Genomic DNA, 57,671 nt, shown 5'->3' with positions numbered 1-57,671 from the left:
CGCGTCGAGCGCCGGCATCGTGACCGTCGCCAGGGTCTCCAGACCGTGCGCGGCCGCCCCTTGCGCGTCCCCGATCAGCACGATCCGCCCGCCGCGCGCCGCCACCTCCTGCATGTTCGACACCGTCTTGTCGAACACCCCGTCATGCGGCGCGATCACGATCACCGGCACGGCCGCGTCGATCAGCGCGATCGGGCCGTGCTTCAGCTCCCCCGCCGCGTAGCCCTCCGCGTGGATGTAGCTGATCTCCTTCAGCTTCAGCGCGCCCTCCAGCGCCATCGGGTAGCTCGTGCCCCGGCCGAGATACAGAACGTCCCGCGCCTGCGCGACCTCCCGGGCCAGGCCGGCGATCGCCGCCTCCTGGGCCAGCGCCTCCGCCATCAGGCCCGGCGCCCGGATCAGCGCCTCCACCAGCCGCGCCTCGCCCGCCGCGTCCAGCGTGCCCCGCGCCCGCCCCGCCGCGATCGCCAGGCACAAGAGAACCGTCAGCTGGCACGAGAACGCCTTCGTCGAGGCCACCCCGATCTCCGGACCCGCCAGCGTCGGCATCACCACGGACGATTCCCGCGCGATCGTCGAGCTCGGCACGTTGACCACGCTCAAGGTGTGCTGGCCCTGGCTCTTGGCGTAGCGCAGCGAGGCCAGCGTGTCGGCGGTCTCGCCCGATTGCGAGATCACCAGCGTCAGCCCGTCCCGCTCCAGCGGCGCCTCGCGGTAGCGCGCCTCGGAGGCGACGTCGATCTCCACCGGCAGCCGCGCCAGCTGCTCGAACCAGTAGCGCGCCACCAGGCCGGCATAATACGCCGTGCCGCAGGCCGTGATGGACAGCCGGCCGAGCCTGGCGAAGTCGAACGGCAGCGCCGCGGGCAGCACCACCCGGCCGTTGGCCAGGTCGACGTAATGGGCCAGCGTGCGCCCGACCACCTCGGGCTGCTCGTGGATCTCCTTGGCCATGAAGTGGCGGTAGGCGCCCTTGTCGACCCGGTAGGCCTGCGGGGCGATCGTCTGGCGCGGGCGCGCCACCGTGGCCCCGGACGCGTCGCGGATCTCGGCGCCGTCGCGGGTCAGGATCGCCCAGTCGCCCTCGTCGAGATAGGTGATCGCGTCGGTGAAGGGCGCCAGCGCCAGGGCGTCGGAGCCGAGATAGGTCTCGCCCGCGCCGAAGCCGATCGCCAGCGGCGCGCCGTGGCGGGCGCCGATCAGCAGGTTGTCGGCGCCGGCGAAGATGAAGGCGAGCGCGAAGGCGCCGCGCAGCCGCGGCAGGGCGGCCTCGACCGCCTCGACCGGCCCCAGGCCCCGGTCGATGCTGCGGCTGACCAGCTGGGCGACGACCTCGGTGTCGGTCTCGGTCTCGAACACGACGCCGTCGGCCTCGAGCTCGGCCTTGAGCGCGCGGAAGTTCTCGATGATGCCGTTGTGGACCACCGCCAGGTGGGCGGTGGCGTGCGGGTGGGCGTTGGTCTCGTTGGGCCGGCCGTGGGTGGCCCAGCGGGTGTGGCCGATGCCGATCGTGCCGGTGAGCGGCTCCTGCGCGAGCCGGGCCTCGAGGTTGGCGAGCTTGCCGGCGGCGCGGCGGCGCGCCAGCCGGCCGTGCTCGAGGGTGGCCAGGCCGGCGGAATCGTAGCCGCGGTATTCGAGCCGGCGCAGGGCCTCGATCACCTGCCCCGCCACCGCGTCGCGCCCGACGATGCCGACGATGCCGCACATGGATGTGTCTCTCGCTCTCGCGCCCGGAGCGCCGCAAACCCGCCGCATGCGGGCCGCACCCGGCCCCCACACGGGCCCGGCCCGCCCCGCCCCGCGCAGGCTCACGCGAGGCTTCTACCGGATCCGCCCCGAAAAGGGCCAGCCCCGAATGCCCGCGGGCGTGACCTTAGGTTCGTCAGGCGGTCTTGCCGCGCTGGGCCTTCTCGGCCTGCAGGGTGGCGCGCTTCTCCTTCGCCCAGCCGGGCTTCACGGCCTGCCGGCCGCGCGCGACCGCCATGGCCTCCGCCGGCACGTCGTCGGTGATCACCGAACCCGAGGCGACGTAGGCCCCCTCCCCCACCGTGACCGGCGCCACGAGCGCCGAGTTCGAGCCGATGAAGGCGCCGGCGCCGATCATGGTCCGGTGCTTGAGCACGCCGTCATAATTGCAGGTGATCGTGCCGGCCCCGATATTCGCCTTCGCGCCGATCTCCGCGTCGCCGAGGTAGGTGAGGTGCGCGGCCTTGGCGCCCGCGCCCATATGGGCGTTCTTCAGCTCGACGAAGTTGCCGAGCTCGGCGCCGGTCTCCAGCACGGCGTGGCCGCGAAGGCGGACGAACGGACCGATCCGGACATCCGCCTCGAGCCGCGTGTCCGCGAGATGCGCGAAGGCCCGCACGGTGCAGCCGTCCCCGACGCGCACCCCCGGCCCGAACACCACGTTCGGCTCGACGATGACGTCGCGTCCGAGCACGGTGTCGTGGCTGAGGAAGACGGTCTCGGGGGCGACCAGGGTGGCGCCGCCCAGCATGGCGCTGCGGCGCAGCCGGGCCTGGATCGCCGCCTCCGCGACGCTGAGCTGCGCCCGATCATTGACGCCTTGGGCTTCCGCCTCGTCCACCGGCACGACGGTGACCGCGAGCCCGTCGGCCACCGCGAGCGCCACGGCATCGGGCAGGTAATACTCGCCGGCGGCGTTGTCGTTGCCGATGCGGGTGAGCAGCGCCAGGGCATGGTGACCCGACAGCGCCATCAACCCGGCATTGCAGAGCGTCACCGCCCGCTCGGCCTGGCTGGCGTCCTTCTCCTCGCGGATCGCCACGACGCGGCTGCCCTCGGTCAGCACCCGACCATATCCGGCGGGTGTCGCGGACTCGAAGGCCAGGACCGCGACCGCCGCGCCGTCGGCCAGTGGCGCCCGCAACCGAAGGAACGTCTCGGCGGTGATCAGCGGCGTGTCGCCGAAGGCGATGACCACGTCGTCATCCGGATCGGCCAGCACGTCCCGCGCCGCCAGAACCGCGTGGGCGGTGCCCAGCCGCTCGGCCTGCGGGAAGACCTGCGCGCCGGGCGCCTGCCGGGCGATCTCGGCCGCGACGTCGTCGCGGCCGGGCTCGGCCACCACGGCGATCCGGCCGGCGCCCGCCGCCTGCACGGCGGCCAGCACGTGGCCGAGCATGCTGCGACCGGCGATCCGATGCAGCACCTTCGGCAGGTCCGAGCGCATGCGCGTGCCCTTCCCGGCCGCCAGCACGATGGCGGTGAGGCTGCGCAGGGGTGTTCCGGTTGCGGTCATGGCTGTCCAGGCGTCGTCATTCGGCGCCACGGATGGGCCGGACGGCGGTTTCGCGCAAGCCCGGCCGTTCGCTCAGCGCAGAGCCAGGGCGGCGTGATGGGCGGAGCCGTGGGCGAAATGCTCGCGGCGGCGCTCGATCGAACTCGGGATCCGCAGCGATTCCCGGTACTTCGCCACCGTGCGCCGGGCGATGTCGACGCCCTCGCTCCGCAACTTCTGCACCAGCGCGTCGTCCGAGAGCACGTCCGCCGGCGTCTCGCCGTCGACGAGCTGCTTGATGCGGTGGCGCACGGCCTCCGAGGAATGCGCCGCCATGCCGGCCGCGCCGGGGATCGCCGCGGTGAAGAAGTACTTCATCTCCAGGGTGCCGCGGCTCGTGCCGATCGCCTTGTTGGAGGTGACGCGCGACACCGTCGATTCGTGCATCCCGATCGCTTCCGCCACCGTCTTCAGGTTGAGCGGGCGCAGATGCGTGACACCGTGGACGAAGAACCCGTCCTGCTGACGCACGATCTCGGTGGCGACCTTGAGGATGGTGCGGGCGCGCTGCTCCAGGGAGCGGGTCAGCCAGTTGGCGTTCTGCAGGGCCTCCGACAGGAAGGCCTTGTCGCCCTCCGCCGAGGCGCCGCGCACCACCCGGGCGTAGTAGCTCTGATTCACCAGCACCCGCGGCAGGGCCTCGCCGTTGAGCTCGACCAGCCACGACCCGTCGGGGGCGGCGCGCACGAACACGTCGGGGATCAGCACTTCGACCGCGCTCGACCCGAAGGCGCGGCCCGGCTTGGGGTCGAGGCGGCGGATCTCGCCCAGCATGTCGACGAGATCCTCGTCATCGACGCCGCAGAGGCGGCGCAGGGCCGCGAAATCGCGCTTGGCGATGAGGTCGAGACGGGAGACCAGGGCCTGCATGGCCGGATCGAACCGGTCGCGCTCGCGCAGCTGGATCGCGAGGCATTCCGCGAGATCCCGGGCCGCGATACCGGGCGGATCGAAGCTCTGCACCACCGACAGCATCCGCGTCACCAGAGCCGGGTCGGCCCCGAGACGCTCGGCCACGCCCTCGACGCCTTCGCGCAGGTAGCCGGCCTCATCGACGGCGTCGATCAGGAAGCCGCCGATCAGGCGCTCGGCGGGATCGCGCGTCGCCAGGTCGAGCTGGCTCGCGAGATGGTCGCGCAGCGACGTCTCGGCCGTCAGGGTGGCCTCGAAATCCGGCGCCTCGCCGTCGAAGCTGCCGCCGCTGCTGCCGTAGGGCGGCGGGGTCAGCGAGAGCATGTCGCCGCCGCCCGCCTCGCGTGCCTGAACCGGCGTCTCGTCGGGGAAGACGTTGTCGAGCGGCGTGTCGAAGTCGCCCTCGATCTCGCCGCGGCTCGCATTCAGTTCCGTGGAGAGCCACGAATCCGGCTCCGGCGCCTCGAAGCCGTCGGCCTGTGACTCGTCCTGGTGAGTGGTGGGTTCGCTGGTCTCGCCCGCAGCCGGCAACTCGGGCTCGGCGCGCTCGAGGAGTGGATTCCGCTCCAGCTCGGCCTCGACGTAGGCCGCAAGGTCGAGCTGCGAGAGTTGAAGGAGCTTGATCGCTTGCAGGAGCTGCGGCGTCATTACCAGGGCTTGGCCCTGACGCACTTCCAGCCGTTGCACCAAACTCATGCGAGGCCCCGATGCCCTTCCAGCGCGGTTCACCAGCCGAAGCATCGTCGCTTGCGGCATGGTTCTTGCTTATTCGTCTCCGCCGTCTGTAGACCCATGGAAAGCGCACGTCAAAGCTCGCCGACGTGCTTGGGTGTTGGCAAGTGCCGACCGTGCGGCGCCCGTGACGAAGCAGCCACATCGGCGCCGTCGCTCGGGTCAATCTGAGGCTCGGCCTTTAAGGAAGATTTGCGTTCGGTATCCGGGCCGCTTTTCGTGAGTCGCCCGTTCTTCCGAGATCGTGGCATTGTCTGATTGCGGACGCTTCCCGCAGAAAATGCAATATCCCCTCGCGTTCATCCGGTGATCGAAGCAGGCTCGGCGTGACGCTTCGTCTCACCTGCCGGCGTCGGCGCGTTTCCGTCCGCTTCTGCGCACCTGACCGTGATGGCTCACCGGAACTGTCTGCTGGCGTCCCTATCCGTCGCGGACGCTGCGCTGCTCGCACCGCATCTCGAAGCCATCGACCTGCCTCTCGGGATGGTTCTGGTGGAACCGGCCAAAGTCATTCCGCACGCGATCTTCATCGAGACCGGCCTGTGCTCCGTGGTGTCGAGCCCTGCGGAGGGAGGGCGCGTGGAGGTCGGGTTGTTCGGCCGCGACGGCATGGCGGTGCCGACGCTGATCCTGGGTGTCGACACGATCCCGCATCAGATCTTCATGCAGGTCGCGGGCCGCGGGCAACGCATCGCCGTCGAGGCCCTGCGCGCGGCCGCCGAGGCCAGCCGGTCACTGCGCGATCTGCTGCTGCGCTACGTGCAGACCTTCCTGGTGCAGGTCGCCCAGACCGCCATCGCCAATGCCGGCACGCCGGCTGAGGAGCGGCTCGCGCGCTGGTTGCTGATGTACCACGATCGGCAGGACGGGGACGATCTGTCGGTCACGCACGAGTTCCTGTCGATCATGCTCGGGGTCCGCCGCCCCACCGTCACGGTGGCGATCCATACGCTGGAAGGGGACGGGCTGATCCGGGCTCGGCGCGGGCGCATCCGGGTCCTGAGCCGCACACGCCTGGAGCAGGCAGCGGGCCACACCTACGGTCCGGCCGAGGCCGAGTACGAGCGCCTGATCGGGCCGCTCAGGGCGCATCACAGAGCGCCGCTATAGGGTACTTTGCCACGACGGCATCGCTCGCGTCGGTGGCCCCGAGCGTATCGGCGCGGTGCGGCGTCGATGAGGGGCAGGTGATCTCTGCGTGATCCGGTGTGTCCGCCGTGCAGTTTCATCGTCCTGGCTTTCAGGACCGGTCGGCAGAGCGATCGCGCAGCCAGCGGCCAAAGGCGGCGGTCCGGGGCTCGCCGCGAATGCCGGCCGCTTCGCCGCGAATCGAGGCCTGCTTTCTCTCAGGGCGTGTGTACGTCCTGACAGTCGCCGCGGCTGCCGGAAGTTTCCGTCACGGTGTGTCCGCTGGAGAGGCACTTCGGCATGGGTGAACAGGCGGCTCTGCGATCCAGGGCCGGTGCGGTTTGACCCACTCACAGGTTGGCGACGGCGGAAGCGAGGCGGATCACGCTCCGTGTTTGCCGGTGAGGCCAAGCCTAAGCTTCCGACGCGTGGCGGCGGTCTGCATCTGGCGGCGCAGGTTCGGGACGAGGCCGGCAGCGTCGTCTTCCGCGCCCGCCTCGCTCTCGATCTGGAGTGGCAGGCCGCCGTCGACTGATCCGAGGGCCTACCAGCCGCAATTGGGCATCGGCGGCTGCGGTTTGGCCAAGGCGCCCTTCTCGATCTTCACCATCGGTCCCCAGGCGTATTTCTGCGCGTACGGCGTCACGTTGGCGAACAGGCAGCCGAGCTGGAAATGGGTCGCCCCCATCTCGCCCGAGAAGCCCATGCAGTCGAGGAACGTCCAGGTCTTCGGCACCGGCGTCATCGACCGCCAGCGCGGCATCGCCACCGGCGAGCAGACTTTCACGGCTCCGGCGCCGTCATCCGCGTCGAGGGCGTCGCCGGGACGCGGCTCGACGGCCCAGGCGGCGGTCGCCAGCGGAAGCCATACCGCGAAGGCGCGGCACGCCATTCCCGCCGGGGTGAAGCCATGTCGGATCATCGGATCAGCGCATCGTCCGCCACAGCGCCGCGAGGATCGCGAAGCCGATCACGTTATAGAGGATCACCCAGAGCCACACACCCAGGATGGCGCGGCTCGGCTGGCGCGGCCTTTGACGGCCGAGGCGCAGCCGGTTCCGATCCTCCGGTGTCGGCCAGATGGCGCTCTTAGGCGCCCGGAGCAGACGCGTGAGCGTCTCGGGCAGGTGCGGATCGGGCGGTCGTTCGCCGTTCATGACGGACTCGCATGCGTCGTCGGATCGGCCGGGGCACGATCGAGGCTATCCCGCGCCGGCCGGCCCGGTCCGGCACAGCGCTGAACCCGCCGGTCAGAGGACCGTTCCGGGGGCCTCCGGATCGTACCGATACGCCCAGGTCTCTGAGAGCAGCCGGTCGCCGGCCTTGAGCTGCAGTCGCATCTCGACCGGGTCCGGACCGTCGGCGTAGACCTTGAGGAAGACCCGCCAGGGGCTCGGCTTGCCGTAGGGGGCCCAGGTGGCGCCGACCTCCTCGGCGCTGCCGCGCGAGAGCGTGAGGACGATCTGGGCCTTCTCGGGATCGAGGCCCGCCAGGGCCGCGCCCTCGAATTCCAGCATGAATTGCCGCACCAGATTGGCGCGGCCGGGGCGCCGGTCGGTCTCGGCGAGCCAGGATCCCTTGGTCGCCCGCGTCGCCACGCAGCGGGCGAGATCGGTCGCGACCGGCTCCTGCACCGGCCAGCGCAGGCGGTAGGCGAAGCTGCGCTCTTCGCCGGCCTGCGGCGGATCGGCCGGGACCCACATCGCGCCGATGTTGTCGTCGGTCTCCTGATGGGTCGGGATCTCGACCAGCTGTACGCTGCCCTGGCCCCAATCCCCTTGCGGCTCGACCCAGATATCCGGCCGGTTCTCCTCGAAGCCGTCGTCGATGTAGTGGTCGAAGGACCGGTCCCGCTGGAGCAGGCCGAACCCCCTCGGCGACCGGTCGGCGAAGGCGCTGACGCTGAGCCGCGGCGGGTTGTTGAGCGGCCGCCAGATGATCTCGCCGCTGCCGGTCTGCATCAGGAGGCCGTCGGAATCGTGCACCTCGGGCCGCCAGTCGCTGGCGAGGAACCGGCTCATCCCCTCCGCGTACCAGAGCATCGAGGTCAGCGGCGCCACGCCGAACCGCTCGACGGAGCGGCGCATGTAGAGCGTGCAGGCGACGTCGATGACGACGTGCGGCGCCTTGCGGGCGATGAAGCGGTAGGCGCCGGTCAGGCTCGGGCCTTCGAGCAGGGCCAGCACGGTGACGGCACCTTCCGAGGCCGGGCTGACGTAGAACCGGGTGAAGACCGGAAATTCCTCGGTCCTGCCCGGGCCCGGCGCGGTGTCGATGGCGATGCCGCGGGCGGAGGCGCCGTATTGCTGCCCGTCGCCGGCGGCGCGAAAATAGGACGCGCCGAGGAAGGCCAGCCAGTCGGCATCGTCGCCGGGTTGCCCGGCCGGGGCCTTCTGGAACCGGAAGCCGGCGAATCCCGCTCCGTCCGGAACGTCCTTGGCCGGATTGCCGGCTGGGTAGGTGAACAGGTCGTGGCTGTAGAGCACCTCGCGGGCCTGCCCGCCCTCCAGGGCGAAGACCTTCACGGGGTGTCGGAAGAAGTTGCCAAGATGGAAGAAGGTCACCGGATAGGGGTTGTCGGCGAACAGCGCCCGGCCCGGCGGATAGCGGATCTCCTGCAGCGGCCCGTAGGTCAGGGCGTCGAGGGCCTTCGCGGCGGGCGCCTCTTGTGGCGGCGCGTAGGGCCGGTCGCGCAGGCTCCGGGCGAGGTCGTTCAGCCGGTCGAGATCCATGGGTTCCGGCGACCCGAGACGCGGGCCGCCGGCAGCGGCCCGGACGGTGCCGGGGAAGGGAGTGAGAGCCAGGAGCCCGAGGGCGGTCAGGACGCGGCGCGTGATCAAGCGGATGCCTCGGCGATTCGACCCGGGCTTCGCGGCCCGCGTCGCGCTCTAGCCATGCCGGGGCGGCGGCGCAATTTCCTCAGCCGCCGATCAGCTCCGCGGCCCGCACGTGCTCGTGGCACCGGTCGTCGACCAGAGATCCGCCCCGCCGCCCGGGGCGCACTGACCCGGCGTTGCCAGCGTGATCAGCTTGGACAGCGCGCGCGCCTCGTCCTCTTGGTAGCCGATCTCCCCGACAATGCGGCCGGTCTTGTCGAACAGCGCGACGGTGGCCGAATGCTCCATCGTGTAGTCGCCGTCCTTCGTCGGCACGCGTTTGTAGGCGACGTGGTAGGCATCCGCCATGCGGGCGACCTGATCGGGCGTGCCGACGAAGCCGCGGATGCGGGAATCGAACGATGCCAGGTAGTCGCGCAGGGACCCGGGCGTATCGCGCTCCGGGTCGAGCGTGACGAAGACCACGTTGAGGCGGTCCGCGTCGCGGCCCATCCGGCCGAGGGCGCCGGCCAGGGTGGCGAGCGTCGTCGGGCAGACCTCCGGGCAGTGCGTGAAGCCGAAGAACAGGGCGGTCGGCTTGCCCAGGAGATCGGCCTGGCTCACCGGCCGGCCGTCGAGATCCGCCATGGTGAAGGCGCCCCCGGTCTTGCGCGGATGGCTGAAGCGCGAGCCCTGCTGCAGGACGATCGCCCCCGTGCCGGTGGCGACCGCCGCGATGAGGGCGGCAGAGGCGATGAGGGCGATCGGGCTCGGTGCCATGCTGTGACCTGCGAGGGCGCATCGTTGCCCGCAATATGGGGTGCGTGTCGATCCCCGCGATGTCGCTGCGGCGCCGCGGCGGCGCGGGGAACTCGCCCCGGCCGGCCCGGTTGGCAGCATACCGCCGGTCACGGGCATCCCGCGTCGAACGCGTCGGCGCCCGGACGGGGTACCTCCTTGCCCGCACGGATTCCGGCGGGGCTCGGCCCGGTCGAGCCGCATCACGAACAGCCATGGGAGCCGCCTCAGATGGCCCAGCAGATCCCTGTCGACCCGAAGGCCCGGGCCGATGATCCGCGACGCGACGCCGAGCGGGACGACGCCACCCACGCCATCACCCACGACGTGGCCTATCAGCGTCATGGTCTCGTCAACGTGGTCTTCGTCGGCGAGCCCGGCGCGGGCGACCGCGGCTGGGTGCTGGTCGATGCCGGCGTGATGGGCTCGAAGCGGGCCATCGCGGCGGCCGCGCGGGCCCGCTTCGGCGAGGGCGCGCGCCCATCCGCGATCGTGCAGACGCACGGCCATTTCGACCATGTCGGCGTGCTGGAGGATCTGGCCGCGCAGTGGGACGTCCCGGTCTACGCGCACGCGCTGGAGCGGCCCTATCTCGACGGCAGCGCCGCCTATCCGACGCCCGATCCCAGCGTCGGCGGCGGCCTGCTCGGCCGCCTGTCACCGCTCTTCCCGACCCGGCCGGTGGATGTGTCGAAAAACCTGACGGATCTGCCGGAGGACGGGACGGTGCCGCCGCTGCCCGGCTGGCGCTGGATTCACACGCCGGGCCATGCGCCGGGTCACATCTCCCTCTGGCGCGCGGCCGACCGGACGCTCATCGTCGGCGACGCCTTCGTGACGACCGCGCAGGAATCCGTCTATGCGGTGGCGGTCCAGGAGCCCGAACTGCACGGACCGCCGATGTACCTGACGATCGACTGGGACGCGGCGCGCCTGTCCGTCCGGACGCTGGCGGCGCTCGATCCGGAGCGGGTCATCACCGGCCACGGCCGTCCGCTCCAGGGACCGGAAATGCGCCGCGCCCTCTCGGCTTTGACGGAGGATTTCGACCGGGTCGCGGTCCCGAAGCACGGCCGCTTCGTGGAGGAACCGCTCCGCGCCGCGGACGGCTCCGCCTACAAGCCGCCGCGGTAATTGCGGCGCGGCGCAGGCGGGTCCGAAGCCGGGGGAGCGCGCCGGAGGCGGGCGACCCAGACCTGCGAGCGGTGCGCAATCTGGCCGCGTCGGTGTGTCCGGATCCCGGGTTCCGCTGCGCGGCCCCGGGATGACGGCGTGATCGGCACGGGCCGGCCCTTCCTACGAGGCCAGGGCAAGGTCCTCTGTCGGGCCGACCGCGTCGCCCTCCGCGCTCAGCACGATGTCCATCTCGGCCTTGGGCATGGCGTGGCCGAAGAGGTAGCCCTGCCCGAAATGGCAGCCCTGGTCCGACAGCCAGTCGAGGCTCGCATCCGTCTCGATGCCTTCCGCCGTGGTGGAGAGACCGAGGCTCGTCCCGAGCTTGATGATGGCGTCGACCAGCTTGGCGCGCTCGTCGCTCATCGTGATCGCGTCGACGTAGCTCCGGTCGATCTTCAGCTTGTCGAACTTCAGTTCGCGGAGGTGATACAGGCTGGAATAGCCGGTGCCGAAATCGTCCAGCGCGATGCGCACGCCGAGCTGCCGCAGCGACAGGAGGGTGGCGCGCGTCGCCTCCAGGTCCTGGATCAGGGCGCTCTCGGTGATCTCCACCTCGAGGCGCTGGGGTGGGAAGCCGGTCTCGGTGAGGATCGCCAGGATGCGCTGAGCCAGCCACGCGTCCTGGAACTGGTGCGGCGCGATGTTCACCGCGAGGATCAGGTGGGGCGGCCAGGCGCGCGCATCGAGGCAGGCGCGCCGGATCAGGCTGTAGCTGAGGTCGGCGATCATCCCGGTCTCCTCGGCAATCGAGATGAATTCCGCCGGTCCGACCAAGCCGCGGGTCGGGTGCCGCCAGCGCGCCAGCACCTCCACGCCCACGATCGTCTTCCCGGGCAGGGAGACCACCGGCTGGTAATAGGGCTCGATCGCCCCGGTCTCGATGGCGGCGCGCAGCTCCGTCTCGGTCCGGGCCCGGGCGCGGAGCTCCTCGTCCATCGTGCTCCGGAAGAAGCGGTAATTGCCGCGGCCGTCCTTCTTGCCCTGGTACATCGCGAGATCGGCCGCATGGAGCACGGCGTCGGGATCCGCGTGGCTGGCGGCCACGACCGCGACGCCGACTGTGGCGCCGACCTTGAGGTCGTTCTGGTTCCAGGAGACCGGCTGGGAGATGGTGGCGATGACGGCTTGCGCGAGGCGCGTCAGCCCTTCGCTGCCCTGCTCGACCGGAACCAGCATGGCGAACTCGTCGCCGCCCAGCCGGGCCGCAACCCCGCCGGCGGGCAGCAGCCGCTGAAGGCGCTCGGCCACGGCGCAGAGGACCGCATTGCCGGCCGCGTGACCGTAGAGGTCGTTGACCGGCTTGAACCGGTCGAGGTCGATCAGCAGGACGGCGGACGATGGCTCCGCACTGAGGATCGCCTGCGCCCGCTCGACCGCATCGATGAAGCGGCGGCGGTTGGCCAGCCCGGTCAGCCCGTCATGCCGCGCGATCGCCTCGGCCTGCGCGGCCGCCGCGTCGCGCTGGAGCATCAGCCGGCGGAGCAGGATGGATTTGCGAACGCTGGCGCCAAACAGGGCCACGCCCATGCAGGCGGCGAGCATCAGCAAGTCGTTGAGGCCGTAGGCGGCCATCGCGGCGTTCAGAGAGTCGAACGTTCCGAGCGTGACGCCGACGAACCAGATTCCCGCGCCGATGACGAGCAGGCACAGGGTTTCGTACAGCTCGCCGCGGCCCCACGCGGTCGACGTCTCGTTCAACATTCTTTGTGTCCGTATTCCAAGACACGGACAAAGCATGTCAAATGCTAAGAGGCTGTGAACTTCAGGATCGCAAAAGTCTCTGCTTCGATCAACAGCTCTATTGTTTTGGTTGATGCCCGATTAAGGCGATACGGCACGCCCGCCGAGCCCCGGCGTTGTGACGGCACAGGTCTCGGCCGACACCGGGGACTGGCCGTCGCCCTGGCCGGAGTTGCCGCTCGCGGCCGATGTCGTGGTGACCGTCTCGGCCCCGGTGGCGCCCGGCGCGATGACGAGGTCGGCATCGTTCCCGGGCGTATTCGGCCGGATCTCGGTGATGGCACCGGTCGTACGCGGGCCGACGAGACCCGGTCCGGTTGGCACGCCCGTCTGGGCGAAAGCGCTGGCTGACAGGGTCAACGGCAGCGTCATGGGAAGGAGCACGGCCAAGGCCGCGGCTGGATTGCGCATTTGATGTCTCTGGTTCGGCAATGCGCGACTGCGGCTACCGTCTTGGCCCGTAAACCGAGGGACAAGCAGCAGGGGATGGTCGATCAATCGGCGGGAACGAATCCGGTTTCTGTATAAACCCACACGCAAGGATGTTTAAGGTGCAGAACCGCTCCACGACCCAGTTCGTCCTCACGGCGCCGCAGATCTACGAGACCAAGAACGTGCTGTATCACGATGGCGACGTCGTGCACGTGGCGAGCAACGAGGGCTATACCGTCAAGCAGAACGGCAAGGGCGAGATCCGTGCGCGGACGAACGCTGCGGGTCAGTACCCGTTCGGCTGCACCAGCCTGAACGACACGTCCAAGCCGTTCCGGGGTACCCTGACGCTGACCCGGGCGGCCCGGTAGCCGAAGGCCTTCAGCGCCGCCGGAGCGGGCCGTCCGGCTCCTCCTCGGTGGGCAGCTCGCAGCGATTGTGGATGTCGGTGGCGGCCACGGCACCGTGCGCCATCGCCACCACCACCTGATCGAGCCCGCGCACCACGCCGCCGGCGGCGTAGAGTCCCGGCACGCTCGTCCGGTTGTGCTCGTCGACCGTAAGCGCCCCCGTGCCGTCGTGCTCTGCGCCGAGGGCGCGCGCGAGGTCGGAGCGGAGCTTCAGTCCGAGGGCCGAGTACAGCACCTCGAACCGGTGCTCCGCGCCGTCGGCGGTGCGCAGCAGGGTGATGCGGCGGTGCTCGATATCGAGGCCGACGACCGGCGCATGGACGACCGCGATGCCGTGGTCGCGCGCACGCTTGCGTGCCGCTCCGTCGAGGTGCAGATCCTGGCCCAGGGTCAGCAGCGTCACGTCCTGGGCGTAGGTGCGCGCCACGAATACCGCCTCGCCGAGACCCCGGTCGCCGCGGCCGATGACGGCGATGCGCTTGCCCCGCGCCTCATAGCCGTCGCAGATCGGGCAGTAGCGCACCAGCCCGCGCCGGATCGCGTCCGGCAGGTCGGGCAGGTCCGGCTCGACATCCTCGGCGCCGGTGGCGAGGAGAACCCGCCGGGCCTCGATCGTGCGGGTGCCGGTTTGCCCCTCTGCCCGGACGGTGGCGCGCAACCCGTCCGGCCCCCGCGCGAGGTCCGTGACGAGCCCTGGCAGGATCGTCCCGCCGTAGCGGGCGAGGTGCGCGCGCTGACGTTCGAGGATCTCGGTGCCCGAGATTCCGTCGGCGAAGACCGGGATGTTGTGGCTGACCGAAATCCACCCGGTCCGGGACCGGCCCGCATCCACCACGAGGCAGCTGCGGCCGAAACGCGCGAGGTAGAGCGCCGCGGTCAGGCCGGCCGGCCCGCCGCCGACGATGAGGCAGTCGAGCGGTCGCCCCGCCGAGAGCCGGTCCTGCGGCATGGCCCATCCGAACGTGATGACGCATCTGAGCCAACGACCCGTTCGGGCCGCCCGGGGTTCCCCGTTCTGCCGGCGCGGCCCGGGTCAAAATCGGCGGCGCCGCTCCGCCGAAGACGGATCCTCCGACAGCGCCGATCCTTTGCGCTACCGGCCGCGTCACCGGTGGGGAACCCGCCCTCCCCCCGGGCGGAGTCCGGGCGCAGGGTCCCGGCGGGGAGGCCCCGTCGCTAGGATCCGGCCCGGGCCGTCACCGCGTAGGCGCGCTCCGGGTCCGGCTCGTTCGAGATCGCCCAGGATGCGAGAACGAACGCCATGAAGAACAGGAAGTATTGATTGACCGAGAGTTCCTCGAACATCATCGACGGGATGAGGAACAGGGCGCTGTAGGTCAGAAGCGGGCCGGAGACGGCTGGCGCCAGAAGGATCCGCACCAGCCCGGCGATCAGCAGCAGCGCCGCGGCGATCCCGGATTGCAGCGCGAGCGAGACGAAGGCGTTGTGCGGCGTCACGAGGCCGGTCAGCGCGCGCAGTTCGTCCCGCCGGGCGACCTCGCCGAGGCCGAACGGGTATTCGACGACGAGCTGGAGCGCGGTGATGCCCGACAGGAAGCGCTCGTCGGCATTGCCGGCGACGTTGGTGTCCTCGGTGAAGCGCCGCTCGATCGCCTGCGCCAGCGTCCCGGGCAGCGGGATCTCGCCGGTCAGCGACCAGGCGAGGAGCAGGCCGCCGAGCACGCCGAGGACGGCCAGGACCAGTGAGGGTCGAAGATTGCGCCGCATCAGCACGGCCAGGACGAAGAGCGGCATGAACAGGCCGGCGCGATTGTTGGTCAGCGGGAAGCTTGCCAGCAGCGCGGCGAAGTAGACGAGGTAGATCACCCGCAGGCGGTAGCGCAGGCTCAGCAGCAGAGCGGCCGCGCCGCCGAGCGCGAAAACGTGGCCCGTCTCGTTGCCGGAGATCCAGAGGCCGCCCAGCTTGTCCTGGAAGAAGAGCTTCAGCTCCTCGTCGACGCCGTCCAGCGGAACCGCGAGGCCGAAGCGCTCCAGGGATGCGCCCGTCGAGGCGAGGAACAGCACCGCCAGGGAGGCCAGCATGCCCATGAGGAGGCCGATGCAGAACGCGTTCTCGATCCGCCGGTCGCGGAACAGCACCAGCAAGATGAACGCCTGGACGACGTAGAGCAGCAGCACGAGCGTCAGGTAGACGTCGCCGCCCTGCTGGTGGGCCTTCAGCACGATGGAGGCGCCGAGCAGCACGACGATGGCGCCGATCGGCGCAACGTTGCGCAGGGCTTCCGCGATCACCGCGCGGCGCAGCCCCAGCCAGGGAATGAGGAGGAACGGCAGGAGGTCGGACAGGCGCTGGAACGGCAGCCCGAAGCTCGATGTCAGCACGTTGAATTGGAGCGCGAGGCCCAGCAGGAACACGGCCGCGCGGTCGGCGGCGGCGGACAGGGCCGGTGCCTCGTCCCGGATCGGCAGCGCCTGTCCCATCATCGTTCCGAACCGTCCGAACGCGCGATGCGCCGCCGAGGGCCGGCGCCGGGCGAGGCGGAAGTCTCCGCAACCCGGACCGGCCGATGGCGGCCCTGCACGCACAGTCTCGCCGATAAAGGTTGGCGGAGCGTGCAGATCAGGCTCAACGGCGCATGAAGAAGCCGACAGCGCTGCGGACCGTGTCCCGCATGAAAGTCTGGGCCAACGCCGCGTAGGCCAGGACGCCGATTGCGACGGCCGCGAACAGGCCGAGCCGGTCGCCGAGGGCGGCGTGGATCGGGGCCTGGACCACAAGGACGAAGCCCGCCATCGCCGTCGCGCAGGCCGTGACCGGCAGGAGCACCCGGGCGAGATGCCGGTTGCTCACCGGCACGAAGCGCCCCGCGCCGATCACGATGGCGGGCGAGAACAGGTAGGCCCGCGCCACATGCCCGATCGCCAGCGCCGCGAGACCGAAGGGGGCCGTCGCGACGGAGGCGAGCGCGCCAAGGCCGAACTGGGCCCCCGCGAGCCGCAGCGCCGTTCCGTTGCGTCCGAGCGCCGTGAAGATCATCCAGAGCATCGAGGTCGCGACGAATTCGGGCGCGAGGAGCGCCAGCATCCGCAGCACCGGGGCGGCCTCGTGCCACTGATCGCCGAACAGGAACGGGATCAGTGTCGGGGCGACGGCCGCCATGCCGAACAGGGCCGGCACCGCCACGAAGGCGGAGGCCGCGGTGAAGCCGTAGAAGGCCGTCGCGAGCTCCGCCGGCCGGTCCTGAAGCCGGGCATAGGTGGTCAGGCCGACCGTGGTCAGGGGGATGACCGCGACCTGGCTGACGAGGTCGATGCAGCGCCAGGCGAGGCGCAGATAGCCGACATCGGTCGCTGAGAGGAAATAGGCGGCGACCACCTCCTGGCTGCGGATCGATACCACCAGCAGGAGATAGGTGCAGAACACCCGCGAGCCGAAGGCGATCTGCGCGCGCGCGGCCGCGACGTTCACCCGGCGTGCCGGGATCCAGCGGGACGCCGCCCAGGTCAGGAGCGTCGTCGCTGTGGCGGCCACGAGGCGCTGGATCACGAGGCTCCAGACGCCGTACCCGGCCAAGGCCAGCGACAGGGCGGCCGCGCCACCCAGGATGTTGGCGCCGAGGGCGCGCAGGGCGAGCTTGCGGAAGCCGAAGCTGCGCTGCAGGCGGGCCTCGTGGATGGCCCCCGCGGCGGTGATCACGAAGCAGGCCGAGAGCGCGCACAGGACCGGGCGCAGTTCCGGCAGGTCGAAGATCCAGGCGATCGGCCCAGACAGGACGACCAGCGCCGCCATGCACAGGCCGCCCGCCGCGAGCATGACCCAGAAGGCGGTGGCGGCGAAATCCTCGTCGCAATCGGCCCGCTGCACCACCGCGTCCGGCAGTCCGCACCGGGCGACGATCTGCAGGATGTCGATGAACACGGCGGCGATCGCCACCATGCCGAATTCCGCCGGCCCGATCAGGCGCGCGAGCACGAGGAATACCCCGAAACTCAGGACGACGTTGCCAACGGAGGCGAGCGCCACCCAGCGGGCCGCGTCGAAGGAGCGGCCGGTCACGTCGGCACCGGCGCCGAGGCCCGCGATGTTCTCGGAGGCATCTGCGGCCGCCGCGGCCTCGGTCAGAACCGGTGCGCCGGCGCTCACGAACGAGCCGCCCGGCGCTCGGCGACGAGTTCGGCGTAGAGGTCGAGGTACTTCTCGGCGACGCGCTCCGAGGTCGACTCGCGGATGACGTGCTGGAACGCGCGCTCGTCCGGGAGGTCGCCGCGGCCCCGTGCCATCACGGCCTGCAGCCGCGCCGCCAGATCGGCATCGTCCCCCGGTGTGAACAACCAATCGGCATTGTCCTCGCCGATCAGCTCGGGGATCCCGCCCGAGGCGGCACCGATGACCGGCACGCCCATCGTGTAGGCCTCGTAGATCGTCCGCGGGGACGGCTCGGCCCAGAACGAGGGCACGACCAGCACGTCGAGCGCGCTCAGGAAATCGGCCGGCTTCGCCCAGCCGACGAACTCGATCGGCAGGCCGGCGGCCTGTGCCTTGAAGCGCTCGATCGAGTCGTCCATGGCGTGGCCGGCCACGAGGCAGCGCCAGTTGCCGGGCCCGATCCGGCGGAAGGCGTCGATCAGCGTGCCGACCCCCTTCTCGACGTTGATCCGGCCGAGATAGCCGAAGGTCATCGGCTGCGCCGACCGGTCGATGCGGCGCCGTGCCTCGGCATCGCCGTCCGGGACCGTGCAGGAATAGAAGATCACCCGGCGGCGCTCCGGCGCGAGGTGCGTGAACAGCCCGTGATCGGCATGGGTCTTGAGGATCTCGGTGCCGACGCTGACGACCGCGTCCACGGAGCGATTGGTGATCTGCTTGCCGGCATTGACCACCTTGCAGCCGAGGTGCCACCGGTCGCACGGCTTGCCGTTCCGGAACATCGCGGCGTTGCCGCAGATCAGGTCGTACTCGCAGACCGTGTGGACGATCGGGATCCCGCGCTTGGCGGCCTCGCGCCAGACCAGGGTCGAGACGTCGAGGAGCGAATGCGTGTTGACGATGTCGGGCCGGAAATCGTCCAGGACCCGCCCGAACTCGGCCGCGACCGCGAAGTTCCACTGCTGCTTGAGCTTCGCCCAGGCGCGGCCGACCCGGCTCGCCTTGGGCCAGTCCTCCAGCCAGAAATCGTTGTGGTGCGCCATCCGGTAAACCGTGACGCCGCCGCGTACGGCCTTGGGCTCCGGCTCCCGGGCGATGCAGGCCGCCGCCACGCTGTGGCCGGCCGCTGCCAGCTCCTCGGCGAGGTGCTCCACCGAGCGCTCGGCGCCGCCGACGATGTAGGGCGGATAGAGGGCGCTCAGATGCAGGATCCGGAGCGGTCCCGTAACGGCGCGATGCGTGGTGCCATCGACCGCTGCGCCGGAGGCGGAGGCGTGGCCCCTGTCCAGCAGGCTGCGTGCGAAGGCCGGTGCCAGGGAGGAGGCCGTCATGGGCGGAACTCGCTGAGTTGCGGGCGGCCGGAAGAGGCCAGGACCGTGGCTGACTGGGTGGCGGCGCGGGCGGCGGCGTAGAGGTCGAGGTAGGCGGCCGCCACTCTGGCCGGGTCGGTGCCGTCGCGGATGACGGCGGCTCGCGCCAGACCGTCGGCGAGGCAGGCGGGCTCCGCGATGATCCGGGCCATCGCGGCCGCGAGCGCGGGAGCGTCGCCGGGCGGGACGAGCCAGGGACCCGGTCCGATCTGCTCGCCGATGCCGCCGATGGCGGTCCCGATCACCGGCACGCCGCGCCCGTAGGCCTCCGCCACCGTTCGGCCGAAGGGTTCGGGCCAAATCGGTGGGACGACGAGGCAATCCACCCCGTCGAGGAAGGCATCGCGCTCCGCGTGGCCCAGGAAGGACACCGGCAGACCTTCCGTCGGGGCGCGATAGCGGTCGAGCCCGTCCACGGCGCGCCCGGCGACGGCGAGGCGCCATCCCTGTGCCGGGAGCAGCCGGCAGGCGTCGAACAGGATGTCGGCGCCTTTGCTGGCCTCGATGCGCCCGAGGAAGCCGAAGGTGACCGGCGCACCGGGCGCCCGGGGCCGACGGTTCGCGGGCAAGCCCGGCTCGATCGGGTTCCAGATCACCCGCTGGAGATCCGCCGGGACCGCGTCGAAGAAGCCGGCGGCGCGATGGCGGGCCAGGAGATCCGCGCCGACGGTCGCGACGGCCGAGACCGCGCGCTGGCACCGGCGGTGCGGCTCCGCGTAGAGCCGGCACTTGAGATGCTGCCCCGCGCAGGCCTGGCCGTGGCGGGTCATCGCGCCGTTGGTGCAGAGGCTGGTGAAGTCGTGCAGCGTGTGCACCACCGGCACGCCGAGCCGTCGGAGCAGGGGCCAGACCGCCGGGGGCAGTTCCGAGAGCGAGTGGGTGTTCACCAGATCGGGCTCGAAATCCCGCACCGCTTGGCTGAGCTGGACGAGGCTGTGCCGGTTCCACTGCGCGGCGAGCTTGTAGCGGAGCCGGTCGAGGCGTCCGCGCTGCGGCCAGTCGAGGATGTGGAACGGCGTCCCGTAGCCCATCCGGTAAACCGCGACGCCGTCCTGACGGACCGGCGCTTCGACCTGCCGGGACGCGCAGGCGACCGCCACGGCGTGGCCGAGGCCGGCCTGCGTGCGGGCGAGCGTCTCGACCATCAGCTCGGCGCCGCCGACCTGCTCGGGTGGGTAGAGCGAGCTAAGGTGCAGGATGCGCATGCGGCACCTCCCGGGCGGGCGTCGCGCGACTGGCTTCCGCGAGGGCATCGAGGAGCACGGCCTCGTAGCGCCGGGCGGTCTCGGCCCAGCTGTAGAGCCGGACATTGTCGTGCCCGCGCGCGATCAGCGTGTCGCGCAGGCCGGGCTCGTCGAGCAGACGGCACAGGCATCGGGTGAGTGCCGCGGGATCGGCCGGGTCGAAGGTCAGCGCACCCGCGCCCGCGATCTCCGGGGTCGCCGACCGGTCCGAGCAGATCACCGGGCAGCCGAGCGCCTGCGCCTCCAGGACCGGCAGACAGAAGCCCTCCGCGAAGGACGGCACGCACAGGCAAAGGGCGTCCCGGTAGAGGGCGGCCAGCCGGCCCTCGCCGATCCGGGACAGGCGCGTCAGCGCCACCGGGGCGCCGTCGAGGGCGGCGGCGATCGTCTCGTCCGGGTCCTCGCCGACGTGGACGATGCGGATATCCGCCCGCCCGAGCGCCGCCACGGCCCGGGCCAGCGTCGCGAAGTTCTTGTTGTAGAGCGCGTTCCCGACCGCGAGTACGAACGGTCCCGCGGGGATATCGGTGGCCGCATCCACAATCGCCGGGTCGAGCATCGGCGCGGAGGGCACGGCGTCGGTCCGGCCGGCGAGCGAGGGGTAGCAGCGCCCGAGGTCGCGCCGGGTCGTCTCCGAGACGGCGATCACCCGGGCGCTATTGCCGAGGACGAGGCGGAAGATCGGATCGGTCGTGAGCGCCTCGCGCGAGCCGATCCGGTCGGGCATCGTGCGGAAATAGAGGTCGTGAACGACGCTGACCCGCGCCCGCGCGCCGAACGCGGCGCCGTAGGGATCGGCGTTCAACACCACGTCGATGCCGCGGGCGCGGCAGAGCGCCGGAACCGTGACGGCCTGGCGCAGGACGTCGAGCAGCATGATGCGCGGGCGCGGCACCGTGACGACCGCAACCCTGTCCCGGATCGCCGGGGGCAACTGGTCGCGACTCCAGGGCGAGCGGAGCACGATTTCGAAGGTGCCGCGCGCGACCAGCCCGGCGATGACCCGGAAGGCGACGAGCGCGACGCCCGACGGCCGGCTGGCGAACTGGCTGGGCATGTTCACGAGGACGCGCGGCATGGCGGCTCTGGCGACTCGGTCGTGAGAGAAGGATGGCCCGCCCGTCAGGGTCGGGCAGAAACCTGAAGAATCAGCTTCGCGAGGTCGCGCTGCATGGCGGCGGCCCCGAAGTGGGACAGCGCCCGCGTGCGGGCCAGTCGGGTGCGCGTGGCCGCAGCGTCCGGATCTTCGAACAGGTCGGCGAGCGCTGCGGCGAGGCGATCGGGCCGCCGGGGCGGGACGAGGATGCCGGCCGCGCCGTTGTCCAGGATCTCCGCGGAGGCGCCCGCGTCGGTGGCGATCACCGGCACGCCGGCGAGCATCGCCTCGACGAGGGTCCGGCCGAACGGCTCGGGATCCACCGACGGGTGCACGACCGCGTCGACCGCCTGCATCAGGCGGGGAACGTCGGCCCGTTGGCCGAGGAACAGCACGCGGTCCGAGAGGCCCAGCGCCGCGACGCGCGCGCGAAGTTCCGCCGCATAGGCATCCTCGCCGAACAGAGCCGTGCCCACCACGATGCAGCGGACGCCCGGAAGCGCCGCCAGGGCGTCGATGACGACGTCCTGCCCCTTCCAGGGCGCGAGGCGGCTGAACACGCCGACGAGCGGTCCCGCGGGCAGGCAGAGTTCCGCGCGCAGCGCGGTCGGCCCGCGCGGGTCCAGGTCGAGATCGAGGCCGTTCGGCACGATCGTGACCCGGGAGCGCCGCCCGCCGGCGCGCACGAAGGCGTCCGCCGCTGCGCGGGAGGGGACGATGACCCGGGCCGCGCAGGCGTTGGCGAGGCGCACCTGTACGGCCCGCTGGATTCGGCCGAAATGGGCGCCGTCGAGGATGTCGTGCAGGTGCCAGATGAGCGGGCGGCCGGCCAAGCGCGCGGGCAGCGCCGAGAGCAGGAAGGCCTTCTGCGAGTTGGCGTAGACCACGTCGCAATCGCGCGTCGCGCCGAAGATCTCGACCGCGATGGCTGCCAGCCGCTTCAGCACGGGCAGCGCCCGCACCGGGGATGCGTCGCGGCGCAGGCTCGAGAGACCGGCTCCGCGACGAGCGACCCGCGTCTCGAGACCCAGATCGCGCAGGGCCTCACCCAACGCGCCGTCCTCGAACAGGAACGCCTTGGCGTCCGTCCAGGAGCGCACGGCGTCGCGCAGGACCAGCTCCGCCCCCGACATCGTGGCGGTGTGGCTCACGAACAGGACGCGCGGGCGGGTGCTGCGTCCGGGCCCGGCGACCCACGCGCCGGGCGCGGTGCCGTGCTCCGGGAGCCCGTCCGCGGGACAGGAACCCGTCATCGGGCGGCCCCGGCGTGGCGGGGTTCCGGGAGCGGCATCGCGTCGTAGGTCATCTGCCGGCCGGGATTCACCATGGTCATGGCGATACCGAGCACGTGTCCGCCAGCCTGACGCAGGTTCGCCACGGTCTCGACGGTGTCGGACAGCTGCGAGTGGCCGTAGCGGGTGCAGCAGAGCACGCCGTCCACGTGACGGGCGAGCATCGCGGCGTCCATCAGCAGGCTGGTCGGCGGGCTGTCGAGGAGGACGAGATCGTAGCGACGGCTCCAGCGCAGGAAGTCGGTCATCCGGGCGCTCATCAGCAGCTCGGTGGAATCCGGGGTGGGCGTTCCGGCCGGGATGACGTCGAAGGCGCCGGCCGAGACGACGGCCTCGGCCGGGTCGATCTCACCGCGCAGGATCCCGCCGAGCCCCGGCCCGCGTCCGAGCCCGAGCGACGCCTCGAAGTTCGGCCGGCGCAGGTCGCACTCGACCACCAGCACGCGGCGCCCGCCGGTCGAGCCGATGCCGGCCAGGGCGAAGGCCGTGAACGACTTGCCTTCGCGGGGCTTCGACGAGGTCACGAGCACGACCCGGGATTCGCTCCCGCCGGCAAGCATCAGATGTGCGTGCAGGTTGCGCAGGACGTTCTGCATCAGCGGCTCGACCCGCGCCCGGTCCAGGGCCTCGGCGAGCTGAAGCTCCCGGTGCCGGTCGGAGAAGCGGCCGACGAGGCCCGGGGCTTCCAGGTACGGCAGCTGGGCGAAGACCGGAGCGCCGGTGCCGGCCAGGATCTGGGACGGCGTGCGGACCCGCTGGTCGGTGGAGTCGCGCAGCAGCGCCGCGGCCGCGGCCAGGACGCCCGCGAGCACGATTCCGCCCGCCACGAAAGGCACGGCCTTGGGCGAGGACGGCTCCTGAGGCAGTTCGGCCAGGCTGACCAGCCGCGTGCTTCCCGTGAGGATGCGCCGCTCGGTCTCCAGCTCGCCCGCCCGCTTCACCAAGTCGGCGTAGCGGGTGCGCTTGATCTCCGCGTTGCGCACCATGCCCTCGATCGAGGCCTCGTCGTCCATGGCGGCGGCGGCCTCGGTCTTGGCGGTGTCCAGCTGGGCGCGCAGCGACTTAGCGAGGGCGTTCGAGGCCTCGTAGGACTTGCGCAGGCCCCGCGCGACATTGGTGATTTCCTGCTCGATGCGCTCGCGCAGGCTGGTCTGCTCGGTCACGAGCGCCCGGATCGCCGGATGGTTCGCGCCGAGCAGCGTGCTCTGGTTGGAGAGCTGCGCGCTGACGGTGCTGAGCTGCTGCTTGAGGGCGATGACGGTCTGGCTGGCCAGGACCGCCGGGGCGCTCTCGGCGCCGCGTCCGCCGCGGCTCTCGATCTCGCCGAGACGCGCGGCGGCGTCGGCCTTGGCGGCCTCGGCGGCGTTGAGCTGCTGGCTGATGCTGGTGAGCCGCTCGGCGCTGATCGGAGCGCTCGACCCCTTCAGCAGGCCCTTGCGGCGCCGATAGGTCTGGATCCGCGTCTCGTCCCCGCGGATCGACGCGTCGAGCTGCGTGATCTCGGTGTGCAGCCAGTCCGACGCGGCCTTGCGGCTCGAGGCCTGCGCCTCGCGCTGATCCTCGAGGAACGCGTTGATGAGCGCATTGGCCATCGTCTTCGCCACTTCGGGCAAAGGCGACCTGTAGGCGATGGTGATGATGCGCGAGCGTCCGGAGCTGGTGACCGTGTAGCGCTTGAGCAGATACTCGACCAGCGCGTCGTGATTGCTCGTCAGCGTCGTGCACGCCGCCTGCTTCGACTCCGAGATCTCCTCCGGCCGACCCCGCGTGGCGACATAGCGGCACTCGTCCATCACCGCTGCGGGCAGGCCGCTGTCGATGGCGAGCCGCAGCAGCCGCGGCGAACGGATCACCAGGATCTGGCTCTCGATGTCGGCCGGATCGCCGAGCTTCTGGATCCAGGCCATCGAGGCGTTGTGGGCGCCGGGCTCGGCCTCCGCAACGATGACCGAGCCGGTCGCGACGTATTGCGGCTGGATGATCATCAGGGCGGTCGCCGCCAGGGCGAGGACGAGCGTGAACACCGCCGCGAACAGATAGCGGCGCCGCCAGATCCGCGTCAGGGGCGCGGCGAGCGTGCCGCGGCGGTCCGGCCCCGCGGGGGCGGCGGAGGCCCGGGCCGGGACCCGGTTCGCCATATCGACAGTCAGGAACGACATCTGCCTTGCCCTCAGCCGACAGCTTCGAGGCGCGGCAGAACGCGCGGCCGCGTCTCACAGGAGGCCCGGTGAAGCGCCATCTGCTCGTCGACGAAGGTCGAGAACCGGGCCCGGAACAGCTCGGCCGAGAAGAGCTCGGCCTGAGCACGACACGCCTCGCGGCTGAAGTGTCCCTCCTGCTGGAGGAAGCCGCGCACGCAATCCGCAATGGATTGCGGTTCGGGCGTCTCGAAGAACATCCCGGTGCGATGGGGGCCGCGCACCTGGACCGTCTCCCGGGCGCCGCCGCGGCCGAGCGCGAGGACCGGCGTGCCCTCGGCGGAGGCTTCGAGCACGATGATCCCGAAATCCTCCTCCGCCGCAAAGATGAAGGCACGGGCCGTCGCCATGAGATGGCGCAGCTCGTCGTCGGAGACGAAGCCCGAGAAGGAGACGTTGGGCCCGGCGATCTCCCGCAGATGCGCGGCATCCGGACCGCTGCCGGCGACCACGAGCTCGAGGTCGGGCAGCAGCGCGAAGGCGCGGACCACCGCCTCGACATTCTTGTAGGGAACGAGGCGGCTGGCGACGAGGAAGTGGTTTCCGCGCGGTCCCTCGAAGCGCTGGCGCGATAGGGTGATGGGCGGGTGGATCACCTCGGCCGAGCGGCCGTAGACCTTCTGGATGCGTCGCGCCACGAAGGCCGAATTCGCCACGAGCGCGTTCGGACCGGACGCCGTGCGGACGTCCCACAAACGCATCTGGTGCAGGATCAGGCGGGCGATCACGCTCTTGATGCCGGCGTCGCAGCCGCTTTCCCGCAGGTAGGTGTGCTGCAGGTCCCAGGCGTAACGCATCGGCGAGTGGACATAGGAGACGTGAAGCTGGTCCGGCCCGGTGAGGACGCCTTTCGCCACCGCGTAGCTGCTCGAGATCACGAGGTCGTAGCCGGCCAGATCGAACTGCTCGATCGCGAGCGGCATCAACGGCAGGTAGTTCCGGTGCCGGGTCCGCGCGAAGGGCATGCGCTGGATGAAGCTGGTCCGCGCATGCTCGTAGCCGAGCCGTGCCCGATCCTCCTCGGGCAGGAAATCGAACAGCGCATACACGTCGGCGCCGGGGTAGATTCTCAGCAGTTGCTCGAGGACGCGCTCGGCGCCTCCGACGACATACAGCCAGTCGTGAACAATCGCGACACGCATCGCAGCTTCCTCGTGGATGTGCCGGACGCTGGGAGAAGCGGTTCCGTCCCGGAGTCTCAGACCGGTCGATGTCTCTGACCGGCGCGCACAGAGATACTAGGGACCAGGACGATAAAAAAGAAGTCAATACGAACTTGAAATCTGCAGAGCGATGTCAAGCCACCCATAAACTGCGATAGTAGTGTTAATTTAAGCGCTGCATTAAGGTTAAATTCCGCTCGGATCTCTGTCCCGTCCAGGCGATCCGGCCGTCCACGTTGCGCGCAGGCTGGCCGATGCCGTGCGGTGCCTGCGGGACAGGGCTGCGTTCGCCGACGCCCGTGCCGCCGATCCCGGATCAGGGGGTGAGCGCGCTCGGCAGGGATGCGGGACGGATCCGTCGCTCGTACCGCCGCCGCAGGGCCGCGCTCCCGGGTCTCTCGACGGACCGGAACAGCAGATCCCCGACGAGCGCCGCCGCCGCGAATGCGCTGACGAAGATCAGGGCGGCGCTCACGATGCCCGGTGTCACCAGAGCCGACACGATCTTGGCTGCGCTGTGCAGCAGCACGTTGTGGATCAGATAGAACGAGTAGCTGGCGTTGCCCTGTGCGAACAACCAGCGCGCACGCAGCACGATTCCGGCGCGCTCCAGAAGGAGCATGGCGCCGACGATCAGGACCGCCGCGGAGCCCCAGACCAGCGGCCGGTAGAAGCCCTGCAGCTCGGGACTCACGCCCAGGGCATAGGCGCCGCCCTGTCCGCCGAGAAGCAGAAGCGCGGCTGCGAGGAAGGCCACGCTGGCGATGCGTCGGACCGGAAACCTGGCGGGCGGATGGCCAAAGCGCTCATACGCGTAGCCGAGCCCGATTCCGAACGCGAACTCGATCACGATCGGCTTCGTGTAGAACGCCCAGTAGATTCCCGGCATCGGGACGAGCCCGAGCAGGATCAAGCCAAGGAAAACGACGGCCGCCGCCAGCGCCCGATGCGCGGCCGTCGGGATCAGCAGCAGCGCCGCGAAGACTGCATAGAAGAACATCTCGTAGTTGAGCGTCCACCCGACCGAGTTCAGCGGTTCAATGTAGCCGCCCCGTGAGAACGGCAGGAAGGCCAGCGATTGCAGCAGGTATTCCGGCCGGAACTCCACGATCCCGACGGGCCTCAGTCCGGCCAGTGCCATGAGGGCGAGGCCGAGGGTGACCAGCCAGTAGACCGGGACGACGCGCGCCGCCCGCCGCACCAGGAACGCGCCGGGGCGCTCGGCGCGCCCGCTCGTGCTGACGAACATGATGAAGCCGGACAGGACGAAGAAGATGTCCACGCCGGCCGCGCCGAAGGCGAGGAGGTCCGGCCGCGGCAGGACCGGGCCGGCGTAGAGGCTGAAGTGCAGCAGGAACACGAGGTAGGCCGCGAGGGCGCGCAGGACTTGCAGGTTGTAGATCATGCGCGTCGGCCACCCGCGGGTCTCGATCCGCCCGGCCCGGGCGAGACCGCGGCACCATGCGAGAGCGGGGCCGGACAAGTCACGGATTCTCAGGAAACGTGCTGAATAGGCTGCCACCGTGCGTTGTGAGAACACGGCATTTCACTCATCGCGAGGCGTAATCACATCCATTTGTGTGCAGAGACAATAAAAACGGCTCGACAGAAAGTCATTGGAAAGGTGTCGGCGCTGAAAGTGGGGCGCTCGCACTGCCCCGGCCAGCGGCCTCCGGCACGGCCTGCTGCCCCATCAAGATGGCTCATATTTACTATTAACAAATGGATTATTTGACGTCGATAGAATCAAATCAATAGTGTGTCTTAAATCGAAGCGCGGAGGCCCACCTTGAACATCACCCAAGACATTCGCGACATCCTTGAATCGAACGAAGCGTTCGCCGGACGGGCCGATCAGCTCTCCGAGGACGACAGCCTGTTCGACAGGGGGCTCGACTCGTTCGGCTCCGTCCAGCTGATGCTGGCCCTGGAGGAGCGGTTCGATGTCGAGTTCCCCGACGCGCTCCTGAACCGCAAGTCGTTCTCGACGATCCGGTCGATCCGCGACGCCGTGTCCACCCTGATCAATCGGGAAGCCGCATGAGCACCCTGGCCGCGCGTGCCGAGCGGGCGGCGGCGGTGGCGGCTCGCCACGCCGACGCTGTCGATCGCGAGGGCCGCTTCCCGGCGGAGGCGGTCGCTGCCCTGAAAGCCGAGCGCCTTCTGGGCCTTCAGATCCCCGGACAGTTCGGTGGTGAAGGCGCAGGGCTCACGCAGATCGCAGAGCTCTGCAGCACGCTCGGCCAAGCCTGCAGCGCGGCCGCGATGGTCTTCGCGATGCACCACATCAAGGTGTCGAGCCTCGTCACCCACGGGCTCGACAGCGCCTGGCACTGCCGGCTCATGGAGCGGATCGCGCGCGAGCAGCTGCTCGTCGCCTCCTCGACAACCGAGGCCGGCATCGGCGGCGACCTGCGCAACAGCCTCTGCGCGGTGGAGGCGACCGGCGAGGTCTTCGCCCTCGGCAAGGACGCGTCGGTCATCTCCTACGGGGCCCAGGCCGACCTGATCCTGGCCACGGCCCGGCGCAACCCGGACGCCGCGACCTCCGACCAGGTGCTCGTGGCGCTTTTCGCCGACCAGATCGCGCTAACGCGCACCGGGGGGTGGGACACGCTCGGCATGCGCGGGACCTGCAGCGAGGGTTTCCGCCTAGAAGCCCGGGAGATTCCCGTCGAGCAGATCCTGCCGAAGCCGTTCGCGGAGATCGCCGCCCAGTCGATGCTGGCCTCGTCACACCTGCTCTGGAGCAGCGTCTGGTACGGGATCGCGACCTACGCCCTCGACCGCGCCCGCGCGTCCGTGCAGGCCGAGGCGCGCCGCCGGCCCGGGCAGGTCCCGCCGACGGCTCTGCGCCTTGCCGAGGTCGCCAACGCGCATCAGGCGATGCGCGGCACCATCGTCACGGCACTCCGTCGGTTCGAGGACGCGCACGGGGATGTCGACACGATCGGCTCCGTCGGCTTCTGCGTCATGCTCAACAATCTGAAAGTCACCGTCTCCGACATGGCCGTCGACATCGTGCGCTGCGCGCTCACGATCGTCGGGCTCGCCGGATACAGGAACGACACGCCCTTCAGCCTCGGCCGACCGCTGCGCGACGTCCTGTCCGCCCCGCTGATGATCGGCAACGACCGCATCCTCGCCAACACCGCCAAGCTTCTGCTCGTGCAGAAGGGCAGCGGCCAGCTCATGAGCGCGTGATGGAATCGCTTTCCCCTCCCCCCAGCGACGTGCTGCTCGAGGACGAGCCGGCCGGCGGTCCGACCTTCCTCGACCGCCTGTTCGATCACGGCCTGCTGATCCGCACCGGCGTCGACGGCCTCTACGGCCGCAGCGGCGCCTTCGAGAGCGTCGTCGAGGCCCTCGATCGGCTGATCACCCGCGTCGGTGACGCGGATAGCGCAGAGGTGATGCGGTTCCCGCCGGGCATGAGCCGGCCGGCCTTCGAGCGCAGCGGCTACCTCAAGGGTTTCCCGAACCTCGCGGGCACCATTCACAGCTTCTGCGGCGACTCCGCGGGCCATGCCGAGATCCTCGCCTGCGTCGAGGCCGGGCAGGACTGGACGGGTCAGCAGGAGGCCACGGACGTCGTGCTGACGCCGGCCGCCTGCTACCCCCTCTACCCGGTCGCCGCCGCCCGGGGAGCGCTCCCGGCCGAGGGCCGCCTGTTCGATCTGCAATCCTACTGCTTCCGGCGCGAGCCCTCGCTGGAGCCGACACGGATGCAGCTGTTCCGGATGCGCGAATACGTGCGCATGGGCAGCCCCGAGCAGGTTCTGGCCTTCCGTGAATCCTGGCTGGAGCGCGGCACCGCGATGATGCGCGACCTCGGCCTGCCGGTCGCGATCGACGCCGCCAACGACCCGTTCTTCGGCCGGGCCGGCCGGATGCTCGCCAACAATCAGCGGGCGCAGGGGCTGAAGTTCGAGCTGAACGTCCCGGTCAACAGCGTCGAGAAGCCGACCGCCTGTCTCAGCTTCAACTACCATCAGGACCATTTCGGCAGCACCTGGGAGCTGCGTCAATCCGACGGCGCTGTCGCCCACACGGCCTGCGTCGGCTTCGGCCTGGAGCGGATCACGCTGGCGCTGCTGCGTCACCACGGCCTCGACCTCGCCGCCTGGCCCGAGCCGGTGCGCGCCGCGCTGTGGGGCTGACGGCGTGACCGCCGCCCTCCGTCTGCCATCCGGGCTCGCGCCGGCCGGGCCATATGTCCCGCACCCGCTGCACGATCCCGGTCGGGATTGGCCCGAGACCAACTGCTACGTCGACCTCTGGATCGAGCTGCTGCACGGCCGCGGCCTCGCGCCGGAGGCGATGCTGGGCTTCACCCTGCGGCAGGATTTCGAGGGCGACCAGTTCACCTTCTTCAAGCCGCCGCCCGGCGATATCGAGGACCTCTACGGGCTCGAGGTATTGGAACTCGCGGTCTACCGGGACCTGGAATCCCACGCCCTGATGCAGGTGGGCACGGGTCGGCCGGTCCTGGTCGAGGTCGACGCGTTCTACCTGCCCGATACGCACGGGACGACCTACGGTCGGGACCACGGCAAGACGACGATCGGCATCCTGGCGCTCGATCCGGCCGCAGGCGAGCTGGATTACCTCCACAATGCCGGCCGTTTCCGGCTCTCGGGGGCGGATTATGCCGGTATCTTCGGTCCCGCCGCGCTGCCGCCCTACGCCGAGTTCGTGAAGGCGGTCGCCCCTCCCCTCACGGCAACCGCCCTGCCGGGCGCGGCCCTCGACCTTCTGGTCCGGCACCGCGCCCGCGCACCCCAGCACAATCCCGTCCTGGCCTTCCGCGACTCCCTCGCCGCCACGGCCGACGGGCTGGTCTGCCGGCCGCTCAGCGTGTTCCACGCCTATGCGTTCAACACGACCCGGCAGCTCGGCGCGAATTTCGAGATGCTCGCGAGCCACCTCGCGTGGCTCCGGGAAAGCGGCGCCGGCGACTTCGCATCCGCCGCGGAGGCGGCTGCCGACCTGAGCCGGGAGGCGAAGGCTTTCCAGTTCCAGCTCGCGCGGGCCTTCCACCGCCGTAGCGCTGCAGGATTGGCGCCGCGCCTCGATCGCCCCGCCGAGACCTACGCCCGCGTGTTCGCGCTGCTCGACCGGGCGCTCGGCCGCTGAGGACGCCGATGGCCCGCATCCGCAGCGTCGACGGCCGCGTGCCCCAGGCTCCGAAGGGGCCCTGGCAACTCGCCGTGACGCCGCCCGGCGCCTGCAGGGAGTCGCGCGACCTCGGCGGCGTCACCGACTGGATCGCGGCCGAGGTGCCCGGCACCGCGGCATCGGCTCTGCTCGCGGCCGGCCGCTGGTCCGAGACGGCACCGGAGCCGATCCACGACCGTGACGTCTGGTACCGGACCCGCCTTCAAGGCGTCGGCCGGTTCCGCCTCAACGTCGAGGGTCTGGCGACGCTGGCCGACATCTGGCTCGACGACGCTCTGATCCTGTGCAGCCGCTCGATGTTCGAGGCGCATTCCGTCGCGATCGATCTCGACGGTCCTGCCGAGCTCGCGATCTGCTTCCGGTCGCTCCGCGCGGACCTCGACCGTCCGGCCAAGCGCGGACGCTGGCGGCCGCGGATGATCACGCCCGGATCGCTCCGCCATGTGCGCACCAGCGCAGTTGGGTTCATGCCGGGCTGGTGCCCGGAGATCGATCTCGTCGGGCCGTATCGGCCGATCACCCTGGAGCGCGCCCGCCCCGGTCTTGCGGCGGCCGACCTGCGTGCCGGGCTCCAAGACGGGACCGGCCGCCTCGTCGCGCGTCTGCGGATCGACGGCGGTGTCAGCGCCGTCGTCCTCCTGTGCGGCGGCCGCGAAATGGCGCTCACCGAGGCCGAGCCGGGCCTGTTTACCGGCGTGCTGGAATTGCCCGGCATCGCGCCGTGGTGGCCCCACACGCATGGCGAACCGCATCTCCATCCGGTCGCGGCGCGTGTCGGCGACGCGCTGTTCGATCTCGGCCCGGTGGGATTCCGGTCGCTGTCGCTGACCCGATCTTTCGAAGAGGGCCTGTCGCTCGCGGTGAACGGCGTGCCGGTCTTCTGCCGCGGCGCCATCTGGACGCCGCCGGACCTCGTCGGCCTGGGCACGGAGGGAACCCGGACGCTGCTCGCGCTGGTCCGCGAGGCCGGCATGAACATGCTGCGTGTTCCCGGCACGACGCTGTATCCCTCAACCGACTTCTACGATCTCTGCGACGAGGCCGGCATCCTGGTCTGGCAGGATCTGATGCTGGCCAATTTCGACTATCCGCACGACGATCCGGACTTCGCCGCCCGTCTGACCCGGGAGGTGACGGGCTTCCTCGACCGGACCCAGACCGCGCCGTCGCTCTGCGTGCTCTGCGGCGGCAGCGAGGTCTGGCAGCAGGCCGCGATGCTCGGCGCGCCGCGCGCCGTCTGGGCCGACGCGTTCTGCGAGACCACCCTGCCGGCGCTCGCGGCGGCGTCACGTCCCGACCTCGTGATCGTACCCAATTCGCCGTCCGGCGGTGCGTTGCCGTTCCTGCCGCGCGCGGGCTGCACCCATTATTTCGGCGTCGGCGCCTATCGCCGGCCCCTCGAGGATGCCCGTCGCGCGGAGATTGGCTTCGCCAGCGAGTGCCTCGCGTTCTCGAATCCCTCCGATCCCGAGACCCTGGGTCCGGTCGGGCCGGCCGATCCGCGATGGGCGGCCGGCATCCCCCGCGACCGCGGCGCCGACTGGGATTTCGAGACAGTGCGCGACCATTACGTCGACCGCCTCTTCGGCGTCGATCCGGCCGGGCTGCGCACAAGCGATCCGGACCGCTACCTCGAACTCGGCCAGGCGGCCGTCGCCGAGGCGATGGAGGCGACCTTCGCGGAGTGGCGCCGGCCACGCTCGCGGACGGCGGGCGGCCTCGTCCTGTCCTTGAGCGATCTCGGGCCGGGTGCGGGCTGGGGTGTCATCGACTGGGCGCGGCGCCCGAAATCGGCGTGGTATGCCCTGAAGCGCGCCTTCCGGCCCGTTCAGGTCTTCCTCACCGACGAGGGGCTCGAAGGCCTCCACCTCCACGTCATCAACGAAAGGCCTACGCCGCGTGCGCTGACCGTGGCGCTGACCTTCTGCGACGTCGGCGGTCGCGTCGCGGCCCGGGCCGAGCGCGACCTTGTGTTGGACGGCCATGCGGCGCTGACGCTGTCGTCCGCCGACCTGCTCGGCCGATTCTTCGACGCGACGGACAGCTATCGGTTCGGACCGCGGATCCACGACCTTGCGCATGCACGGCTCAGCGAGCCTGACGGGACGGTCGTGGCCGACAGCTTCCACTTCCTCGGCCCGCGCCCGAGCCTCCGCGAGGTCATCGGTCTCTCGGCCGAGCCCGTGCTTGCAGGGGCCGGTCCGGCGCTGCGCATCTCGACGGCGCGTCTGGCCTTCGCGGTGCGGATCCGCGCCCCGGGCGCGCACCCCGCCGACAACGGCTTTCATCTCGCGCCCGGCACGACGCGCACCATCGCGTTCCCCGGCGCCGACCGGCTGCCGCGCGGCAGCGTCTGCGCGATCAACAGCAGCGAGATCGTGGAATTCGGCCATGACGCCTGAGATCACGACGCCTGAGATCACGACGCCTGAGTTTCGAGGGGCGACGACGCCCTCCGGCCCGTGCGCGCCGCAGCCGGTGACGTTCGATGGTCTGTTCGGCTGGCTTCATCCGGCGGTGGGCCGGCGAGGCGTCGTTCTGTGCGGAGCCTTCGGCTTCGAGCAGATGGCCGCCCACCGGCCCTGGCGGGTGCTTGCCGACGCGCTTGCGGGCGCGGGCTGCCCGACCCTGCGCTTCGACTATCCCGGCGAGGGCAACTCCGCCGATCCCGGCGAGGCGCGCGTCGCGTCCTGCGTCGCGGCGATCCGCCAAGCCATCGGCTACTTGCGCCGCGCGACCGGAGTCACGGAGGTCGTGCTTGTCGGGCTTCGCCTCGGCGCGACCCTCGCGGCACTGGCGGCGGAACAGGAATCCGTGGACCGGCTCGTTCTGCTGGCGCCCGTGAAGAGCGGGCACGCGTACCTGCGCGAGATGCGTCTGCGCGCCCAGACGATCGGACGCCTGCCGGACGGATCGAACCCGCCCCAGGAAGCCGACACGCTGACGATCGGCGGCTTCTGCATGGAGGCCGCGTTCCTGGCCGATCTCGCCGACTTAAATCTCGCGCGGATCGACAATCCGCCGGCGCCGCGCATGCTCCTGCTCGCTGCCGAGACGAAGGCGCTTGCAACCCGCCTCGGCGCACTGGGTTGCGACGTCGTCACCGGTCCGTTTCCGGGGCTCGCCCAGCTGGTCGGCGACCCGATCTTCGCCAACGTCCCGGCTGCGGACTTCGCGCGCGTCACGGGCTTCGCGACAGACGGCATGGCGGTGTCCGCAGGCGCTGCGCCACCCCCTCCCCCGGCGCGCCTGGCGGGCTCCGCCTGGGACGAGGAGCCGACCCGATTCGGACCGGGCCTGTTCGGCATTCGCTGCGGGCCGCATCTGCCCGGGACCAGTGCGCCGATAATCGTGTTCGTCTCGACCGGCATGAGCGTGCATTCCGGTTGGGGGCGCCAGACCACGACACTGGCTCGGAGCCTGGCCAGTGAGGGCATCGCCTCGATCCGCTTCGATCTGAGCGGGATCGGCGACAGCGCGGATCGTCCGGATGGCCGCAATCCGCTTTTCGCCCCGGACGGGTTCGCCGACATCGCTGCGGCGGTCGATCAGATCGCCGGTGCGGGCGCCCCCATCGTGCTCGTGGGCGGGTGCAGTGGCGCCTACGCGGCGTTCCAGGCCCTTTGCCGGGATCCGCGGATCGCCGGCGCCCTCTTGATCAATCTCTACTGCTTCGACTGGGACCCGGAGCAGGATCTCGACCGCGTGATCCGCCAGACGTTCGGGAGCGCCTCCACCTATGCGGGACTTCTCACCCAGGGCTCGACCTGGCGGCGCCTGCTCCGGGGCGAGATCCGTGTCCGGCCGATCGCCGAGGCCCTGGCGCGGCGCGGGTTCGACGCGGCGCTCCGGCGGGTCCGCCGCGCCTGGCGCCCGATCAACCCGGGTGGCTCCGTCGCCCGGCGCGTCGCAGCCATCCGGCGCCGGGGCGCCGAGATCCGCCTGCTCTACAGCGCCGGCGATCCCGGCCTGATCGCCGCGCGCCGCCACCTCGGACGCTTTCCCGGCCGGGCCGACCGGCGCCTCGGCGCGCCGGTGACGGTCGTGGCCGGCGCGGATCACAATCTCGGCTCGCCCGAGGCGCAGGCCCTGCTGGCGGCGCAGCTGCGCGAGCTGCTGCGGGCCGTGCGGCGCGTGCCGGCGGCGCGGCCGGCTTCCACCGTCTCCGAGATCCGCCTCGACGCAGTGGCCCGGACATGAGCCTCCTGCCGATCGGACGCATTGGGCCGGCTTTGCCGCGTGACGCGCAGCAGCGGACGACCGACCGATGCTGAGCCTCATGGCGCAGTCGGCCGTCAACCTGACGTTGCTGATCCTGAACCTGCTTGCCCCTCTCGAGGTGCAGGTGGACAAGGGGCGCGCCTACGCCGCCGGGGAGTCCCATCAGGCCGACATCTACCGGCCAAGCGGACCCGGGCCGCACCCGGTCGTAGTGTTCCTCTACGGCGGCGGCTGGCGGAGCGGGTCCAAGGAAGATGTCGCCTATGTCGGCGCCGCCTTCGCGCGACGCGGTTTCGTCGCGGTCATCCCGGAGTACCGGCATGTCCCGGCGGCGGGCCTGCCGGACATCCTGGACGACAACGCCACCGCCGTCGCCTGGACGCTCGCGCACGCGGCCGAATTCACGGGGGATCCCCGCCGGGTCGTGGTCGTGGGTCATTCCTCCGGCGCCTGGGCCGCCGCGATGCTGGGACTGGATGCGGCGTGGCTGGAACGGGCCGGGACCAGCCCGGAGGCCCTGGCGGGCATCGTTGGACTGTCGGGCCCCTACGCGGTTGCCGCGCTGAACGACCCGCAGGACCGGCAGGTCTTCGCGGGCAGCGATCAGGCCTTGCAGCCGATCAACCACGCCGCCGGGCCGCATCCGGCCATGCTGCTGCTCACGGGGGCGGCGGATGGCGACGTGAAGCCCTCCGGAACGGTCGCGCTGGCGGACAAGCTTCAGGTCTCCGGGAGCACGCCGCAGATGCGCATCTACCCGGGACTCGGTCACGCCGACATGGTGGAGGCCCTCAGCGTTCCGTTCAGCCTGCACAGCTCGGTCGCGAGAGACATCTGCCGCTTCGTCGATGCCGCACGGGCCGGGCCTTAGCGGCGTCGGTTGATCCGCTCCGAACGGCCGCTTCACCCGGCGGTAAGCGCGTCCTGCCACTCTCCCCGGGCGTCCGGGATCCTCGCATGACCAGCCTCGTCGAAACTCTCTCGGTCCGCCGCGCGGAGGCGGGGCGTTCGCCGTTCGAGAGCCCGCTTCTGATCGGGATGCTGGTCCTCGTCGCGCTGTTCGGCCTGTACGATCCGCGCAATCTGATCCCTGTCTTCGACGGGCTGCGCCTGCCCGATACCGATGACATGATGCGCCTCGTCGGCGTGCGCGACCTGCTGGCCGGCCAGGGCTGGTTCGACCCCGTGCAGCACCGCATGCTGCCGCCGGCCGGCATCGCATCGCATTGGTCCCGCCTGATCGATCTGCCGCTCGCGGCGCTCATCCTGGCGCTCACGCCCCTGATCGGGCGCGAACTCGCGGAGCCGGCCGCCGCCGCACTCTGGCCGCTGATGCTCTTCGTGCTCTACGGCGCGCTGGCCTTTCTCGGCATGCGCCGGCTGTTCGGGTGGCGCCCGGCCTTGCTGACGCTGTTCATTGCGCCGCAGACCGGCGTCTTCCTGAACACCTTTCGCTTCGGCCGGATCGATCACCACAACGCGCAGCTCTGCGCCGTGCTGGCGGTCGCCCTCGCCCTGGCGCGTTCGGACCGGCCTGTTCGGCGCGGCCTCGTCGCCGGCCTCGTGGCCGGCCTGTCGCTCGCGATCGGGCTCGAGACGCTGCCGGTCATCGCTGCCGCCGGCCTGTTCGTGGTTGCGGACTGGGTGCTTCACGGCGCCCGCGCGTCCGGCCGGCTCACAGGCTTCGGCGCCGGCCTGTTCGCGGCGAGCGTCCTGCTGTTCGGCGCGCAGACAGCGCCGGCCCTGTGGACCGTCCCGGCCTGCGATGCGCTCTCGCCGCCCTGGCTTCTGCTCGCGGCCGGGGGCGCCCTCGCTGGCGTCGCCGCCCTCGCGGCGGACCGGCGCGGCCTGAACCGGAACGGGCGTGCGACCGTCGCGGCTTTGGTGGGGGCCGCCGTGGCGGCCGGTTTCGTCCTGATCGCGCCGGCCTGCCTCGCCGGGCCGTTTGCCGGCATGGACGCGCGCGTGCGCACATCCTGGCTGGAGCGGGTCGACGAGATGCGTTCGTTCCTGCAGGTCCTGCGCGGCGAGCCGGACGTGGCGCTGGCCAACATCGTGCCGCTGATCGCGGCCGCGCTTTACGCCACCGTCATGGCAATCCGCGTGCACGAGCCGGAACGGCGCCGGTTCTTCCTCGCGGTCGCGACGGTGATGTGGCCGGGCACGCTGGTTGCGCTGGTCCAGGTGCGCGGCATGTATGTCGCGGGCGCCTTCGTGCCGCTGATGGCCGCGCTCGCGCTCGATCGCGCCATGCTGATCGTCCGGGAAAACGCGACCATCCTGCGGCGGCTGCTCGTCCTGGCGCTGCCTCTGACGATGATGGGCAAGGTCTGGGCGATCGGTGCCGACGTGCCGATGCGCATTGCGGCGGCCCCTGGCACGCAACCGGCGATCGCCGGGACTTGGACGACCTGCACCGAGCCGACGGCCCTCGCCGCCCTCGGCCGGCTGCCGACGGGGCTGGTGCTGAGCGAGATCGACCTGGGGCCGGCCATACTCCTGAGGACCGGGCATTCGATCGTCGCCGCGCCGTATCATCGCAACCTTGTCGGGCTGCGCGCCGCGATCGAGGCGTTCGAGGGCTCGCAGGCGGTCGTGAGGGAAGTGGCCCGGGACCGGGGGGCCGACTACCTCGTGCTGTGCACGCTCGCGCTCGAACCGGGCGGGCCGGACAAGCCGCAACCCTTCGCGACCGGCCTCGCCCGCGGCAGCCAGGCAATCCCGGACTGGCTCGAGCCGGTTGGCGGCATGCCGGGCGGGTCGCCGCTCAGAGTCTGGCGCATCCGACGCGAGTGAGCGTGCGGTGGCCCCGCGCGCGTTCCGCTCCGCACGATCAGGGCACGTTCAGCCTCACAGGTGGGCGATCCGCTTGTCGGGTGAGCCTCAGGCGAGGCGCAGTCGACCTTCGCCTGAGGGTTTGCAGCGGCGGGATCGCGCGATCAGCTGGCTCGCCCGGCCGTATTCACTTGCTCTTGCCGCCCTTCTTCCCGAGCTCGGCCTGCGCCGATGAGGATGTCCGCGGGTTGGACTTGCCTTCCTTTTTGGCCTTTGCGTTCGCCTTCTTGGCCGTCGCGCTGCCGTGACCCTTCTTCTCAGTCATCGTCACCTCCATGATCGGAGGTCGAATGCCGGAGGGGCATTCCACGTTCCGGCGCACGCGAAGTTCCCTGTGAAAGGACGGCACCGTCCGTCAACTCGGACAAGCGATGCACTGCACGCCGTCTATCCCCGCGGCCACGCGATCGGCGCGATGCCGAAGGTCACGGTCGAGGCGCTCTCTGGCTTCCCACTGGTCCTGATGGATCCCGCCACGAGCGTGAGGGCGGTGGTCGACCTCGCTTTCATCGGTGCGGGCCGGCTGCCGGTCGTTGTCTGCGCGGCGACATACATGATGACCGCAGTGGGTATGGTGCGAGCCGGCCTCGGCCTGACGATCCTGCCGGGCTCGGCGCGAGAGTTGCGAGCCGAGCGGATACTGCGATCGCGGCCCATCGACGACCCGCAACCCAAGCGGCCGGTTTGCCTGATCAAGAAGGCGGCCCGGACGTTGCCGGTCGCGGCCGAAGAATTTTGCAAGCGGTTGTTGAGTCGGATTTCGCATCAAGGGTGACAGGAGAAGCTCGCCGTTCGAAAATCGACCTCGTGACCGGTTGAAACTGCTGATCCGGCGGAGTCTATCGTCCTTGGGATGACTGTTGTTGCGCGACATGTTCCTCTGAGCTCCATCGAATTATGAAGTTCACGAAAATAACATCCGTTTATTTGCTGCTTGATGTTTGAAAATCTGTTATGATTACGGAGAATATCAGTTAATCGGTAGGCGTCCGCTTCGCGCGGTGCTGCGCCCGGAAGCGGAACAGCAGATATCCGCCCATCAGAGACGCTCGGGCATGCGCTTCGTGGCGGCAGATGGCCGAGAGCGGAACGGCAGCTTTTGAAGGGATGAGGGGCAGGATCGGACGCCAATCGCCTTAAGATCCGCCTGGTCGATTGCTCCGTCCAGCTGGTCAGCCTCCGTGGCATGCCATCTGCACGACGACTGCCACCCGTCGGATTGGAGGCGCTTGATGAGGCGACGCGATTTTCTTGCTGGCGCCACAGCATCCCTCATCGCCGCGCCGAGACTCGTGCGCGCAGAGGCCGCCACAACACTCAAGTTCATCCCCTACGCTGACCTTGCCCTGCTCGATCCGTTGGTCAGCGCCTTCGTCACCCGCAACCACGTGATGATGGTGTTCGACACCCTCTACGCCCTCGATGCCGCCGGTGTGCCTCGGCCGCAGATGGTGGCGGGCGAGAGCGTCGAGGATGGTGGCCGGCGCGTGCGGCTCACCCTGCGCGACGGGCTGAAGTTCCACGACGGGACCCCCGTTCTCGGACGGGATGTCGTCGCCAGTCTCCGACGGTGGGCGAGCACCGACTCCTTCGGCCAGGCGCTGATGGCTGCCACCGACGAACTCTCATCGCCATCCGACACGACGGTCGAATTTCGCCTGAAGCACGCGTTTCCGCTCCTACCGAATGCCTTGGCCAAGCCAACGAACCTCATGGCCGCCATCATGCCGGAGCGGCTGGCTGCGACACCGCCCACCACCCGTTTGACTGAGATGGTCGGTTCGGGTCCGTTCCGCTTCGTGGCGAACGAGCGCGTGCCGGGCGCGCGCAATGTGTACCGCCGCTTCGAAGGCTACGTGCCGCGGAGTGACGGAGCGCCGAGCTTCTGCGCCGGGCCGCGCATCGCCCATTTCGACCGCGTCGAGTGGCTGACGAACCCCGACCCGGGCACGCAGGTCGCCGCTCTCCAGGCCGGCGAGGTCGACTGGGTCGAGCAGCCGCTCATGGATCTCGTGCCGAGCTTGCGCACGAACAGGGCGATCAAGCTCGAGGTCGTGGAAGACAAGGGCCTCATCGGCGTCCTGCGCTTCAATTTCCTCCACCCGCCCTTCGACAACCCGGCGATCCGGCGCGCCGTGCTGCGGGCCGTCAACCAGACCGAATTCATGCAGGCGGTCGCAGGCGAGAACGCCGCCGTAGACACCCGCGTCGGCGTGTTTGGCCCCGCCGGTCTGCCCATGGCCAATGATTCCGGCATGGAGGCGCTGAGCGGTAAGCACGACGTCGCCAAGCTCAAACGCGACATCGCCGCGGCCGGCTATAAGGGCGAGCGGGTCGTGTTCCTGACGGCGACGGACGTTCCGCGCATCAGCGCGATCTGCAGCGTCGGCGTCGCGATGATGCGTCAGCTCGGCCTGAACGTCGACGAGGTCTCCACCGACTGGGGTAGCGTGGTGCAGCGTTCCACAAGCCAGCAGCCGATCGACAAAGGCGGCTGGAGCGTGTTCGGCTCGTTCTGGGGCGGCTACGACGTGATGAACCCAGCGGGTCACCTGCTGCTACGTGGCACCGGGCTGAGGGCCTGGAACGGCTGGCCCACGGACGAGCGGCTGGAGAATCAACGCCAATCCTGGATAGACGCCGCGGACCAAGCCGGGCGGCTCGAGATTGCGCGGCAGATTCAAGCCCAGGCGTTTGAGGATGTGCCGTTCCTACCCTTGGGTTCGTACCTCCAGCCGACAGCCTACCGTGCTGATCTCGCCGGTATGCAGGTGGGCCTGCCGCTGTTCACAAACATCCGGCGGTCTTGACCCAGATCTCGCTGCGGCCGACTGAGCGTTCAAACCACACCAACTCAGCGCGTCGTCGGCCGGTCTTGAATACTGGAGTGGGTCCGAAACCGGCGCGGAAATTGCCCAGGGTCAGCCACTAGCTCCCGTGCCGTAGCCGCGTGGGTGCGGTGCGTGTTTCAGGCCGCTCAGTACCGCGGCTCACGGTATGACCGGGGGACCGTCATATGGTGGAGAACGGGCGTGCTGCCGCCTATGATGCGGGTGGCGACGGTGCCGAACGGGTCGCGGAACTGCCTGGCCGGTACCGGCGGGTCGAACGTGGTTGCCTCGCGGCTGCGCAGGTTAGGTTGCCGATCCGGTCGGACGTTGCGCAGTAGCCCCATCGGCGTGGAGTCGAATGTGTCGAGGGCGACGGTGCAGCCGCACCGGATGAGCGTCGACCTCCGCTTGACCGCCTCGTCACGCAGGATGCCGACCAGATGGATGACGCTGCGGATGGTGGCGCGCCCGGCGCTCCGCCATGGCGCCCACGACCTATCCGGCGGGCCGACTTGAAGTCGCCGGCGGAGTTTTGACCAGAGCCGGTGCACACACGCTAGCTTGAGGATAGCGGTACCTGCTCCCGCCGATCACAACGGCCCGTGAGGGCTCAGCCTCGACCGGGGTGAGCGCACGGTTTCTCAGCGGTGCCAGGGTAGAGCGCTCTTTCAGGGATCATCGAGATCGTACCTGCTACGACGTCCGGTCGCCGCGCAGCGGGCGCGGCTGAACGCCTGCACCGGCAGGATCTGCGGTGCAGGCCCCGCCGCATCGGCGACCTCCCGCACGATCTTGGTGCGGATCGCGGTGGCGAACTCCGCCTTGTCGCGCACCGGCACCAAGAAGGCACCGGGTCCGCCGATGACGCAATCGCGATAGTACAGGTCGAGGTCGGGTATGTCGTAGGGGCCCGTCGGCGCCTTGAGCATCAGCGGCAGGCCGTTGATGATGACGCCGGCAGCGACCGCGTCGTCCCGGGACAGGGTGACCGCGCGACCCTGATTGTTCGGACCGTCGCCGGAGACGTCGATGACGCGCCGTGTGGCCTCGAACCGGGCCTCACGCAGGAGCCCCATTGAGAAGTCGAGAGCCGCCGCGATCGCGGTCCAGACGGCCCGGGTCGGGAGCGCGTGCGTGAGCTGATCGGCGAAACCGTCGGCCTCGGCAGCCGTGCCGATCACCGTCCAAGGCACGACCACGGACTGGCTTCCGATTCCGGCCCACTCGACGTAGGTCACGGCGATGCGACCGATGAGACCCTGACGTATGGCCGCCTGGACAGCCGTGGAGCGGAAGGCCGCGACATAGCCGTCGCGCTGCACCCGCTGTTCCTCAAGATCCATCGACAGCGACACGTCGACCGCGAGGACGAGGGCGACGTCGACCTCCGTGCTCGCCGGCTGAGCCGGCGCCTGTCGAGCCGGAATGATGAGAGCGCAGAGAGTGGCGGCGATCGCGGCGAGGCGCATGACAATTCTCCGACGCGTCCACAATGGGGCGCGTGCGCACGCATCTCAACGGCGATGCGGTCGCGCTCGGACCGTGTGACGCCACGGCGGCCGAGAGATGCACGGATCTTGCGGGCCCTCCTCTACAGGGAGTGGATTATGGACACGCTTAGTGGGCGCCGCTGGTTGCAACTCGGCCTCGGGCTGATCGTCATGATGACGATCTCAAGCCCACAATACGTCTGGACGCTGTTCGCCAAGCCGTTTCAGGGGGTGACGAACGCCTCGCTCGCCGCCGTGCAGGTCACGTTCACGCTGGTGATCGTCCTGCAGACCTTCTTCTCACCGGTGCAGGGCTACCTGATCGACCGCTTCAGCCCCAAGCTGATGATTGCGCTGGGCGCAGCGCTGTCCGGCCTGGGTTGGGTTGCTGCGTCCTTCGCGCAGTCGCTGCTCGGCCTCTACGCCACCTACGGCCTGTTCTGTGGCTTGGGGACTGGCATCGTCTACGTCGGGATCGTCGGGTTGATGGTGCGCTGGTTCCCGGATCGGCGCGGCTTCGCCGCCGGCCTCGTCGCGGCGGGCTACGGCATGGGCGCGATGATCACCACGTTCCCGATCTCCGACATGATGCAGACCGCCGGCTTCCGGACGACCCTGTTCGATTTCGGTCTCATCCTCGGCGGTATCGGCATTCTGGCCGCATTGGGCCTGCGGGCGCCTCGCGCCGACGAGATCCCGACCTCCGAAGCTGCCCGCGTGACGATTGCGGCGGCCGATACAGCGCCCGGCGCGATGCTGCGCACGCCCCTGTTCTGGCTGATGTTCGCCATGATGACGATGATGTCGACCGGCGGCCTCATGGTCACCGCCAACTTCGCCGCCTTCGCGCGCGAGTTCGGGGTCGCGGATGCGCTGGTGTTCGGCTTTGCGGCTCTGCCGTTCGCGCTGACCTTCGACCGGGTGACCAATGGTCTGACGCGGCCCTTCTTCGGCTGGGTCTCCGACCATATTGGCCGCGAACTGACGATGACACTGGCTTTTGCGGGAGAAGCGCTGGCGATCTGCCTGCTGCTTTACTACCGACAGAACGCTTACGCCTTCGCTCTGCTGTCCGGGGTGGTGTTTTTCGCTTGGGGGGAGATCTTCTCCTTGTTCCCCTCGCTCCTGACCGACACCTTCGGCACCAAGTACGCCACGACGAATTACGGCTTTCTGTACATGGCGCAGGGCGTGGGCGCTCTGCTCGGCGGCCCGATCGCAGCCCTGATCCACGATGCGGCCGGCAACTGGGTGCCGGTGTTCAGCATCGCGATCGGCTTCGATTTGCTGACTGCCGGCCTGGCCCTGATGATCTTAAGGCCCATGCGGCGGGACTGGGTGGGCGCACGTCGAACGCCACCAATCATCCCGGGGGCCGCGACGGCCTGATGCCGGACCCTGGCCGTCGCGCGTCGCGAACCACGCTGCGCGGGCGCGTCACATCCCCGGCCAGCAATGCCGTCAACGGCCGGGTTGCTCGTGGTGGTGTCAGCCGGTGCCGCCCCGCGAAGACCGCCCGGACAGGAGCGCGTGTGCAATGGCTGCCGTAGGGTTGCGAGGGTGCATCCTCCCGGGATGAGCGGGCGACGGTGTCGTGCGCGGGAGGGAGATGGCCCTGGCTTCCGGATATCGAAGCTTTGTCCCTTTCGGCCGCGATCTTGCAGGCAGGCACGGGTGACGCCCGAGGGCGATACGTGGGGGGATCGAGATGCGCGCTTCTATACTGGCCGGTATCCTCGGCCTCCTGATGGCCGGCTCAGCGCAGGCTCAGGTCAAGATCGGCATCGTCGGTGCGATTACCGGACCCAACGCGGCGTTCGGCGCCCAGATCAAGAACGGCGCCAGTCAGGCGGTCGATGACATTAACAAGGCCGGCGGGATCAATGGCCAGAAGCTCGTCGCCGTCATCGGTGACGATGCCGGCGATCCCAAGCAGGGCGTCTCGGTCGCCAACAAGTTCGCCAGCGACGGCGTGAAGATGGTGGTCGGCCACTTCAACTCAGGCGTGTCGATCCCGGCCTCCGACGTCTATCTCGACGCCGGCATCATCCAGGTCACCCCGGCCTCGACGAACGTGAAGTTCACCGAGCGCGGCCTGTGGAACACGTTCCGCACCTGCGGCCGCGACGACCAGCAGGGCGCGGTGGCCGGCACCTACCTGGCCGATCACTTCAAGGGCAAGAAGATCGCCTTCGTCCACGACAAGACCCCCTATGGCAAGGGCCTCGCCGACGAGACCCTGAAGGCGCTCAAGGCCAAGGGCGGCAAGGACGTGATGTTCGAGGGCATCAACGCAGGCGAGAAGGACTACTCGGCGCTCGTCTCCAAGCTGAAATCGGCCGACATAGGCGCCGTCTACTTTGGCGGCCTGCACACCGAGGCCGGTCTGATCATCCGGCAGATGCGCGACCAGGGCCTTACGGCGCCGATGATGAGCGGTGACGGCATCACTGACAAAGAGTTCGTCCAGATCGCCGGGCCGGGCGCGGCGGGCACGCTGATGACCTTCTCGCCGGATGCCCGCAAGAACCCGAACGCCAAGGCGGCGGTCGCCGCGTTCAAGGCCAAGGGCATCGATCCCGAGGCCTACACGCTCTACTCCTACGCGGCCGTGCAGGTGCTCGCGAAGGCGATGGCTGAGACCGGCTCCAGCGACGGCAAGAAGCTCGCCGACTGGCTGCACCAAGGCAAGCCGACGCAGACGGTGATCGGCGAGATCGCCTACGACAAGAAGGGCGACATCACCCGGCCCGACTACGTCATGTACGCGTGGACCAAAGGTACCGACGGCCGGATCGACTACACGGGGCACGAATTGACGCAATGATCACACTGGGCACTGTGCTGCGAGCGCGGAGGATGCACGCATGGACGAGCGGGATCTGCGCGGACTCATCGGGCGGGTGAAGGACGGCCGCCTGTCGCGGCGCGCCTTCGTGCAGCGGATGGTGGCTGTCGGCCTCACCGCGCCCATGGCCGGTCTGATGCTGGCCGGGAACGGGGTTGCGATGGCGGCCGATACCCGGGCCGGCTACACGCCGGCCAAGGCCGGCGGTGGCGGCCTCCTGCGACTCCTCTGGTGGCAGGCGCCGACGCTGATCAACCCCCATTTCGCCATCGGCACCAAGGATCAGGAAGCCTCGCGGATCTTCTACGAGCCGCTCGCCGCCTGGGATCCGGACGGCAACCTCGTGCCGGTGCTGGCCGCCACGATCCCGTCGAAGGAGAACGGGGCGCTCGCCGCCGACGGCCGCTCGGTGGTCTGGACGCTCAAGCCCGGCGTGACGTGGCACGACGGCAAGCCGCTCACCGCCGACGACCTCGTGTTCACCTGGGCGTACGCCCGCGACCCCGCCTCCGCGGCGGTGACGATCGGCTCCTACAAGGATTGCAAGGTCGAGAAGATCGACGACCTCAGCGTCCGGGTGCTGTTCGACAAGCCGACGCCCTACTGGTGCGACGCCTTCGTGGGCGTCGTCGGGATGGTGCTGCCGAAGCACCTGTTCGGACCCTACAGCGGCGCCAAGTCCCGGGACGCGCCGCAGAACCTCGCCCCCGTGGGCACCGGCCCGTACCGGTTCGTGGAGTTCCGGCCCGGCGACATCGTCCGCGGCGAGCGCAATCCCGAGTACCACCTGCCGAACCGGCCGTATTTCGACACGGTCGAGATGAAAGGCGGCGGCGACGCGGTCTCGGCCGCCCGGGCCGTGCTCCAGACCGGCGAGTACGACTACGCCTGGAACCTCCAAGTCGAGGACGAGGTGCTGAAGCGCCTGGAGACGGACGGCAAGGGCCGGGTCGACGTGGTCTACGGCGGGAACCTTGAGTTCCTGCTGCTCAACGCCACCGACCCGAACGTCGAGGTCGACGGCGAGCGCGCCTCGATCACCACCAAGCACCCCGCCTTCTCCGACCCGAAGGTGTGCCAGGCGATGAACCTCCTGGTCGACCGCAAGTCGATCCAGACCTACATCTACGGCCGCACCGGCAAGCCCACCGCCAACACGGTCAACGGCCCGGAGCGCTTCGTCTCGCAGAACACGCGCTTCGCCTTCGACCCGGCCAAGGCCAACGCGCTCCTCGACGAGGCCGGCTGGAAGAAGGGCTCCGACGGCATCCGCGCCAAGGACGGCAGGAAGCTCAAGCTGCTGTTCCAGACCTCGATCAACGCCCCGCGCCAGAAGACCCAGGCGATCATCAAGCAGGCGGCCGCGAAGGCCGGCATCGAGATCGAGCTGAAATCGGTGACCGGCTCGGTGTTCTTCTCCTCCGATCCGGCCAACCCCGACACCTACCCACATTTCTACGCCGACATGGAGATGTATACCAACAACATGACCCAAGCCGATCCGGCGATCTGGCTGCTCCAGTATGTCTCGTGGGAAGTCGCGGCGCAGGCCAACAAGTGGCAGGGCCGCAACGTCGTGCGCTGGCGCAACGACGCCTACGACAAAGCCTACAACGCCGCCCAGAGCGAGCTCGACCCGGTCAAGCGGGCGGCTCTGCTGATCACCTGCAACGACCTCGCGGTCTCCGAGAACGTGCTGCCGCTGATCCACCGGGCGAAGGTCTCGGCCGCTGGCGCCAAGCTCGTCGCCCCGCAGAGCGGCTGGGACAACGACCTGTCGTTCCTGCCCGACTGGTACCGGGAGGCCTGAGCGGGAGCGCGGGCCATGGGCGCCTACATCCTGCGACGCCTCCTGATCGCGATCCCGAGCGCGGCCCGTCCTCGCTCCACGGCATCGGGATTGCACCGCCATCTGTCATGAGTCGCCGGCGATGAGTTGCGCATGAGTGTCGGAAGCGATCCGGCGTGAGCCGCCTTGTAGCTTTCGGCGTTATGGCGCTGATCTGGGGGGTGACGTGGTTGCCGACGAAGATCGCTGTGCAGACCGTGCCGCCGATCCTCCTCGCGACGGCGCGCTTCCTCCTCTCCGGCGTCCTGTTCCTCGTCATCGTACGCGTACGGCGCCTGCCACTGCGCATCCCGGCGTTCGGCCGGATCGTCGCCGCCTCGCTCCTCATCACGACCGGATGCTACAGCTTCGTGTTCTGGGGTGTCGCACATGCTCCGAGCGGGTTGTCGGCGATCGTCAATCTGTCGCTGATGCCGATCTTCCTGGCGTTCATCGGTTTCCTCTACGGCCAGGAGCGCCTCAGCGCGCGTCGGGTCGGCGCGATCGGACTCGGTGTCGTCGGGCTCGTGCTCCTGTTCTCAGGCCGCGCCGGGGCCGCGCAAGACGGTGCCACGGCGGTGCTTGCCCTCTTGTCGGTAGCGGTCGGCACGGCCTGCTACGCCTGGGGCTCCGTGATCAGCCGGCCCTTGACGCAGACGATGCCCCCCCTGGTTCTCGCCTTCTGGGAGACGCTCATCGGCGCAATCGGCCTCGTGCCGGTCTCTTTGCTCCTCGAGGGCTACGATCCGGGTCGCTTCGCCGCCTTCTGGGATGGGCGGGTGCTCGTCTGCCTCGGCGTAATGGTGATCGGCGGCTCGCTGATCGCCTTCTCGATCTTCCTCTGGCTGGTGCGGGACTGGGGCGCGTTCCACGCCGGCCTGTACGCCTTCGTCAGCCCGGTGATCGCGGTCGCGATCGGCGTCCTCTACGCACACGAGCCTTTCGGATGGGCGGAGGCATCGGGGATGGGGATCATGCTCGCGGCGACCGCGTTGGCGCTCGCCGAGCGGTCACCTATGCAGGTCGATCAAGCCGCCTCTTGAGCAGTTCATGATGGAAGGCGCACGCAATCGCTTCCCGATTCGTTTGCGCCGCCGTCACAGCTCGCGCGGCGAGATCGTATCTGGCTGCAGTGCGTCCGAAGCGGTCGACCGGATCTGGCGGTAAGTCGCATGACCAATTTTGGACTGGCGAGCCACCAGGAACGGACGGCGGGGTAAGGTCCTTGGTCCTGTGCGGCTTGGCTTAGGGGATGTGATGCCGGGCGCCCGGCAGCGGGCCGACGACCCGGGCTGGCTCGACGCAGTGTGTCCGTTCCTGGGATGGCACTGCGGTCACTTGCACGACCGGAATGGGCGCGAAGCCGAACGGCCGGTTTTGCGCGCAAGGGCACTTCAGCGTGACGCAGATCGGCCGATCGCGGGCTGTCCGCTTCGAGACTCGGGTTATCGATAAGCGGACGTCCGGCGGCTTAGGTGAAGGCTTCCAGGAGACTCTGAACGATCAAGGGCTGGAACGAATACGAAGGACCGCTCAACGTGGCGCAGCGGAGCTTCGGATGACCGTAAAATGCCAAGCCAAGCTCAGGATCGCTAAGCGCCAGGTCTGTCTTACGGTGCGCAACGGTTGGCTGAAACAAGCAGCGTCACTCAAGCGCGAGCGCGCAAAGGGGCCAGACGCTCCGACGGCTTGAGGCGAGCGCGCCAGACGGACCGCTCGACGAGATCGCCGATGACGCCCGCTAGGACTTCGGCAACGGCCTCGCTGCCGCGTGCGTTCAGGGTTCGTTGGGACACCACCACCGAGAGCCTCCAGGATGGCGTCGGATCGGCGATCGGTATCGCGACCATCTCGCCGCTCTCGATTTCCGTAGCCAATGCGAAATGCGGCATGACGGTCGCGAAGGCCTGAGCGCGCACGAGCTCCGCGATCGCGGGCAGGCTCTCGCAGTCCGTTGCCGTCGGCGTAACATCATGGCGAGCCGCGAGCTGTTCGATGACGGTGCGCAACACGTTCGGTCGGCCCGGGAGTACAACCGGGAGCGCTTGGTTGAAGACCTGCCGGAACGAAATCTCGCGGCGGGAGGCGAGCGGATGAGCCGCTGGCACGATGAACATGAGCTCTTCGACCATCATCTCGGTCCAGGCCACGTGCTCGAACGCCTTGTGGTCGTAGAGCAGGGCGACGTCGAGGCGCCCTGACTGGATCCACTCGTCGAGCGTGCCGCTCATCGCTTCTACGATGTGCAGGCTGATGTTAGGCAGTGCCTCGGAGATCGCCCGGTACAGCGGCAGCGACAGGCCCCGGCAGGCCGAGGTTGGCAACCCGACCGAGATGCGCCCGCTCGGGCTTGTCGCCTGAGAGCGCACGACCTCCTTCGCACGCTCGACCTCCTGCAGGATGCGTCGCGCATGGTCGTAGAATTTCAGTCCGAGCTCGGTCGGTGTCACCCCGCGCGCGTGGCGGAACAGCAATTCGACGCCCAGCTCGTCTTCGAGGTTGCGCAGCTGCTGGCTGAGCGAAGGCTGGGCGATTCGCAGCACCTCGGCGGCGCGCGAAACGTTCCCGCTCTCGGCGATCTGCGCGAAGTAGCGAAGCTGGCGGAGATCCATGGCGATCCTGGTGAAGATTCGCCTCGAGGATCCGCGAAGCTGCACCACGATGTCAAACTGCTCTAACGCCGAGCAATATGCGCAAGCTATGTGCACCGCATCGAAAAAAAGCTAATTGCTACGGGTGGTTGACTGCAAGGCGGCAAAACCTCGGTCGCCTATGATCCGCACTGATAGGTATTTCCAATAGCTCATATTGGAAATTGGTCTTTGATGTCGTCTGTATTCGTTGCGTAGCTTCGAGGCGGCTGAACGAGCATCGGGCAGCAACCGGCGCCGCCATCAGGAAATCGGAGACCATCCCATGGATGCGCACAAGTACTTGCGCGGCCTCTTCCTGGCTGCGCCCTTGGCTCTGGCGGTTCCCGGCACCGCACTCGCGGAGCAGGAGCCCTGCATCGGCAACTCCGCGGCGATCACGGGGCCGGCGGCGTTTGGCGGGCAGGCGATCAAGATGGGAGCCGAGATCGCCATCGACGAGATCAACGCGAAGGGTGGCGTGCTCGGCAAGCCGCTGCGCTTCGTCCAGTACGACGATGCCGGCGCGCCGCCGCGCGGCGTCGACAATACCCGGCGCATCGCGCTGGCCGACAAGTGCGTGGTCATCCTGGGTGGATACCACTCCACCGTTTCCGTGGCGCAAGTGGAACCGGTGCACGCCATCGGTATTCCTTTCGTCGGCGTGCTCGCCGCAAACACGCAAGCGATCGAGAATGGACGCAACCCGAACTACATGTTCCGGGTCTCGGCCAAGGACAAATGGGTCGCACGGTTCCTGGTCGAGCAGGCCGCCAAGGTCTCCAAGACCGGCAAGATCGCATTCTTCTACGAGAACACAGGCTGGGGTAACGGTGCCGTTCCGGACGTCAAGGCGGCAATAGCCAAGGCCGGCAAGGATCTGGTCGCTACCGAAACCTTCAACTGGAACGACCAGGACATGACCGCCCAGGCGATCCGGGCTCGGGATTCCGGTGCCGACGTGGCGCTGTTCTGGGCTCTCGACCGCGAAGGCAACCAGCTTGTCCGCTCGATGGACAAGGTCGGCTACAAGCCCACGATCATCGGCGCCTGGGGCATCGCCGGTAATCTCGGCGAGCTTGCCGGCCCGCTCGCCAACGGCGTCGAGGTCGTGCAGACCTACAGCTTCATGGGCGATCTCGATCCCAAGGGGCAGGCGCTCTGGCAGAAGATCCAGGCGAAGTACGGCCTGAAGGACCCGTCGCAGATCAAGATGGGCTCCGGGATCGCCAACGCCTACGATGCCGTCCACATCGTGGCGCAGGCGATCGAGAAGGCCGGCGCCTACGATTGGAAGAAGGTCCGCGAGGCCCTCTACCAAGTCAAGTACGACGGCCTCGTCGCCAAGTACGACCCGGCCTTCGACGCCTCCGATCCCGAGCGCCAGGACGCGATCCTGCCGAGCTACTACAAGCTGACCGTCTGGTCCGACGGCAAGCTGCTGCCGATCGCGCAGACCCCGTACGGCAAGACGAACTGAAGGCGCGCGCGCCTCTCGCTCCTTCCCCAGCGGGAAGGGCCGGGGCGGTTCGTCCGGATCCCCCCTCACCGGGCCGGACCGCCCCGACACCGCTGAACGACCCGTCCGCCTCGCATCGGGAGCCTCCGCGGCAGCCATGACGACCGCCCTGCAATACATCCTCTCGGGCCTCGCGATCGGAGGCATCTATGCCCTGGTCGCGCTCGGCTTCCACATCATGTGGTCGGCCGCCAAGGCCGTGAACTTCGCCCACGGCGACACCCTGATGATCGGCGCCGTGCTCGCGGTGATGGGCGTCGATGCCGGCCTGCCGCAGCCGCTCGCCTGCCTGCTGGCGATCCTGGCTGGGGCCCTGTTCGGCGTCGTGCTGGAGCGTTTCGCGGTGCGGCCCTTCATCGGCGCGAACGCCTCGATCGGCTGGATGCTGACCACGATCGCGGTCGGCATCATGGCGGAGTCGCTCGCCACCATGCAGTTCGGCGGCTTCTCCCGCCCGCTGCCCTCGCCCGGGGTCGCCAGGGCGATCTCGATCTTCGGCGCGGGCGTCTATCCGCAGGAACTCGTCATTCCGGCAGTCGCAGTGCTGGTGATGATCGCGCTCCACGTGATGCAGCGGCACACCCTCGTCGGGCGCGCGATGCAGGCGGTGGCCCACAACCGGCAGGCGGCGGCCCTGATGGGCATCGACGTCGATCGGATCGTGATGTTCTCCTTCGGTCTCGCCGCCCTGTTGGGTGCGGGTGCGGGCGTGCTCGTCGCGCCCGTGATCCAGGCCTCGGCCAGCATGGGCGTGCTGCTCGGACTCAAGGGCTTCGCGGTCGCGATCATCGGCGGCATCACCAGCGGACCCGGTGTCGTCTTGGCCGGCCTCGCCTTCGGCATCATGGAGAAGTTCGTCGAGGGCTACATCTCGACTGCGGCCCGCGAGATCATCGGTTTCAGCGCGATGATCCTCGTGCTCCTCGCCTTCCCTCAGGGCCTGTTCGGCCGCCGGGAGATCTTCAAGGTATGAAGACGCTCCACCTCCTCGGCTTCGCGCTGCTCGCGGCCATCCTCGTCGCCGTCCCGCTCACCTCCGGCAACGAGTACGAACTGCGCCTGTTCATGCTGTTCCTGATCTACGGCGTGATCGCGGTCGGCCTGAACGTCCTCGTCGGTCTCACCGGCCTCGTCTCTCTGGGCCAGGCGGGTCTGTTCGCGCTCGGCGCCTATACCGGCGCGATCCTGGCGATCCGGTTCGGCCTCGACCTCGTCCTTGCGAGCGTCGGCGCCGCTCTGGTCGCCGGCCTCTTCGGCGCGGCGCTCGCCTATCCGAGCGTGCGGGTGCGGGGCGTCTATCTCGCGGTGGTGACGATCGCGTTCGGCCTCATCGTCGAGAACGTCGCCATCGAGTGGCAGAGCCTCACCGGCGGCACCACGGGGCTCACCGGCATCCCGGCCCCGAACCTTTTCGGGTATCCGCTCTCCGGCTACGCGTTCTACGCGGTGCTCGCGGTCACGCTCCTCCTCGCCACGCTGGCGACGCACAACCTGAAGCACTCGGGCTACGGCCGCGCCATGCTGGCGGTCGCCCAGAGCGAGACGGCCGCACGCAGCCTCGGCATCGGCGCGACCGGGATCCGCACGCTCGCCTTCGCGGTCGCGGCGGTCACGGCGGGGATCGCCGGCAGCTTCTACGCCTTCCTCAACGCCTACATCTCGCCCGACATCTTCACCTTCTCCGATTCCGTCCGCTTCCTGCTGATGGTGATCCTGGGGGGAGCGGCCTCGACCTTCGGGCCGGTGCTCGGGGCCTTCATCCTCACCTACCTGCCGGAGGTGCTGCAGCGCTTCGCCGAGTGGCAGAAGTTCGCCTATGGCGCCCTGCTCCTGGCCGTGATGTTCGGCCTGCCGGGCGGCATCCTCGGCACACTGGGCCAGCTCTACGCCCGCCTGCGCCCCGGCCCCCGCGGCGTCGATCCGGCCGAGGGGATCGCCGCCGCCGAGACCCTGGCGGGCCGCGAGCCCGCGAGCCTCGAGACCGCCGGCCTCACCGTTCGCTTCGGCGGCCTCACGGCGCTGAGCGCCGCGAGCATCCGAGTCGCCCCGGGCGAGATCCACGCCCTGATCGGTCCGAACGGGGCCGGCAAGTCGACCTTCGTCAACACGATCTCGGGCTTCTACCGGCCGAGCGAGGGAGGCGTGCAACTCGACGGTACTGATCTCGCCGGTCGCAAGGTTCACGGCATCGCTCGCCTCGGTCTCGCCCGCACGTTCCAGAACACCGAGCTCTTCGGGCAGATGACGGTGCTTGAGAACGTCTTGGTGGGCGGCTTCAGCCATCACGGCTACGGCCTCCCGGGCGCGATCCTGCGGACGCCCCGCTTCCGCCGCGAGGAGGCCGCCTGCCGCGCGGCCGCGATCGGCCTGCTCGACTTCGTGGGCTTGAGCGAGGCGGCCAACGAGCAGGCGCGCTTCCTGCCCTTCGGTCACCAGCGCCGGCTCGAGATCGCCCGAGCTCTCGCAACGCGGCCGCGCCTGCTGCTCCTCGACGAACCCGCCGCCGGCCTGACCACCCAGGAGATCGACGAACTGGAAGGCATGATCCGGAAGATCGCGGGTCTCGGCGTCTCGGTGCTCCTGATCGAGCATCACGTCGACCTCATCATGGCGGTCGCCGACACCGTGACGGTACTCGACTACGGACAGATCATCGCGAGCGACCGTCCGGAGGCGGTGCAGTCCGATCCGCGGGTCATCGAAGCCTATTTCGGCGGCCCGTCCGCCATCCTCGATGAGGAGGCAGCCTGATGGTCGACGAGCCCCTGCTCGTGGTCGAGAACTTGGAAGTCCGCTACGGCGCGGCAACAGCCCTCCGCGGTGCAAGCCTGACCGTACGGCGCGGCCAGCTGGTCGCCGTGATCGGCAACAACGGGGCTGGGAAGACCTCGCTCATGCGCGGCCTCACCGGGCTCGTGCGACCGAGCGGAGGTCGCGTCCTGTTCAAGGGCGAGGAGGTCACGCGGCTACCCGCCCATGCCAAGGTCGCGCGCGGTCTCGCCATGGTTCCCGAGGGACGCCTGATCTTCCCGGACCAGACCGTCGAGGACAACCTGATCCTCGGTGCCTACACCCACGGCGGCCTCAGGACCGCGCGGGCGAAGCAGACGCTCGAGCGAGCATTGGCCCTCTTTCCACGCCTGCGCGAGCGGTTGCGTCAGCCCGCCGGCAGCATGTCGGGCGGCGAGCAGCAGATGCTCGCCATCGCCCGCGGCCTGATGGCCGAGCCCGACCTCCTCGTCATCGACGAACTCTCCCTCGGCCTCGCGCCGCGGATCGTCGAACAACTGATCGGCGTCTTGCGCGACCTCAACCGCCAGGGCCTCACCATTCTTCTCGTCGAGCAACTCGCATCCTACGCGCTCGCCATCGCCGACCATGCCTACGTGGTGGCGCAGGGGCGCGTGGTGCGGGACGGCCCGAGCGGGCTTCTCGCCCGCGATCCGGAGGTCATGGAGACCTTTCTCGGCAAGAAGAAAGCCGCCTGAGCGCGGCATCTTCGAAAACCCGATCCGACGCGGCATCCGTCGATTCCGCGAACGATCCCCTACGACTTGTAAGGACCCGCCATGCCCCAGCGCGTCGTCGATCTAAGCCTCCTGATTGAAGACAACATGCCGGCCCACAAGCTCTTCCAGCGGCCGGTGCTCACCACTCATCTCAGCCACGAGAGCTCGGCAGCCCTCGGACTCGGCGTCCCCGGCGACGCGATGACCTTCCAGACCAACTTCATCGCGATGCTCGATCACGTCGGCACCCACGTGGACGCGTTCCTGCACGTGAACCCGAACGGCCAGCCCGTCGACGAGATGCCGCTGGAGATGTTCATGGGCAAGGCCGTCTGCTTCGACCTGCGCCATATCCCAGACCTCGGTGACATCACTGTCGCCGACATGGAGGCGGCCGAGGCCAAAAGCGGCGTGAAGATTGACGGTCACATCGTCCTGCTCTGCACCGGCTTCCACGCCCGCAACTATCCGAGCCTCGACTCGGTGTGGAAGAACCCGCTGCTCACAGCTGAAGCGACGAAGTGGCTGTATGAGCGCGGCTCGAAGATGCAGGGGGTCGAAGGTCCCTCGACCGATAAGCCGAGCGACAACATCTTCGCCCAGCACCGCCTCTGCCGCGATCTCGGCATGAGCCATTGGGAGTGGCTGGTGAACCTGGACGAGCTTCTGGGGAAGGGTGAGGTGCAGTTCTTCGGCGTCCCGCTGAAGTTCAAGGGCGGCTCCGGCTCGCCGGTCCGCGCCTTCGCCATCGTCAACGACTGATGCGCCTGCGGCGCCCTGTGGGGCGCCGCATCTCGACTGCGGGGAGCGAAGCGATGTCGAACGACCTCAACTTCATGACCGCGCTTGAGCTGAGACGCCTCATTGCGACCCGCGCGGTGTCGCCGGTGGAACTCACGGAGCGAGCCCTCACACGGGCGGAGGCCAGCCAAAGCACGCTGAACGCCTTCTGCCACCTGATGCCGGAAGAGGCCCGTGCCGCGGCCAAGCGCGCCGAAGAGGCGGTGATGCGCGGCGCCCCGCTCGGGCTCCTCCACGGGCTGCCAGTCTCGGTGAAGGACTTGATCGCCGTCGCGAACGCACCGTACGCCTCCGGCTCGCGCGCCATGGCGGGGAACATCGCCGCGGCCGACGCCCCTTCGGTCGAAAGACTCCGCGCGGCAGGCGCGATCATCATCGGCAAGACTACGACGAGCGAATTCGGAGCCAAGCCCGTGGGCGACTCGCCGCTCACCGGCATAACCCGGCATCCCTGGGACCTAACGAAGACGCCGGGTGGATCGAGCGCCGGGGCGGCCGCATCGGTGGCGGCCGGAATTACGCCCTTCGCACTAGGCACCGACGGCGGCGGCTCCCTGCGCATCCCAGCCGCGCTCACCGGCCTCGTCGGGCTCAAGGCGCAGTTCGGACGCGTGCCGGTCTGGCCGACCTCTGCGACGCCCACCCTGGCCCATGTCGGCTCTCTCGCGCGCAACGTGGCCGATGCCGCCCTGCTGACGAGTGCGGTTGCCGGCCACGACCCGCGCGATCCGTTCGCGGTGGCCGGGCCCGTGCCCGACCTTCTCGGCGCGGCCAAGGCTTCCGTGGCCGGTCTACGGGTCGCCTGGAGTGCGACCCTCGGCTACGCGCGGCCAACCCCCGAAGTCGCCGCCATCGCCGGTGCCGCGGCGATGGCGCTGGCGGACCAGGGCGCGATCGTGGATGAGGTCGAAGCCGTCTTCGAGTCCGACCCGGCAGATCTTTGGACCGCTGAGTTCTACGCCGGCATCGGCACACGGCTGCGCGGTGTCCTCGAATCCCGCCGCGATCTCCTGGACCCGGCCGTGGCCGACGTGCTCGACGCCGCACTCGCACAGGAGATGCGCAGCTATTACGAAACCGTATTCGCGCGCTATGCGCTGCGAGATCGGATGGTCAGCTTCTTTACCAACTACGATGTCCTTCTGTCGCCAACACTGCCTATCTCGTCCTTGGAAGCAGGGCGGAACATTCCAGACGGGCTGGAAGATCGCAGCCTCGTCTCGTGGGCCTTCTACACTTATCCCTTCAACCTCACTGGGCAGCCCGCAGCATCAGTTTGCGCGGGGATTGCCTCGGACGGGATGCCCGTCGGCATCCAGGTCGTGGGCCCCAACCTCGGCGAGTTCGACGTGGTGCGGGCGGCTGCGGCGATCGAGCGAACGAGGCCGCGGGACTATAATCTTCGGCCGTTTACAAGACAGTGACGAGGGGCTCCGGTGGCAATGCCCGGAGATAGGCTCCGGCTCCGGCGCAATTGTTTTGAGCGGCGTTGCTGTTGCTCGTTCGGACCGGGAAAAGTTAATTCCTCGCGGCCAGGGTTGATCTCAATTCGGCCAAAACCGAAAATCCGGTCGTGGCGCAAGTGGGATCCGTGATTCGCTTCGTGGCAATGTCCGCTATGAAGATGCCGGCAATGGCCGACGAATGGCCGAAATGGGCGAAAAGCCGAACGTCCGGTTCTGCGCGCGCCGGCGATCCGGCGTGACGTAGTCTGGCCGAAACCGGTCCGACCGCGTCCGGCGTTCAAGACGAAGAAGCAGACCTTTGCTGCGGCCCGGGCCGCCCTCGTCTCAATGCGGCTCGCTGCGGATCTTATGCCTGGCGGATTCGGAGGTCCGCTTGGAAGGCGAAGCAGACCTGAAAGCGGCCGCATGACATCAGCATGTCATGGCCCCTTAGCATTTAGCTCCTGTGCTACTCGCCCCGTGCACAGACTGACGATCAAGCTTCTATGATCGAGCGGATCTTGCTGGCCAATACCTCCACCGGGAAGGGCTTGGTGATCATCTGCATACCCGGTTCGAGATGGCCAGCCCCGAAGGCGGCGTTCTCCGCGTAGCCGGTC

46 protein-coding genes and 1 pseudogene (2 of these 47 only partly in view) are annotated in these 57,671 nt (G+C 69.4%); 24 read left to right on the top strand and 23 right to left on the bottom strand.

All coding sequences use genetic code 11. The features are described from left to right. The 3 genes from glmS to rpoN form a co-directional block, all read right to left on the bottom strand. Positions 1–1,707: the 5' portion of a glutamine--fructose-6-phosphate transaminase (isomerizing) gene (gene glmS, locus JOE48_RS24755; RefSeq protein WP_210026056.1), read on the bottom strand. It extends 120 nt beyond the left edge of the window; the window shows 1,707 of its 1,827 coding nt (coding positions 1–1,707); the start codon lies at positions 1,705–1,707; the stop codon falls past the left edge of the window. A gap of 175 nt (positions 1,708–1,882) precedes the next feature. Further along, on the bottom strand, positions 1,883–3,262 hold the full coding sequence (gene glmU, locus JOE48_RS24750) for a bifunctional UDP-N-acetylglucosamine diphosphorylase/glucosamine-1-phosphate N-acetyltransferase GlmU (protein WP_210033692.1): 1,380 nt from the start codon (positions 3,260–3,262) through the stop codon (positions 1,883–1,885). Positions 3,263–3,334: 72 nt separating this feature from the next. Beyond that, positions 3,335–4,909: an RNA polymerase factor sigma-54 gene (rpoN, locus tag JOE48_RS24745; RefSeq protein WP_210033690.1), complete on the bottom strand. Its 1,575-nt coding sequence runs from the start codon at positions 4,907–4,909 to the stop codon at positions 3,335–3,337. Between the two features lie 426 nt (positions 4,910–5,335). On the opposite strand from rpoN, the gene JOE48_RS24740 reads away from it, so the two are divergent. Next, positions 5,336–6,055, top strand: coding sequence for a Crp/Fnr family transcriptional regulator (locus JOE48_RS24740; RefSeq protein ID WP_210033689.1), 720 nt, complete (start codon positions 5,336–5,338; stop codon positions 6,053–6,055). A 409-nt stretch (positions 6,056–6,464) separates the two neighbouring features. Then, entirely contained in the window at positions 6,465–6,608 is a 144-nt protein-coding gene (locus JOE48_RS24735) for a hypothetical protein (RefSeq protein WP_210036143.1), read from the top strand. A gap of 9 nt (positions 6,609–6,617) precedes the next feature. Here the strand turns inward: JOE48_RS24735 and JOE48_RS24730 are convergent, their stop codons facing one another. The 4 genes from JOE48_RS24730 to JOE48_RS24715 all read right to left on the bottom strand — a co-directional run bounded on the left by JOE48_RS24730 (position 6,618) and on the right by JOE48_RS24715 (position 9,669). After that, positions 6,618–6,995, bottom strand: coding sequence for a hypothetical protein (locus JOE48_RS24730; protein WP_210033686.1), 378 nt, complete (start codon positions 6,993–6,995; stop codon positions 6,618–6,620). A 4-nt stretch (positions 6,996–6,999) separates the two neighbouring features. Further along, the gene (locus JOE48_RS24725; RefSeq protein WP_210033684.1) at positions 7,000–7,230 is read right to left on the bottom strand and encodes a hypothetical protein; all 231 of its coding nucleotides are present in this window, start codon (positions 7,228–7,230) and stop codon (positions 7,000–7,002) included. A gap of 93 nt (positions 7,231–7,323) precedes the next feature. Next, a complete protein-coding gene (locus JOE48_RS24720; RefSeq protein WP_210033683.1) occupies positions 7,324–8,913 on the bottom strand; it encodes a glucan biosynthesis protein in 1,590 nt (529 codons plus the stop codon). Positions 8,914–9,003: 90 nt separating this feature from the next. Then, a complete protein-coding gene (locus JOE48_RS24715) occupies positions 9,004–9,669 on the bottom strand; it encodes an SCO family protein (RefSeq protein ID WP_210033681.1) in 666 nt (221 codons plus the stop codon). Positions 9,670–9,918: 249 nt separating this feature from the next. On the opposite strand from JOE48_RS24715, the gene JOE48_RS24710 reads away from it, so the two are divergent. Further along, positions 9,919–10,821, top strand: a complete 903-nt coding sequence (locus tag JOE48_RS24710) for an MBL fold metallo-hydrolase (RefSeq protein ID WP_210033679.1) — start codon at positions 9,919–9,921, stop codon at positions 10,819–10,821. Between the two features lie 162 nt (positions 10,822–10,983). Here JOE48_RS24710 and JOE48_RS24705 read toward each other — a convergent pair whose 3' ends face one another. Further along, positions 10,984–12,564, bottom strand: coding sequence for a putative bifunctional diguanylate cyclase/phosphodiesterase (locus JOE48_RS24705; RefSeq protein WP_210033676.1), 1,581 nt, complete (start codon positions 12,562–12,564; stop codon positions 10,984–10,986). A 120-nt stretch (positions 12,565–12,684) separates the two neighbouring features. Next, positions 12,685–13,014 carry a hypothetical protein gene (locus JOE48_RS24700; RefSeq protein ID WP_210033674.1) on the bottom strand — a complete coding sequence of 110 codons (330 nt, stop codon included), beginning with the start codon at positions 13,012–13,014 and terminating at the stop codon, positions 12,685–12,687. 140 nt (positions 13,015–13,154) lie between these two features. Here JOE48_RS24700 and JOE48_RS24695 point away from each other — a divergent pair, with 140 nt between their 5' ends. Next, the gene (locus JOE48_RS24695; protein WP_210033673.1) at positions 13,155–13,406 is read left to right on the top strand and encodes a hypothetical protein; all 252 of its coding nucleotides are present in this window, start codon (positions 13,155–13,157) and stop codon (positions 13,404–13,406) included. Between the two features lie 10 nt (positions 13,407–13,416). On the opposite strand, the gene JOE48_RS24690 is transcribed toward JOE48_RS24695, so the two are convergent. The 10 genes from JOE48_RS24690 to JOE48_RS24645 form a co-directional block, all read right to left on the bottom strand. After that, positions 13,417–14,394, bottom strand: a complete 978-nt coding sequence (locus JOE48_RS24690; protein ID WP_210033672.1) for an NAD(P)/FAD-dependent oxidoreductase — start codon at positions 14,392–14,394, stop codon at positions 13,417–13,419. A gap of 227 nt (positions 14,395–14,621) precedes the next feature. After that, on the bottom strand, positions 14,622–15,890 hold the full coding sequence (locus JOE48_RS24685; protein ID WP_210033669.1) for a hypothetical protein: 1,269 nt from the start codon (positions 15,888–15,890) through the stop codon (positions 14,622–14,624). A 142-nt stretch (positions 15,891–16,032) separates the two neighbouring features. Further along, positions 16,033–17,550: a lipopolysaccharide biosynthesis protein gene (locus tag JOE48_RS24680; protein ID WP_210033668.1), complete on the bottom strand. Its 1,518-nt coding sequence runs from the start codon at positions 17,548–17,550 to the stop codon at positions 16,033–16,035. Continuing rightward, on the bottom strand, positions 17,547–18,884 hold the full coding sequence (locus JOE48_RS24675) for a glycosyltransferase family 4 protein (RefSeq protein ID WP_210033665.1): 1,338 nt from the start codon (positions 18,882–18,884) through the stop codon (positions 17,547–17,549). The genes JOE48_RS24680 and JOE48_RS24675 overlap by 4 nt, the downstream gene beginning before the upstream one ends. Then, the gene (locus JOE48_RS24670; RefSeq protein WP_210033663.1) at positions 18,881–20,128 is read right to left on the bottom strand and encodes a glycosyltransferase family 4 protein; all 1,248 of its coding nucleotides are present in this window, start codon (positions 20,126–20,128) and stop codon (positions 18,881–18,883) included. Before JOE48_RS24670 ends, JOE48_RS24675 begins: the two co-directional genes overlap by 4 nt. Beyond that, complete coding sequence (locus tag JOE48_RS24665) at positions 20,109–21,245, bottom strand: glycosyltransferase family 1 protein (protein ID WP_210033661.1); 1,137 nt, start codon at positions 21,243–21,245, stop codon at positions 20,109–20,111. Before JOE48_RS24665 ends, JOE48_RS24670 begins: the two co-directional genes overlap by 20 nt. Before the next feature lie 44 nt (positions 21,246–21,289). Beyond that, positions 21,290–22,516 carry a glycosyltransferase family 4 protein gene (locus JOE48_RS24660; protein WP_210033659.1) on the bottom strand — a complete coding sequence of 409 codons (1,227 nt, stop codon included), beginning with the start codon at positions 22,514–22,516 and terminating at the stop codon, positions 21,290–21,292. Then, the gene (locus tag JOE48_RS24655; protein WP_210033658.1) at positions 22,513–24,714 is read right to left on the bottom strand and encodes a polysaccharide biosynthesis tyrosine autokinase; all 2,202 of its coding nucleotides are present in this window, start codon (positions 24,712–24,714) and stop codon (positions 22,513–22,515) included. The genes JOE48_RS24660 and JOE48_RS24655 overlap by 4 nt, the downstream gene beginning before the upstream one ends. Positions 24,715–24,725: 11 nt before the next feature. Next, positions 24,726–25,895 (bottom strand): glycosyltransferase, encoded by a 1,170-nt coding sequence (locus JOE48_RS24650; RefSeq protein ID WP_210033657.1) that lies wholly within the window; start codon positions 25,893–25,895, stop codon positions 24,726–24,728. A gap of 337 nt (positions 25,896–26,232) precedes the next feature. Beyond that, positions 26,233–27,399 (bottom strand): acyltransferase family protein, encoded by a 1,167-nt coding sequence (locus JOE48_RS24645; protein WP_245252949.1) that lies wholly within the window; start codon positions 27,397–27,399, stop codon positions 26,233–26,235. A 306-nt stretch (positions 27,400–27,705) separates the two neighbouring features. Between JOE48_RS24645 and JOE48_RS24640 the strand changes: the two genes are divergently transcribed. From JOE48_RS24640 to JOE48_RS24605, 8 genes are all read left to right on the top strand, one after another. Next, entirely contained in the window at positions 27,706–27,960 is a 255-nt protein-coding gene (locus tag JOE48_RS24640) for an acyl carrier protein (protein WP_210033651.1), read from the top strand. Next, entirely contained in the window at positions 27,957–29,120 is a 1,164-nt protein-coding gene (locus JOE48_RS24635; protein ID WP_210033649.1) for an acyl-CoA dehydrogenase family protein, read from the top strand. Before JOE48_RS24640 ends, JOE48_RS24635 begins: the two co-directional genes overlap by 4 nt. Continuing rightward, a complete protein-coding gene (locus tag JOE48_RS24630; protein ID WP_245252948.1) occupies positions 29,120–30,076 on the top strand; it encodes an amino acid--[acyl-carrier-protein] ligase in 957 nt (318 codons plus the stop codon). Before JOE48_RS24635 ends, JOE48_RS24630 begins: the two co-directional genes overlap by 1 nt. Before the next feature lie 4 nt (positions 30,077–30,080). After that, positions 30,081–31,052 carry a DUF1839 family protein gene (locus JOE48_RS24625; protein WP_210033647.1) on the top strand — a complete coding sequence of 324 codons (972 nt, stop codon included), beginning with the start codon at positions 30,081–30,083 and terminating at the stop codon, positions 31,050–31,052. Between the two features lie 8 nt (positions 31,053–31,060). Beyond that, the gene (locus JOE48_RS24620) at positions 31,061–33,496 is read left to right on the top strand and encodes a glycosyl hydrolase 2 galactose-binding domain-containing protein (RefSeq protein WP_210033645.1); all 2,436 of its coding nucleotides are present in this window, start codon (positions 31,061–31,063) and stop codon (positions 33,494–33,496) included. Next, complete coding sequence (locus tag JOE48_RS24615; protein WP_210033642.1) at positions 33,486–35,294, top strand: alpha/beta fold hydrolase; 1,809 nt, start codon at positions 33,486–33,488, stop codon at positions 35,292–35,294. Before JOE48_RS24620 ends, JOE48_RS24615 begins: the two co-directional genes overlap by 11 nt. A gap of 67 nt (positions 35,295–35,361) precedes the next feature. Next, a complete protein-coding gene (locus tag JOE48_RS24610) occupies positions 35,362–36,186 on the top strand; it encodes an alpha/beta hydrolase (RefSeq protein ID WP_210033641.1) in 825 nt (274 codons plus the stop codon). An 86-nt stretch (positions 36,187–36,272) separates the two neighbouring features. After that, positions 36,273–38,111, top strand: coding sequence for a hypothetical protein (locus JOE48_RS24605; protein ID WP_210033639.1), 1,839 nt, complete (start codon positions 36,273–36,275; stop codon positions 38,109–38,111). 166 nt (positions 38,112–38,277) lie between these two features. Here the strand turns inward: JOE48_RS24605 and JOE48_RS24600 are convergent, their stop codons facing one another. Next, a complete protein-coding gene (locus tag JOE48_RS24600; protein ID WP_210036142.1) occupies positions 38,278–38,427 on the bottom strand; it encodes a hypothetical protein in 150 nt (49 codons plus the stop codon). On the opposite strand from JOE48_RS24600, the gene JOE48_RS24595 reads away from it, so the two are divergent. Both JOE48_RS24595 and JOE48_RS24590 read left to right on the top strand, forming a co-directional pair. Next, on the top strand, positions 38,395–38,925 hold the full coding sequence (locus JOE48_RS24595; RefSeq protein ID WP_312893366.1) for a LysR substrate-binding domain-containing protein: 531 nt from the start codon (positions 38,395–38,397) through the stop codon (positions 38,923–38,925). The two genes, JOE48_RS24600 and JOE48_RS24595, sit on opposite strands and share 33 nt — an antisense overlap. Positions 38,926–39,382: 457 nt before the next feature. Further along, positions 39,383–40,960 carry an ABC transporter substrate-binding protein gene (locus tag JOE48_RS24590; RefSeq protein WP_210036031.1) on the top strand — a complete coding sequence of 526 codons (1,578 nt, stop codon included), beginning with the start codon at positions 39,383–39,385 and terminating at the stop codon, positions 40,958–40,960. A gap of 689 nt (positions 40,961–41,649) precedes the next feature. Here JOE48_RS24590 and JOE48_RS24585 read toward each other — a convergent pair. Next, positions 41,650–42,450 (bottom strand): DUF1194 domain-containing protein, encoded by an 801-nt coding sequence (locus JOE48_RS24585; RefSeq protein ID WP_210033628.1) that lies wholly within the window; start codon positions 42,448–42,450, stop codon positions 41,650–41,652. Between the two features lie 138 nt (positions 42,451–42,588). Here JOE48_RS24585 and oxlT point away from each other — a divergent pair, with 138 nt between their 5' ends. From oxlT to JOE48_RS24565, 4 genes are all read left to right on the top strand, one after another. Further along, the gene (gene oxlT, locus JOE48_RS24580; protein WP_210033626.1) at positions 42,589–43,860 is read left to right on the top strand and encodes an oxalate/formate MFS antiporter; all 1,272 of its coding nucleotides are present in this window, start codon (positions 42,589–42,591) and stop codon (positions 43,858–43,860) included. 319 nt (positions 43,861–44,179) lie between these two features. Continuing rightward, positions 44,180–45,298, top strand: a complete 1,119-nt coding sequence (locus JOE48_RS24575; protein WP_210033625.1) for a branched-chain amino acid ABC transporter substrate-binding protein — start codon at positions 44,180–44,182, stop codon at positions 45,296–45,298. A gap of 40 nt (positions 45,299–45,338) precedes the next feature. Next, positions 45,339–47,129 carry a peptide ABC transporter substrate-binding protein gene (locus JOE48_RS24570; RefSeq protein ID WP_210033624.1) on the top strand — a complete coding sequence of 597 codons (1,791 nt, stop codon included), beginning with the start codon at positions 45,339–45,341 and terminating at the stop codon, positions 47,127–47,129. A gap of 155 nt (positions 47,130–47,284) precedes the next feature. Beyond that, entirely contained in the window at positions 47,285–48,190 is a 906-nt protein-coding gene (locus tag JOE48_RS24565; RefSeq protein ID WP_312893365.1) for an EamA family transporter, read from the top strand. A gap of 606 nt (positions 48,191–48,796) precedes the next feature. Here JOE48_RS24565 and JOE48_RS24560 read toward each other — a convergent pair. Then, positions 48,797–49,759 (bottom strand): LysR family transcriptional regulator, encoded by a 963-nt coding sequence (locus JOE48_RS24560; protein WP_210033623.1) that lies wholly within the window; start codon positions 49,757–49,759, stop codon positions 48,797–48,799. 304 nt (positions 49,760–50,063) lie between these two features. On the opposite strand from JOE48_RS24560, the gene JOE48_RS24555 reads away from it, so the two are divergent. The 6 genes from JOE48_RS24555 (at position 50,064) to JOE48_RS24530 (ending at position 57,030) form a co-directional block, all read left to right on the top strand. After that, positions 50,064–51,257: an ABC transporter substrate-binding protein gene (locus tag JOE48_RS24555; RefSeq protein ID WP_210033622.1), complete on the top strand. Its 1,194-nt coding sequence runs from the start codon at positions 50,064–50,066 to the stop codon at positions 51,255–51,257. Positions 51,258–51,393: 136 nt separating this feature from the next. Continuing rightward, positions 51,394–52,269: a branched-chain amino acid ABC transporter permease gene (locus tag JOE48_RS24550; protein WP_210033621.1), complete on the top strand. Its 876-nt coding sequence runs from the start codon at positions 51,394–51,396 to the stop codon at positions 52,267–52,269. Beyond that, positions 52,266–54,047: an ABC transporter permease subunit gene (locus tag JOE48_RS24545; RefSeq protein WP_210033620.1), complete on the top strand. Its 1,782-nt coding sequence runs from the start codon at positions 52,266–52,268 to the stop codon at positions 54,045–54,047. The genes JOE48_RS24550 and JOE48_RS24545 overlap by 4 nt, the downstream gene beginning before the upstream one ends. Then, a complete protein-coding gene (locus tag JOE48_RS24540) occupies positions 54,047–54,784 on the top strand; it encodes an ABC transporter ATP-binding protein (protein WP_210033617.1) in 738 nt (245 codons plus the stop codon). The genes JOE48_RS24545 and JOE48_RS24540 overlap by 1 nt, the downstream gene beginning before the upstream one ends. Before the next feature lie 81 nt (positions 54,785–54,865). Continuing rightward, the gene (locus tag JOE48_RS24535) at positions 54,866–55,567 is read left to right on the top strand and encodes a cyclase family protein (protein ID WP_210033615.1); all 702 of its coding nucleotides are present in this window, start codon (positions 54,866–54,868) and stop codon (positions 55,565–55,567) included. 53 nt (positions 55,568–55,620) lie between these two features. Then, positions 55,621–57,030, top strand: a complete 1,410-nt coding sequence (locus tag JOE48_RS24530; protein ID WP_210033613.1) for an amidase family protein — start codon at positions 55,621–55,623, stop codon at positions 57,028–57,030. A gap of 517 nt (positions 57,031–57,547) precedes the next feature. Here JOE48_RS24530 and JOE48_RS31270 read toward each other — a convergent pair. Further along, positions 57,548–57,671 (bottom strand): annotated as a pseudogene (locus JOE48_RS31270) (ATP-binding protein); its annotated part runs 1,172 nt beyond the window's last position; the annotation flags it as partial.

Source organism: Methylobacterium sp. PvR107, assembly GCF_017833295.1.
In the GTDB taxonomy this organism is placed as follows: domain Bacteria; phylum Pseudomonadota; class Alphaproteobacteria; order Rhizobiales; family Beijerinckiaceae; genus Methylobacterium.
The sequence above is the reverse complement of the archived record's forward strand: the minus strand, read 5'-3'. Positions and strand labels throughout refer to the sequence as shown.

What these genes read in the sequence shown, in the direction of transcription:
- glmU (WP_210033692.1), bottom strand. Translation starts at nt 3,262, where the DNA reads ATGACCGCAACCGGAACACCCCTGCGCAGCCTCACCGCCATCGTGCTG.
- rpoN (WP_210033690.1), bottom strand. Translation starts at nt 4,909, where the DNA reads ATGAGTTTGGTGCAACGGCTGGAAGTGCGTCAGGGCCAAGCCCTGGTA.
- JOE48_RS24740 (WP_210033689.1), top strand. Translation starts at nt 5,336, where the DNA reads ATGGCTCACCGGAACTGTCTGCTGGCGTCCCTATCCGTCGCGGACGCT.
- JOE48_RS24730 (WP_210033686.1), bottom strand. Translation starts at nt 6,995, where the DNA reads ATGATCCGACATGGCTTCACCCCGGCGGGAATGGCGTGCCGCGCCTTC.
- JOE48_RS24725 (WP_210033684.1), bottom strand. Translation starts at nt 7,230, where the DNA reads ATGAACGGCGAACGACCGCCCGATCCGCACCTGCCCGAGACGCTCACG.
- JOE48_RS24715 (WP_210033681.1), bottom strand. Translation starts at nt 9,669, where the DNA reads ATGGCACCGAGCCCGATCGCCCTCATCGCCTCTGCCGCCCTCATCGCG.
- JOE48_RS24710 (WP_210033679.1), top strand. Translation starts at nt 9,919, where the DNA reads ATGGCCCAGCAGATCCCTGTCGACCCGAAGGCCCGGGCCGATGATCCG.
- JOE48_RS24705 (WP_210033676.1), bottom strand. Translation starts at nt 12,564, where the DNA reads ATGTTGAACGAGACGTCGACCGCGTGGGGCCGCGGCGAGCTGTACGAA.
- JOE48_RS24700 (WP_210033674.1), bottom strand. Translation starts at nt 13,014, where the DNA reads ATGCGCAATCCAGCCGCGGCCTTGGCCGTGCTCCTTCCCATGACGCTG.
- JOE48_RS24690 (WP_210033672.1), bottom strand. Translation starts at nt 14,394, where the DNA reads ATGCCGCAGGACCGGCTCTCGGCGGGGCGACCGCTCGACTGCCTCATC.
- JOE48_RS24685 (WP_210033669.1), bottom strand. Translation starts at nt 15,890, where the DNA reads ATGATGGGACAGGCGCTGCCGATCCGGGACGAGGCACCGGCCCTGTCC.
- JOE48_RS24675 (WP_210033665.1), bottom strand. Translation starts at nt 18,884, where the DNA reads ATGACGGCCTCCTCCCTGGCACCGGCCTTCGCACGCAGCCTGCTGGAC.
- JOE48_RS24670 (WP_210033663.1), bottom strand. Translation starts at nt 20,128, where the DNA reads ATGCGCATCCTGCACCTTAGCTCGCTCTACCCACCCGAGCAGGTCGGC.
- JOE48_RS24665 (WP_210033661.1), bottom strand. Translation starts at nt 21,245, where the DNA reads ATGCCGCGCGTCCTCGTGAACATGCCCAGCCAGTTCGCCAGCCGGCCG.
- JOE48_RS24660 (WP_210033659.1), bottom strand. Translation starts at nt 22,516, where the DNA reads ATGACGGGTTCCTGTCCCGCGGACGGGCTCCCGGAGCACGGCACCGCG.
- JOE48_RS24655 (WP_210033658.1), bottom strand. Translation starts at nt 24,714, where the DNA reads ATGTCGTTCCTGACTGTCGATATGGCGAACCGGGTCCCGGCCCGGGCC.
- JOE48_RS24650 (WP_210033657.1), bottom strand. Translation starts at nt 25,895, where the DNA reads ATGCGTGTCGCGATTGTTCACGACTGGCTGTATGTCGTCGGAGGCGCC.
- JOE48_RS24635 (WP_210033649.1), top strand. Translation starts at nt 27,957, where the DNA reads ATGAGCACCCTGGCCGCGCGTGCCGAGCGGGCGGCGGCGGTGGCGGCT.
- JOE48_RS24630 (WP_245252948.1), top strand. Translation starts at nt 29,120, where the DNA reads ATGGAATCGCTTTCCCCTCCCCCCAGCGACGTGCTGCTCGAGGACGAG.
- JOE48_RS24620 (WP_210033645.1), top strand. Translation starts at nt 31,061, where the DNA reads ATGGCCCGCATCCGCAGCGTCGACGGCCGCGTGCCCCAGGCTCCGAAG.
- JOE48_RS24615 (WP_210033642.1), top strand. Translation starts at nt 33,486, where the DNA reads ATGACGCCTGAGATCACGACGCCTGAGATCACGACGCCTGAGTTTCGA.
- JOE48_RS24610 (WP_210033641.1), top strand. Translation starts at nt 35,362, where the DNA reads ATGCTGAGCCTCATGGCGCAGTCGGCCGTCAACCTGACGTTGCTGATC.
- JOE48_RS24605 (WP_210033639.1), top strand. Translation starts at nt 36,273, where the DNA reads ATGACCAGCCTCGTCGAAACTCTCTCGGTCCGCCGCGCGGAGGCGGGG.
- JOE48_RS24600 (WP_210036142.1), bottom strand. Translation starts at nt 38,427, where the DNA reads ATGGAGGTGACGATGACTGAGAAGAAGGGTCACGGCAGCGCGACGGCC.
- JOE48_RS24590 (WP_210036031.1), top strand. Translation starts at nt 39,383, where the DNA reads ATGAGGCGACGCGATTTTCTTGCTGGCGCCACAGCATCCCTCATCGCC.
- JOE48_RS24585 (WP_210033628.1), bottom strand. Translation starts at nt 42,450, where the DNA reads ATGCGCCTCGCCGCGATCGCCGCCACTCTCTGCGCTCTCATCATTCCG.
- oxlT (WP_210033626.1), top strand. Translation starts at nt 42,589, where the DNA reads ATGGACACGCTTAGTGGGCGCCGCTGGTTGCAACTCGGCCTCGGGCTG.
- JOE48_RS24575 (WP_210033625.1), top strand. Translation starts at nt 44,180, where the DNA reads ATGCGCGCTTCTATACTGGCCGGTATCCTCGGCCTCCTGATGGCCGGC.
- JOE48_RS24570 (WP_210033624.1), top strand. Translation starts at nt 45,339, where the DNA reads ATGGACGAGCGGGATCTGCGCGGACTCATCGGGCGGGTGAAGGACGGC.
- JOE48_RS24560 (WP_210033623.1), bottom strand. Translation starts at nt 49,759, where the DNA reads ATGGATCTCCGCCAGCTTCGCTACTTCGCGCAGATCGCCGAGAGCGGG.
- JOE48_RS24555 (WP_210033622.1), top strand. Translation starts at nt 50,064, where the DNA reads ATGGATGCGCACAAGTACTTGCGCGGCCTCTTCCTGGCTGCGCCCTTG.
- JOE48_RS24550 (WP_210033621.1), top strand. Translation starts at nt 51,394, where the DNA reads ATGACGACCGCCCTGCAATACATCCTCTCGGGCCTCGCGATCGGAGGC.
- JOE48_RS24545 (WP_210033620.1), top strand. Translation starts at nt 52,266, where the DNA reads ATGAAGACGCTCCACCTCCTCGGCTTCGCGCTGCTCGCGGCCATCCTC.
- JOE48_RS24540 (WP_210033617.1), top strand. Translation starts at nt 54,047, where the DNA reads ATGGTCGACGAGCCCCTGCTCGTGGTCGAGAACTTGGAAGTCCGCTAC.
- JOE48_RS24535 (WP_210033615.1), top strand. Translation starts at nt 54,866, where the DNA reads ATGCCCCAGCGCGTCGTCGATCTAAGCCTCCTGATTGAAGACAACATG.
- JOE48_RS24530 (WP_210033613.1), top strand. Translation starts at nt 55,621, where the DNA reads ATGTCGAACGACCTCAACTTCATGACCGCGCTTGAGCTGAGACGCCTC.